The 56871-nt window shown below is 64.9% G+C and carries 53 protein-coding genes (2 of these 53 running past the window's edge); 34 read left to right on the top strand and 19 right to left on the bottom strand.

The features are described 5' to 3' along the window. Positions 1-824: the 5' portion of an NO-inducible flavohemoprotein gene (hmpA, locus tag F4827_RS13520; protein WP_183724451.1), read on the bottom strand. It extends 382 nt beyond the left edge of the window; 824 of the gene's 1206 nt are visible here — the first part of the coding sequence; the start codon lies at positions 822-824; the stop codon falls past the left edge of the window. 122 nt (positions 825-946) lie between these two features. Then, complete coding sequence (locus F4827_RS13515; protein WP_183724450.1) at positions 947-1546, bottom strand: cob(I)yrinic acid a,c-diamide adenosyltransferase; 600 nt, start codon at positions 1544-1546, stop codon at positions 947-949. 185 nt (positions 1547-1731) lie between these two features. Between F4827_RS13515 and F4827_RS13510 the strand changes: the two genes are divergently transcribed. The 6 genes from F4827_RS13510 (at position 1732) to proC (ending at position 9073) form a co-directional block, all read left to right on the top strand. Next, positions 1732-3156 carry an FAD-binding oxidoreductase gene (locus F4827_RS13510; RefSeq protein ID WP_183724449.1) on the top strand — a complete coding sequence of 475 codons (1425 nt, stop codon included), beginning with the start codon at positions 1732-1734 and terminating at the stop codon, positions 3154-3156. A gap of 57 nt (positions 3157-3213) precedes the next feature. Continuing rightward, positions 3214-4755, top strand: coding sequence for an FAD-linked oxidase C-terminal domain-containing protein (locus tag F4827_RS13505; protein WP_260175182.1), 1542 nt, complete (start codon positions 3214-3216; stop codon positions 4753-4755). Between the two features lie 128 nt (positions 4756-4883). Beyond that, positions 4884-5972: a glycolate oxidase subunit GlcE gene (gene glcE / locus F4827_RS13500; RefSeq protein WP_183724604.1), complete on the top strand. Its 1089-nt coding sequence runs from the start codon at positions 4884-4886 to the stop codon at positions 5970-5972. An 18-nt stretch (positions 5973-5990) separates the two neighbouring features. Continuing rightward, the gene (gene glcF, locus F4827_RS13495; protein WP_183724448.1) at positions 5991-7220 is read left to right on the top strand and encodes a glycolate oxidase subunit GlcF; all 1230 of its coding nucleotides are present in this window, start codon (positions 5991-5993) and stop codon (positions 7218-7220) included. A gap of 268 nt (positions 7221-7488) precedes the next feature. Then, the gene (locus F4827_RS13490; RefSeq protein ID WP_183724447.1) at positions 7489-8187 is read left to right on the top strand and encodes a YggS family pyridoxal phosphate-dependent enzyme; all 699 of its coding nucleotides are present in this window, start codon (positions 7489-7491) and stop codon (positions 8185-8187) included. 70 nt (positions 8188-8257) lie between these two features. Next, the gene (gene proC, locus F4827_RS13485; RefSeq protein ID WP_183724446.1) at positions 8258-9073 is read left to right on the top strand and encodes a pyrroline-5-carboxylate reductase; all 816 of its coding nucleotides are present in this window, start codon (positions 8258-8260) and stop codon (positions 9071-9073) included. Positions 9074-9184: 111 nt separating this feature from the next. Here proC and ubiA read toward each other — a convergent pair whose 3' ends face one another. The 5 genes from ubiA to recG all read right to left on the bottom strand — a co-directional run bounded on the left by ubiA (position 9185) and on the right by recG (position 14810). Then, on the bottom strand, positions 9185-10048 hold the full coding sequence (ubiA, locus tag F4827_RS13480; RefSeq protein WP_183724445.1) for a 4-hydroxybenzoate octaprenyltransferase: 864 nt from the start codon (positions 10046-10048) through the stop codon (positions 9185-9187). A 160-nt stretch (positions 10049-10208) separates the two neighbouring features. Next, entirely contained in the window at positions 10209-10697 is a 489-nt protein-coding gene (locus tag F4827_RS13475; RefSeq protein WP_183724444.1) for a Dps family protein, read from the bottom strand. 208 nt (positions 10698-10905) lie between these two features. After that, positions 10906-11082 carry a hypothetical protein gene (locus F4827_RS13470; RefSeq protein WP_183724443.1) on the bottom strand — a complete coding sequence of 59 codons (177 nt, stop codon included), beginning with the start codon at positions 11080-11082 and terminating at the stop codon, positions 10906-10908. A gap of 298 nt (positions 11083-11380) precedes the next feature. Further along, positions 11381-12340 carry a hydrogen peroxide-inducible genes activator gene (locus F4827_RS13465; protein WP_167061004.1) on the bottom strand — a complete coding sequence of 320 codons (960 nt, stop codon included), beginning with the start codon at positions 12338-12340 and terminating at the stop codon, positions 11381-11383. A gap of 172 nt (positions 12341-12512) precedes the next feature. Continuing rightward, complete coding sequence (gene recG, locus F4827_RS13460; RefSeq protein WP_409258793.1) at positions 12513-14810, bottom strand: ATP-dependent DNA helicase RecG; 2298 nt, start codon at positions 14808-14810, stop codon at positions 12513-12515. Between the two features lie 280 nt (positions 14811-15090). On the opposite strand from recG, the gene queA reads away from it, so the two are divergent. From queA to secF, 5 genes are all read left to right on the top strand, one after another. Then, entirely contained in the window at positions 15091-16152 is a 1062-nt protein-coding gene (gene queA / locus F4827_RS13455; protein ID WP_183724441.1) for a tRNA preQ1(34) S-adenosylmethionine ribosyltransferase-isomerase QueA, read from the top strand. Between the two features lie 164 nt (positions 16153-16316). After that, positions 16317-17516: a tRNA guanosine(34) transglycosylase Tgt gene (gene tgt / locus F4827_RS13450; protein ID WP_183724440.1), complete on the top strand. Its 1200-nt coding sequence runs from the start codon at positions 16317-16319 to the stop codon at positions 17514-17516. A gap of 302 nt (positions 17517-17818) precedes the next feature. Then, a complete protein-coding gene (gene yajC / locus F4827_RS13445; RefSeq protein WP_183724439.1) occupies positions 17819-18145 on the top strand; it encodes a preprotein translocase subunit YajC in 327 nt (108 codons plus the stop codon). Between the two features lie 188 nt (positions 18146-18333). Then, positions 18334-20409 carry a protein translocase subunit SecD gene (secD, locus tag F4827_RS13440; protein WP_183724438.1) on the top strand — a complete coding sequence of 692 codons (2076 nt, stop codon included), beginning with the start codon at positions 18334-18336 and terminating at the stop codon, positions 20407-20409. Positions 20410-20424: 15 nt separating this feature from the next. After that, positions 20425-21375, top strand: coding sequence for a protein translocase subunit SecF (gene secF, locus F4827_RS13435; RefSeq protein ID WP_183724437.1), 951 nt, complete (start codon positions 20425-20427; stop codon positions 21373-21375). A gap of 82 nt (positions 21376-21457) precedes the next feature. On the opposite strand, the gene F4827_RS13430 is transcribed toward secF, so the two are convergent. Both F4827_RS13430 and F4827_RS13425 read right to left on the bottom strand, forming a co-directional pair. Beyond that, complete coding sequence (locus tag F4827_RS13430) at positions 21458-21982, bottom strand: YceI family protein (RefSeq protein ID WP_183724603.1); 525 nt, start codon at positions 21980-21982, stop codon at positions 21458-21460. A 122-nt stretch (positions 21983-22104) separates the two neighbouring features. Beyond that, positions 22105-22710: a YceI family protein gene (locus F4827_RS13425; RefSeq protein ID WP_409258792.1), complete on the bottom strand. Its 606-nt coding sequence runs from the start codon at positions 22708-22710 to the stop codon at positions 22105-22107. Positions 22711-23157: 447 nt separating this feature from the next. On the opposite strand from F4827_RS13425, the gene F4827_RS13420 reads away from it, so the two are divergent. The 8 genes from F4827_RS13420 (at position 23158) to F4827_RS13385 (ending at position 31616) form a co-directional block, all read left to right on the top strand. Further along, positions 23158-24018, top strand: a complete 861-nt coding sequence (locus tag F4827_RS13420; protein ID WP_183724436.1) for a paraquat-inducible protein A — start codon at positions 23158-23160, stop codon at positions 24016-24018. Between the two features lie 37 nt (positions 24019-24055). Next, complete coding sequence (locus F4827_RS13415; RefSeq protein WP_183724435.1) at positions 24056-24742, top strand: paraquat-inducible protein A; 687 nt, start codon at positions 24056-24058, stop codon at positions 24740-24742. Beyond that, the gene (locus F4827_RS13410) at positions 24735-26348 is read left to right on the top strand and encodes an intermembrane transport protein PqiB (protein ID WP_183724434.1); all 1614 of its coding nucleotides are present in this window, start codon (positions 24735-24737) and stop codon (positions 26346-26348) included. The genes F4827_RS13415 and F4827_RS13410 overlap by 8 nt, the downstream gene beginning before the upstream one ends. Next, positions 26345-27118 carry a membrane integrity-associated transporter subunit PqiC gene (locus F4827_RS13405; RefSeq protein WP_183724433.1) on the top strand — a complete coding sequence of 258 codons (774 nt, stop codon included), beginning with the start codon at positions 26345-26347 and terminating at the stop codon, positions 27116-27118. The genes F4827_RS13410 and F4827_RS13405 overlap by 4 nt, the downstream gene beginning before the upstream one ends. 138 nt (positions 27119-27256) lie before the next feature. Beyond that, a complete protein-coding gene (locus F4827_RS13400) occupies positions 27257-29425 on the top strand; it encodes a site-specific recombinase (protein ID WP_183724432.1) in 2169 nt (722 codons plus the stop codon). A gap of 194 nt (positions 29426-29619) precedes the next feature. After that, positions 29620-29898, top strand: a complete 279-nt coding sequence (locus tag F4827_RS13395; protein WP_183724431.1) for a type II toxin-antitoxin system RelE/ParE family toxin — start codon at positions 29620-29622, stop codon at positions 29896-29898. 9 nt (positions 29899-29907) lie between these two features. After that, complete coding sequence (locus F4827_RS13390) at positions 29908-30198, top strand: HigA family addiction module antitoxin (RefSeq protein ID WP_183724430.1); 291 nt, start codon at positions 29908-29910, stop codon at positions 30196-30198. Positions 30199-30302: 104 nt separating this feature from the next. Next, complete coding sequence (locus F4827_RS13385) at positions 30303-31616, top strand: class I SAM-dependent RNA methyltransferase (RefSeq protein ID WP_183724429.1); 1314 nt, start codon at positions 30303-30305, stop codon at positions 31614-31616. 34 nt (positions 31617-31650) lie between these two features. Here the strand turns inward: F4827_RS13385 and F4827_RS13380 are convergent, their stop codons facing one another. After that, positions 31651-32445 (bottom strand): glycosyltransferase family 2 protein, encoded by a 795-nt coding sequence (locus tag F4827_RS13380; protein WP_183724428.1) that lies wholly within the window; start codon positions 32443-32445, stop codon positions 31651-31653. Positions 32446-32795: 350 nt separating this feature from the next. On the opposite strand from F4827_RS13380, the gene F4827_RS13375 reads away from it, so the two are divergent. Both F4827_RS13375 and F4827_RS13370 read left to right on the top strand, forming a co-directional pair. Then, positions 32796-33221 carry a VOC family protein gene (locus F4827_RS13375; protein WP_183724601.1) on the top strand — a complete coding sequence of 142 codons (426 nt, stop codon included), beginning with the start codon at positions 32796-32798 and terminating at the stop codon, positions 33219-33221. A gap of 84 nt (positions 33222-33305) precedes the next feature. Further along, positions 33306-33992 carry a YafY family protein gene (locus tag F4827_RS13370; protein WP_183724427.1) on the top strand — a complete coding sequence of 229 codons (687 nt, stop codon included), beginning with the start codon at positions 33306-33308 and terminating at the stop codon, positions 33990-33992. 75 nt (positions 33993-34067) lie between these two features. Here F4827_RS13370 and F4827_RS13365 read toward each other — a convergent pair whose 3' ends face one another. The 3 genes from F4827_RS13365 to F4827_RS13355 are packed head-to-tail and all read right to left on the bottom strand — an operon-like array spanning position 34068 to position 37016. Beyond that, positions 34068-35522, bottom strand: a complete 1455-nt coding sequence (locus F4827_RS13365; RefSeq protein WP_183724426.1) for an NAD(P)(+) transhydrogenase (Re/Si-specific) subunit beta — start codon at positions 35520-35522, stop codon at positions 34068-34070. Then, positions 35519-35851: an NAD(P) transhydrogenase subunit alpha gene (locus F4827_RS13360; protein WP_183724425.1), complete on the bottom strand. Its 333-nt coding sequence runs from the start codon at positions 35849-35851 to the stop codon at positions 35519-35521. The genes F4827_RS13365 and F4827_RS13360 overlap by 4 nt, the downstream gene beginning before the upstream one ends. A gap of 13 nt (positions 35852-35864) precedes the next feature. Continuing rightward, positions 35865-37016, bottom strand: a complete 1152-nt coding sequence (locus tag F4827_RS13355; RefSeq protein WP_183724424.1) for a Re/Si-specific NAD(P)(+) transhydrogenase subunit alpha — start codon at positions 37014-37016, stop codon at positions 35865-35867. Between the two features lie 290 nt (positions 37017-37306). Here F4827_RS13355 and F4827_RS13350 point away from each other — a divergent pair, with 290 nt between their 5' ends. From F4827_RS13350 to F4827_RS13340, 3 genes are all read left to right on the top strand, one after another. After that, positions 37307-37810, top strand: a complete 504-nt coding sequence (locus F4827_RS13350; RefSeq protein ID WP_183724423.1) for an NUDIX hydrolase — start codon at positions 37307-37309, stop codon at positions 37808-37810. A 6-nt stretch (positions 37811-37816) separates the two neighbouring features. Continuing rightward, complete coding sequence (gene mnmA / locus F4827_RS13345; RefSeq protein WP_183724422.1) at positions 37817-39037, top strand: tRNA 2-thiouridine(34) synthase MnmA; 1221 nt, start codon at positions 37817-37819, stop codon at positions 39035-39037. Positions 39038-39279: 242 nt separating this feature from the next. Then, positions 39280-40887, top strand: a complete 1608-nt coding sequence (locus F4827_RS13340; RefSeq protein ID WP_183724421.1) for an FMN-binding glutamate synthase family protein — start codon at positions 39280-39282, stop codon at positions 40885-40887. Positions 40888-40994: 107 nt separating this feature from the next. Here the strand turns inward: F4827_RS13340 and F4827_RS13335 are convergent, their stop codons facing one another. Continuing rightward, positions 40995-41606, bottom strand: a complete 612-nt coding sequence (locus F4827_RS13335) for a glutathione S-transferase C-terminal domain-containing protein (protein WP_183724600.1) — start codon at positions 41604-41606, stop codon at positions 40995-40997. A gap of 213 nt (positions 41607-41819) precedes the next feature. Between F4827_RS13335 and F4827_RS13330 the strand changes: the two genes are divergently transcribed. From F4827_RS13330 to F4827_RS13290, 9 genes are all read left to right on the top strand, one after another. Then, a complete protein-coding gene (locus tag F4827_RS13330) occupies positions 41820-43271 on the top strand; it encodes an aminopeptidase P N-terminal domain-containing protein (RefSeq protein ID WP_183724420.1) in 1452 nt (483 codons plus the stop codon). A 77-nt stretch (positions 43272-43348) separates the two neighbouring features. Continuing rightward, on the top strand, positions 43349-44635 hold the full coding sequence (locus F4827_RS13325) for a UbiH/UbiF/VisC/COQ6 family ubiquinone biosynthesis hydroxylase (protein WP_183724419.1): 1287 nt from the start codon (positions 43349-43351) through the stop codon (positions 44633-44635). A gap of 195 nt (positions 44636-44830) precedes the next feature. Then, complete coding sequence (dusB, locus tag F4827_RS13320; RefSeq protein ID WP_183724418.1) at positions 44831-45895, top strand: tRNA dihydrouridine synthase DusB; 1065 nt, start codon at positions 44831-44833, stop codon at positions 45893-45895. Continuing rightward, entirely contained in the window at positions 45892-46125 is a 234-nt protein-coding gene (locus tag F4827_RS13315; RefSeq protein WP_027816854.1) for a Fis family transcriptional regulator, read from the top strand. Before dusB ends, F4827_RS13315 begins: the two co-directional genes overlap by 4 nt. Positions 46126-46198: 73 nt before the next feature. Then, positions 46199-47764, top strand: a complete 1566-nt coding sequence (purH, locus tag F4827_RS13310; protein WP_183724417.1) for a bifunctional phosphoribosylaminoimidazolecarboxamide formyltransferase/IMP cyclohydrolase — start codon at positions 46199-46201, stop codon at positions 47762-47764. 133 nt (positions 47765-47897) lie between these two features. Beyond that, positions 47898-48440 carry a crossover junction endodeoxyribonuclease RuvC gene (gene ruvC, locus F4827_RS13305; RefSeq protein WP_183724416.1) on the top strand — a complete coding sequence of 181 codons (543 nt, stop codon included), beginning with the start codon at positions 47898-47900 and terminating at the stop codon, positions 48438-48440. Between the two features lie 73 nt (positions 48441-48513). Continuing rightward, positions 48514-49095 carry a Holliday junction branch migration protein RuvA gene (gene ruvA / locus F4827_RS13300; RefSeq protein ID WP_183724415.1) on the top strand — a complete coding sequence of 194 codons (582 nt, stop codon included), beginning with the start codon at positions 48514-48516 and terminating at the stop codon, positions 49093-49095. Positions 49096-49237: 142 nt separating this feature from the next. Next, complete coding sequence (gene ruvB / locus F4827_RS13295) at positions 49238-50323, top strand: Holliday junction branch migration DNA helicase RuvB (protein WP_183724414.1); 1086 nt, start codon at positions 49238-49240, stop codon at positions 50321-50323. A gap of 91 nt (positions 50324-50414) precedes the next feature. After that, positions 50415-51281, top strand: a complete 867-nt coding sequence (locus F4827_RS13290) for an oxygenase MpaB family protein (RefSeq protein ID WP_260175203.1) — start codon at positions 50415-50417, stop codon at positions 51279-51281. Between the two features lie 70 nt (positions 51282-51351). On the opposite strand, the gene F4827_RS13285 is transcribed toward F4827_RS13290, so the two are convergent. From F4827_RS13285 to tyrS, 4 genes are all read right to left on the bottom strand, one after another. After that, the gene (locus F4827_RS13285; RefSeq protein ID WP_183724412.1) at positions 51352-52497 is read right to left on the bottom strand and encodes a branched-chain amino acid ABC transporter substrate-binding protein; all 1146 of its coding nucleotides are present in this window, start codon (positions 52495-52497) and stop codon (positions 51352-51354) included. Positions 52498-52824: 327 nt separating this feature from the next. Then, positions 52825-53508 carry a histidine phosphatase family protein gene (locus F4827_RS13280; RefSeq protein WP_183724411.1) on the bottom strand — a complete coding sequence of 228 codons (684 nt, stop codon included), beginning with the start codon at positions 53506-53508 and terminating at the stop codon, positions 52825-52827. A gap of 15 nt (positions 53509-53523) precedes the next feature. Continuing rightward, on the bottom strand, positions 53524-53994 hold the full coding sequence (dtd, locus tag F4827_RS13275) for a D-aminoacyl-tRNA deacylase (RefSeq protein ID WP_183724410.1): 471 nt from the start codon (positions 53992-53994) through the stop codon (positions 53524-53526). Continuing rightward, on the bottom strand, positions 53991-55247 hold the full coding sequence (gene tyrS / locus F4827_RS13270) for a tyrosine--tRNA ligase (RefSeq protein ID WP_183724409.1): 1257 nt from the start codon (positions 55245-55247) through the stop codon (positions 53991-53993). The genes dtd and tyrS overlap by 4 nt, the downstream gene beginning before the upstream one ends. Before the next feature lie 230 nt (positions 55248-55477). Between tyrS and F4827_RS13265 the strand changes: the two genes are divergently transcribed. Next, positions 55478-56635: an anhydro-N-acetylmuramic acid kinase gene (locus F4827_RS13265; RefSeq protein WP_183724408.1), complete on the top strand. Its 1158-nt coding sequence runs from the start codon at positions 55478-55480 to the stop codon at positions 56633-56635. Positions 56636-56699: 64 nt separating this feature from the next. On the opposite strand, the gene erpA is transcribed toward F4827_RS13265, so the two are convergent. Further along, positions 56700-56871, bottom strand: partial view of an iron-sulfur cluster insertion protein ErpA gene (erpA, locus tag F4827_RS13260; protein WP_027816867.1) — the 3' portion only. It continues 194 nt past the right edge of the window; the window shows 172 of its 366 coding nt (coding positions 195-366); its start codon lies off the right edge, out of view; the stop codon is at positions 56700-56702.

The following is a 56871-nucleotide window of genomic DNA, read 5'->3' as shown; positions in this document are numbered from 1 at the left end:
CCGACACCACCGCTGATCAGCACGACCGGCGTGTTCTTGCTGCGATCGAGCGTGAATTCGCCCATCGGCGCGCTGACGTGGACGATCGCGCCCTGCTCGACGCCGTCGTGCATCAGATTCGAGACGTGGCCCGGCTGCACATCGGCCGAACCGGCTTCGCGCTTCACCGAGATGCGCAGCCAGCGGCCATGAGGCGCGTCGGACAGGCTGTACTGACGCGGCTGATCGACGCCGAGCTTATCCACGAAACGCGTCACGCTCACGTACTGGCCCGGTTCGAAACCGCCAGCGGGCGCGCCATCGGCGGGGGCGAGATAGAACGAGGTGATCTCGTCGCTTTCCACCTGCTTGCGCACCACCTTGAACGGACGGAAACCGCTCCAAGGCGCGGCCTCATACAGCTTCGACTCCACGCCGATCATGATCTGCGCGAGCTGCTCGTAAGCCACCGCCCAGGCGTCGAGCGTCGGCTGATCGACGGCGTCGCCCAGCACATCCACCACCGCCCCCAGCAAATGACGCCCGACGATCGGATAGTGTTCCGGACGGATGTTCAGGCTCGCGTGCTTGTGCGCGATATGCGTGACCGCACCGCCCAGCGCGCCCAGATTGTCGATGTTCGCCGCGTAGGCGTAGACCGCGCGCGCCAGCGTTTCGGGCTGGCTGCCGCTTTGCTGGTGCGTCTGGTTGAAGAGGTTCTTCAGCTCCGGATGCGCGTTGAACATGCGCTGATAAAAATGCTTCGTGATGGTCGGGCCATACTCGGCAAACACAGGCGCGGTGGCCTTGACGCGGGCGATCTGGTCGGCGGTGAGCGCGGTCATTGCGGCTTCTCCTCGTTAAAGATGTACAAACAATACATCTTTAACGCTGGGCGTTCTGCAGGCATTTTGTCGCACCCCGGCATTGTGGCCCGGGCGCTGATTTTGCCCTGTCTCCCGCCCTATTATTTGCCGCCGAACTGACCGCGATCGTGACGCCAGAGCACATCGTTTCCGCCCGCCGCGCGATTGAGCACGCGCGCGAGCACGAACAGCAGGTCGGACAGCCGGTTCACGTAGCGGCGCGGCGTCGGTGCAAGCGGCGCGCTGTGGTCCTCGCCGCCGTCTTCGCTGTCGTCTTGTATCGCACCCAGCGCGACGATCGCCCGCTCCGCGCGCCGACAGACCGTGCGGCAAACATGCGCGAGCGACGCCGCGCGCGAACCGGCGGGCAGGATGAACTCCTTGAGCGGCGGCAGCGTGGCGTTGTAATCGGCAAGCCAGCCGTCGAGCCGGGCGAGGTGCGCATCCGTGACGACGGTGTGGCCGGGCATGCACAGCTCGCCGCCCAGATCGAACAGATCGTGCTGAATCGCGACGAGCGCGGCGCGCACGTCGTCGGGCAGCGTCTCGCAAAGCAACACGCCGATGTTCGAGTTGAGTTCGTCGACGTCGCCCATCGCGGCGATGCGTGCATCGTCCTTGCGCACGCGGCTGCCGTCGCCGAGGCCGGTGGTGCCGTCGTCGCCGGTGCGCGTGGCGATCTTGCTCAGGCGATTGCCCATGGTGTGTCTCCTGAAACGTAAGCGTGCATGAAAACCCGATTGTCGCCTGTGCGCGTGCAACGTGGATCGTGCAGCGCAGCAAAGTCCACTGGGGCTGGCCCGCCTTTTCGCCCGGACGGTTGAGCGTAGAATCGGTCGTGAAAAGCAGTGCGTATAACGATCATGTCCAACCAGGAGACTCCCGCGTGAATCATCCCGCGCCGCCGGCGATCGCCGAAACCGCACGTCGCCCGTTCCCCGCCGATCTCCTCGACAGCCTGCGCCACGCCTTTGGCGAGCGCGTTTCCACGTCCGAGGCCGTGCGCGCCCATCATGGCCGCGACGAATCCCGCTTCGACCCGCAGTTGCCCGACGCCGTCGTCTACGCGCAGAACACCGCAGAAGTCCAGACCATCGTCAAATTGTGCGCGCAGCATGGCGTGCCGATCATTCCCTACGGCAATGGCTCCTCGCTCGAAGGCCATCTGCTCGCGGTGCAAGGCGGCGTGTCGATCGACCTCTCGCAGATGAACCGCGTCCTGTCGATCAACGCCGAAGACCTGACCGTGACCGTCGAACCCGGCATCTCGCGCAAGCAGCTCAATGAAGCGCTGCGCGACACCGGCCTGTTCTTCCCGATCGATCCGGGCGCGGATGCGAGCATCGGCGGCATGTCGGCGACGCGCGCCTCGGGCACCAACGCCGTGCGCTACGGCACGATGCGCGAGAACGTGCTGGGCCTGAGCGCCGTACTCGCCGATGGGCGCCTCATCAAGACCGGCACGCGCGCGCGCAAATCCTCGGCGGGCTACGACCTCACACGGCTGTTCGTAGGTTCCGAAGGCACGCTTGGGGTCATCACCGAAATCACGGTGAAGCTTTATCCACAGCCGGAAGCGGTGTCGGCGGCGATCTGCGCGTTTCCCTCCATGGCCGAAGCCGTGCGCAGCGTGATCGAAACCATCCAGATCGGCGTGCCGATTGCGCGCGTGGAGTTCATCGATGCGCTCGCGGTACGCGCGATCAACAAGCATTCGAACCTCACGCTGCGCGAAAAGCACACACTGTTCTTCGAATTCCACGGCACCGAAGCAGGCGTGGCCGAACAGGCGCAGCTGGTGCAGGACATCGCCGCGCAAAACGGCGGCGAAGGCTTCGAATGGGCCACGCGCCCCGAAGATCGCAGCCGCCTGTGGAACGCGCGCCACAGCGCTTACTTCGCGATGCTGCAACTCAAGCCCGGCTGCCGCGCGGTAACCACCGACGTCTGCGTGCCGATCTCGCGTCTGGCCGAATGCGTGGTGGAAACCGAGGCCGACCTGAAAGCCTCGCCGTTGCCCTGCCCGATCGTCGGCCACGTGGGTGACGGCAACTTCCACGTAGCGATCCTGATCGATCCGGACAAGCCCGAGGAAATCGACGAAGCCGAGCGCCTCAATCACCGCATCGTGCAGCGTGCGATCCGCATGGACGGCACCTGCACGGGCGAGCACGGCGTGGGCCTGCACAAGATGGGCTTTCTCATCGAGGAACACGGTTCCCACACCGTCGACACCATGCGCGCCATCAAGCACGCGCTCGATCCGCACAACCTCATGAATCCGGGCAAGATTTTCAGCTGGGCCGCCTGAGGCAGGACCATCCAGGCCGCGACCATCTGGGCCGGGACTATCCCACGAGGAGACGACATGAACGCACCGGACGCGAATCTGCCCGACGCCAGCACAGCGCTCACGCAAGGCGACACCCCGGAACTCACGCCCGAAGCGCTCGCGCAGCGTCAGCGCGAAGTCGTGCAGGCGCTCATGGCCGTGCTGCCCGCGCATTGCCTGCTCCATCGCGAGGAAGACACCGTGGCCTATGAGTGCGACGGCCTCGCCGCCTATCGCCGCCTGCCGCTTGCGGTTGCGCTGCCGGAAACCGAATCGCAGGTGCAGCGCATCGTGCAGATCTGCCGGCGTCTGGACGTGCCCGTGGTGCCGCGCGGCGCGGGCACCGGCCTGTCGGGCGGCGCGATGCCGATCCGCCACGGCATCGTGCTGTCGCTCGCGCGCTTTCGGCGCATTCTCGAAGTCGATCCCTACGCGCGTACGGCCACCGTGCAGCCCGGCGTGCGCAACCTCGCGGTTTCCGAAGCCGCGGCGCCCTACGGGCTCTACTACGCGCCCGATCCGTCCTCGCAGATCGCCTGCACGATCGGCGGCAATGTCTCCGAGAATTCGGGCGGCGTGCATTGCCTCAAATACGGCCTCACCGTGCATAACGTGCTGCGCGTGCGCGCGGTGACGATGGACGGCGAGATCGTCGAATTCGGCTCGCTCGCGCCCGATGCGCCGGGGCTCGATCTGCTCGCCGTGATGATCGGCAGCGAGGGCATGTTCGCCATCGTCACCGAAGTCACCGTCAAACTGATCCCGCGCCCGCAAACCGCGCAGGTCATCATGGCGAGCTTCGACGATGTCGTGAAAGGCGGCGACGCGGTGGCGGGCATCATCGCCTCGGGCATCATTCCGGCCGGCCTCGAAATGATGGACAAGCCGGCGACGCAAGCGGTCGAGGAGTTCGTCAAGGCGGGCTACGACCTCGACGCCGCGGCCATTCTGCTGTGCGAAGCCGACGGCACGCCCGAGGAAGTCGCCGACGAAATCGCGCGCACGACCGCGGTGCTGCGCGAGCATGGCGCCACGCGCATCCAGATCTCGCGCACCGAGGAAGAACGCCTGCGCTTCTGGTCCGGGCGCAAGAATGCGTTTCCGGCGGCGGGCCGCATTTCGCCCGACTATTACTGCATGGACGGCACGGTGCCGCGCCGCGCGATCGGCCCGCTGCTCGCGCGCATCCACGAGATGGAGCTGCAGTACAAGCTGCGCTGCATTAACGTGTTCCATGCGGGCGACGGCAATATGCATCCGCTGATTCTGTTCAACGGCAACGATCAGGACGAATGGCATCGCGCCGAGGCGTTTGGCTCGGATATCCTCGAAACCTGCGTCGAGCTGGGCGGCACAGTGACGGGCGAACACGGCGTGGGCATCGAAAAGATCAATTCGATGTGCGTGCAGTTCTCGCCCGAGGAGCGCGACGCGTTCCACGCCGTGAAGCACGCATTCGATCCGGCGCGGCTGCTCAATCCCGACAAAGGCATTCCCACCAAGGCGCGCTGCGCCGAATACGGCCGCATGCATGTGCGCGGCAATCTGCTGCCGCATCCCGATATTCCGCGCTTCTGATTGGCCTGCCCGCCCGCTTGCGGCGCGCGCCGCCATGCGGGCCTGCCCCGGGTTGTCAGCACCGGGCGCGTCAGTACAATCGAACGAACCACAACGACAACCGGCCCAAGAATCGCGCCATGGGAAGCATGCAAGAGGACGACATCGTCGCGGTCTGGTCCGAGCGTGTCCGCGCTGCAAGCGCCGACGGCAAGCCGCTGCGCATCCGCGGCGGCGGCACCAAGGACTGGTACGGCCAGGCGCTCGAAGGCGAAGTGCTGGATACCCGCGCGCATCGGGGCATCATCGCTTACGACCCTGCCGAGCTGGTCATCACGGCGCGCGCCGGCACGCCGCTGCTCGAAATCGAACATGCGCTCGCCACCCACGGCCAGATGCTGCCGTTCGAGCCGCCCCACTTCGGCCCGCAAGCGACCTTCGGCGGCTGCATCGCGGCGGGGCTCGCCGGGCCGCGCCGCGCGAGCGCGGGCGCTGCTCGCGATTTCGTGCTGGGCGCGGTCATCATGAACGGCCACGGCGCGGTGCTGCACTTCGGCGGTCAGGTCGTGAAGAACGTAGCGGGCTACGATGTTTCCCGCCTGCTGGCGGGTTCGCTTGGCACGCTTGGCCTGATTCTGGAACTGTCCGTGAAGGTGCTGCCGGTGCCGCAGGCCGAAGCCACGCTGCGCTTCGACATGAACGGCACCGACGCCGTACGCAAGCTCAACGAATGGGGCGGCCGCCCGTTGCCGATCACCGGCAGCGCCTGGCGCAACGGCACGCTGGCGGTGCGCCTGGCCGGTGCGGAAGCGGGGGTGAAAGCCGCGCGCACGTCGCTGGGCGGCGAAGTCGTCGATGCCGTGGAAGCCGAGCGTTTCTGGGCCGGTCTGCGCGAACAGAGCGACCCGTTCTTCGCCGCGATCGCGCCCGACGCCGCGCTCTGGCGCCTCGCACTGCCTTCGATCGCCGAGCCCTTGCAACTGCCCGGCGCGCAGTTGATGGAATGGGGCGGCGCGCAGCGCTGGTGGATCACCGAAACCGACGCCCAAACCGTACGCATCACCGCCAAGCAGGCCGGCGGCCACGCCACCATTTTCCGCACCGGACGCGGCTACGACCGCAGCGCGGGCGTGTTCACGCCGCTGCCCGCACCGCTCATGAAGATCCATCGCGGCCTGAAAGCCGCGTTCGACCCGGCCCGCATCTTCAATCGCGGCCGCCTGTATTCCGACTTCTGACCAGACCCTCACGCGGCGATGCAGACGAACCTTGCGGACTTCATTCGCAACACCCCCGACGGCGAGGAAGCCGACGCGATCCTGCGCAAGTGCGTGCACTGCGGCTTCTGCACCGCGACCTGCCCAACCTATCAACTGCTGGGCGATGAGCTCGACGGGCCGCGCGGGCGCATCTATCTGATGAAACAGATGGTGGAAGGCGCACCGGTGACGAAGAGCACGCTCACGCATCTGGACCGCTGCCTCACCTGCCGCAGTTGCGAGACGACCTGCCCGTCCGGCGTGCAATACGGGCGGCTGGTGGAAGTCGGTCGCAAGCATGCCGAACAAATGGTGCCGCGCCCGCTGCGCCAGCGCCTGTTGCGCGGTTTTCTGGCGGGATTTCTGCCGCGCCGCATGCTGTTTTCACCCGCCATGCGCGTGGCGCAGCAGGTGCGCGCGCTGCTGCCGCGCCGCCTGCGCGACAAGGTCCCGGTACGCCAGCGTCCACTCGCCTGGCCGAGCGCGAAGCACGAACGCAAGATGCTGATGCTCGCGGGCTGCGTGCAGCCATCGATGATGCCCAACATCAACACGGCCACGGCGCGCGTGCTCGACGCGATCGGCATCGAAACCATCGTCGCTCCGCAGGCGGGCTGCTGTGGTGCGATCCGCCTGCACATGGGCTATGCCGACGCTGCGCTCGACGACATGCGCGCCAATATCGACGCCTGGTGGCCCTATGTCGAACAGGGCGCCGAAGCCATCGTCATGAACGCTTCGGGCTGCGGCGCAACGGTCAAGGAATACGCGCACCTGATGCGCAACGACCCGGCCTACGCGGGCAAGGCTCAGCGCATCGCGAGCCTCACGCGCGATCTCAGCGAAATCCTGCCCGCATTCGAGGAACAGCTGTTGGCCGCCACCCGCCGGCGCGGCATTCACACGGTGGCGTATCACCCGCCCTGCACGTTGCAGCACGGCCAGCAGTTGCGCGGCGGCGTGGAAAAGGTGCTGGGCGCGCTGGGTCTGGAGGTGCGACTGCCCGCCGACAGCCACCTGTGCTGCGGCTCCGCCGGCACTTACTCGATCACGCAGCCGCGTTTGTCCTACACGCTGCGCAACCAGAAAGTCGACCGGCTCAAGGCCCTTGAGCCGCAACTGATCGTATCGGCGAATATCGGCTGCATCGCGCATCTGCAAAGCGGCACGAAGATTCCGGTCACGCACTGGATCGAGCTGGTCGAGCATATGTTGGCGGCGAATTGACAAGCAATGAGGGATCAATAAAGAACGCCCGCCCGGGTTGCACCTCGGCAGAACCCTGGTTGCACTTTTACCGCCCGCCGGTAACATTCGCAGCCTGAACAAAAGCCGTGCATCCCGGCAGTTGGCCAATCGGCCTATGACTTCTGGCGGATGCCTCGCGCCTCGCGCAGTCAGTATCGCAGTCCGTATAATTGGCTTCGTTCGTTTTCAGTGCGCCTAACCCCAGTGCGCGGCCGCGGGCAGCGCTGCGCGGCCGGCCGTAATTCTCATGACCGATCTCGCTCACCACCTCGAAGCCGTCCGTCAACGCATCGCCGCCGCCGCCCGCCATGCGGATCGCGCGCCCGATTCCGTCGAACTGCTCGCGGTGTCGAAAACCTTCCCGGCTGAAGATGTGCGAGCCGCGCACGCGGCAGGCCAGCGCGCGTTTGGCGAGAACTACGTGCAGGAAGCGGTGGACAAGATCGAGACGCTCGCGGATCTGCGTGCGAGCCTCGAATGGCATTTCATCGGGCCGCTGCAATCGAACAAGACGCGCCCCGTGGCGGAGCGTTTCGACTGGGTGCATTCGGTCGACCGCCTGAAGATCGCGCAACGCCTGTCCGAGCAGCGCCCGGCAGACATGGCGCCGCTCAACGTCTGCCTGCAGGTCAACGTAAGCGGCGAAGAGTCCAAGAGCGGCGTCGCGCCCGGGGAAGCCGTGCAGATCGCTCACGCAATCGTCGCACTGCCGAATCTGCGACTGCGCGGGCTGATGTCGATTCCCGAACCGGCGCAAACCCTCGACGAACAACGCGCCCCTCACCGCCGCCTGCGCGAGCTGTTCGACGCGCTGCGCGCCGACGGCCTCGCGCTCGACACGCTCTCGATGGGCATGTCGGCGGATCTCGAAGCGGCGGTGCTCGAAGGCGCCACCATCGTGCGCGTCGGGACCGCGATCTTTGGCGCACGCGATTATTCCCACTGATTCACAGACCGCTTCTCTGACCGCTTTACAGACCGATTCACCGACTGATTCACTGACGCACTCCAACACCATGAAAATTGCCTTCATCGGCGGCGGCAACATGGCCGCTGCACTCATCGGCGGTCTGATCCGCAAGGGCGTCCCGGCCGCGAATCTGTATGCGATCGATCCGAACGAAGACGCCCGCAAGCGCACCGCCGACCAGTTCGGCGTGCAAACGGGCGCGGCAGCTGACGGCGCACTGGCCGGATACGACGCAGTCCTGATCGCCGTCAAACCGCAGATCGCCAAGGCCGTTGCGCAAGGACTCGCACCGCACCTGGGGGCGCATCAGGTTGTGATCAGCATCATGGCCGGCATCCGTATCGAAGACCTGTCGCGCTGGCTCGGCGGCCACGCGCGCGTGGTGCGCACGATGCCGAATACGCCTGCGCTGATCGGCATGGGCGCAACCGGTCTGGTCGCGAGCAGCGGCGTGGACGCGGCGGGCCGCGAGCTCGCCTCGAACGTGCTGGGCGCGGTTGGCCAGACGGTGTGGTTCGACGACGAAGGCAAGATCGACGCGGTGACGGCCATCTCGGGCAGCGGCCCGGCCTACGTGTTCTATTTCATCGAAGCGCTCGAAGAAGCCGCGCGCCAGCTCGGCATGGACGAGCAGCAGGGCCGCGCGCTCGCCATCGCCACCTTCACGGGCGCCGCGCAACTGGCGCTCAATTCGGACGAGCCGCCCGCCGTGCTGCGCGAGCGTGTGACGTCAAAGGGCGGCACGACGGCGGCGGCGCTCGCCTCGTTCGACGCCTCGGGTATCAAGGACGCGATCGTGCGTGGCGCGCTCGCCGCCGATGCGCGTGCGAAGGAAATGGGCAAGGAATTCGGCGCGCAGTAAGCATCGCTTCTCTCGCGTTGCCAGCATTACCCGCTTTACCCGCATTTCGCTGCGGCCATGAAAAAAGCGCCCTGGTGGGCGCTTTTTTCGTCTCAAGCCGCTGCGGCGAAGTTACAGGCCCGATGCCGCGTAGTGTGCCGCGATACCCACGAACAGCGCACCGCCCAGCCAGTTGTTGTGACGGAACGCAGCGAAGCACGGCATGCGCTCGCGGTTCTTGATCAGCGTGTAATGGTAGATCGCGCAGCCCACCGCCGCTGCCCAGCCCAGCCAGTACAGCACGCCGAATTGCTGCGTGAGCCCCACCCACACGTAGATGCCGAGCGTGGCTGCATAGCAGAGCATGATCGCGAGCACGTCGAAGCGGCCAAAGGTAAGCGCCGAAGTGCGAATGCCGATCTTGATATCGTCGTCGCGATCGACCATCGCGTATTCGGTGTCGTAGGCCACCGACCAGAACACGTTGGCGATCAGCATGATCCACGCGAGCATCGGCACATGATCCTGAATGGCCGCGAACGCCATCGGAATACCGAAGCCGAACGCAATGCCCAGATACGCCTGCGGAATCGCAAAAAAGCGCTTGGTGAACGGATAGGACGCCGCCACGAACAGCGCCACCACCGAAAGCTGCTTCGTGAGCGCGTTGAGCGGCAGGATCAGCAGGAACGAGACGATGGCGAGCGCCGCCGCAATCGCCACCGCTTCCCACGCGCGGATGCGTCCCGAAGTGATGGGCCGCTCGGCCGTGCGTTTGACGTGACGGTCGAAGTCGCGGTCCGCATAGTCGTTGATCGCGCAGCCCGCCGAGCGCATCAGCACCGTGCCAACCGTGAAGATCGCCAGCAGCGAAAGTGACGGATGGCCGTTCGAGGCGATCCACAGCGCGTTGAGCGTCGGCCACAGCAGCAGCAGGCTGCCGATCGGCTTGTCCATGCGGACGAGCCGCAGATAGAGCGGGAGTCGGGCGAACATGATAGGGGCGCGAAAAACGATGCCGCTATTGTAGGCCAGGCATGCGGCAGGCCGGCGTCATCCTCGCCGCTCGCCGCCTGGTGCAATCAGCGGCGCAAAAAAGCAAAAACCCGCTGGACCAGCCAGCGGGCTTCTCAAGCAATCAGCGCCTGATTGATGCTCAAGCCAGCATCGAACGCAGCATCCACGCCGTCTTCTCGTGCGTCTGCATGCGCTGCGTGAGCAGGTCGGCGGTCGGCTCGTCGTGGGCCTCTTCGGTGGCCGGGAAGATCGCACGCGCGGTGCGCACCACGGCTTCCTGCCCCTCCACCAGTTGGCGGATCATGTCTTCCGCAGTCGGCACGCCGTCCGCTTCCGGAATCGACGAGAGGCGCGCGAAATCCTTGTAGGTGCCCGGCGCATGAACGCCCAGTGCGCGGATGCGCTCGGCGATGGCGTCCACGGCCAGCGCCAGTTCGTTGTACTGCGTCTCGAACATCAGATGGAGCGTGTTGAACATCGGCCCCGTGACGTTCCAGTGGAAGTTGTGCGTCTTGAGGTACAGCGTGTACGTGTCCGCGAGGAGGTGCGAAAGACCGTCCGCGATCTTCTTGCGGTCCTTGTCGGTGATGCCGATATTGACGTGCTGCACAGCAGATTTTTTGGCCATGACGACTCCTTTTGTAGCAGTGAGACTACCCATCCGGAACGATGCGACATGAACGTCGCCTCGCGCGGCAGCACCGATGCCCAGTGCGGCTCGCGAACGTTCGATTGAGTCTCAGTTTATCTTATAAAAGCCAGAAAACAGGGCCATCCGGCCCTTCACTCCAATCCAGGTCAAGCAGCATGCGTGCCCGCTCCGGCAATTTGCCGCATCAATGCCCGGCGATATGAGCAAGCACCTGAGTCAACAGCGCCACGAAGCCGCTCGACAGGATCGCGAAACCCACCAGCCGGCGCACGATTTCCGTGCCATGCGAGCGTGAACGGGCCATATCGGCGCCGCGCCCCGTGCCCACGGACTTGAGTGTCATCGTCATCGTTCTGGTCATGATCGTGCTCCTTTGGTTTCGGCGCTTCCTGCAATTTCTACTGTCTGGTGCGGCGGGGCGTGCAATTCACTCCACCGCGCCTCCCTGTTTTTGCCTGCCTGTGTCATTCGTACTGCGGGTACTGCGGTTGGATAAGACTCTACCATCGGCTATCGATAAACATAATTTGATTTAATTAATCTATCAAATAGACGCGACTAATCGAAGCCTCACAGCAGCAACGAACAGGACAAACACGGGGAAGAGACAGACGGACGCCGCGCATCAAGCGCGGCGCAGCAAACAAACTACAGGAGCATCAAGCCGCCTCGACCGGCGCCTCGATCTTCTTCACGCCCGGCAATTCGCAGGCGTTGATCGCATCGACGATGGCTTCAATGGCCGGCATGCGCGTGAAGCTCTTGCGCCAGGCCAGCACGACGCGGCGATCCGGCACCGGCTCGTCGAACGGCACATAGGACAGCAGCCCCGAATCGACACCGCCCGCGTGCGGCTTCACTTCGGTCACCGACATGCGCGGGAGCACCGTAATGCCAACGCCGCTCGCCACCATATGGCGAATGGTTTCCAGCGACGAACCCTCGAAGGTCTTCTGGATGCCATCCGCGTTCTGCGAGAAGCGCATCAGTTCCGGGCACACGCCCAGCACGTGATCGCGGAAGCAATGGCCGCTGCCGAGCAGCAGCATGGTTTCCTGCTTGAGATCTTCCGGGTCGATCTTGTCGCGCTTTTCCCAGACGTGGCCTGACGGCAGCGCAACGACGAACGGCTCGTCGTAGAGCGGGCGCAGCGTGAGCCCGGTTTCGGCGAACGGCAGCGCCATGATGGCAACGTCGATTTCGCCTTGCTTGAGCAGCTCGATCAGCTTGAGCGTGTAGTTCTCCTGCAGCATCAGCGGCATCTGCGGGACGCGCTTGATCATCTGCTTGACGAGCGTGGGCAGCAGGTACGGGCCGATCGTGTAGATCACGCCCAGACGCAGCGGCCCGACCAGCGGATCCTTGCCCTGCTTGGCGATTTCCTTGATGGCGAGGGTCTGCTCCAGTACGCGCTGCGCCTGCGTGACGATCTGCTCGCCGATGGGCGTCACACTCACTTCGCTCGTGCCGCGTTCGAAGATCTGCACGTTCAGTTCGTCTTCGAGTTTCTTGATGGCTACCGACAGCGTCGGCTGGCTGACAAAGCAGGCTTCGGCGGCCCGTCCGAAGTGGCGCTCGCGGGCGACCGCGACGATGTATTTCAATTCAGTGAGCGTCATTTCATTGGGGACCAATCAAAAAGGGTGAATCAATAGCTTGTACTTATACACCTATGGCGGCGATTCGCCAATAATCAACGCCCCTATCGGGGGCGCGATCAAGAGCAAGGTCAGACGGCGGGAAAGCGCGCAGGTTCCGCACGCGGGTCGGCAATCGGTCGAAATGGACTATTTACGCCTTCAGATACTGCTCGCGGACACCCAGCCAGCGGTTCAGATGCTGCGTGACGACGTGCGGATATTCGTGCAGCAGCCGTTCGGCGGCTTCTCGCGCGGGCTCGATCAGCCACGCGTCGTTTTCGAGGCTCGCGAAGCGCAGCATGGCCGCGCCCGACTGACGCGCGCCAAGGAATTCGCCCGGACCTCGAATCTCCAGGTCCTTGCGCGCGATCTCGAAGCCATCGGTGGTCTCGCGCATGGTCTGCAAACGCTGACGCCCCGTGAGCGAAAGCGGCCCGGTGTAAAGCAGCAGGCACACCGACGCCGCGGTGCCGCGCCCCACCCGCCCGCGCAGTTGATGCAATTGCGCGAGACCAAAGCGCTCGGCGTGCTCGATTACCATCAGCGACGCATTGGGCACATCCACGCCCACTTCGATCACCGTGGTCGCCACCAGCAACTGCACTTCGTTGCGGGAGAACGCGTCCATCACGGCGGCTTTGTCCGCCGCCGCCAGCCGCCCGTGGACGAGGCCAACCGATAACTCAGGCAGCGCGGCCACCAGCGTTTCGTAGGTCTCGACGGCCGTTTGCAGCTGCAGCGTCTCGCTTTCCTCGATCAACGGACAGACCCAGTACACCTGGCGGCCCGTGAGCGCCGCCGCGCGCACCCGCGCGATCACTTCCTCGCGGCGCGCATCGGAAACGAGCTTGGTGAGAATCGGCGTGCGGCCGGGCGGCAGCTCGTCGATGGTGGAAACTTCGAGGTCGGCGTAGTAGGTCATCGCGAGCGTGCGCGGGATCGGCGTCGCCGTCATCATCAGCTGATGCGGCTGGAACTCGCGCGCAGCTTCATCCGCAGACGAAGTTGGCAACCGCGCGTTTTGCGCCTTGGCGCGCAATGCAAGCCGCTGCTCGACGCCAAAACGATGCTGCTCGTCGACGATCACAAGACCGAGCCGCGCGAACTCCACGGCATCCTGAATGATCGCGTGCGTGCCGATCACGAGCTTCGCGGTGCCCAGGGCCGCGGCTTCCAGCGCAGCGCGCTTGTCCTTCGCCTTGAGGCTGCCCGAGAGCCACGCCACCTGCACGCCGAGCGGTTCGAGCCAGCCGCGCAGCTTGCGCGCATGCTGTTCCGCGAGGATTTCAGTGGGCGCCATCAGCGCGGCCTGATAACCCGCGTCGATGGCCTGCGCCGCAGCGAGCGCGGCCACCACGGTCTTGCCCGCGCCGACGTCGCCTTGCAGCAGACGCTGCATCGGATGCGGCGCTTCGAGGTCCTGGGCAATCTCGCCGACCACGCGCTCCTGCGCATTCGTGAGCTTGAACGGCAGCGCTTCGCGCAGACGCGCGAGCAGCGTTTCCTCGCTCTTGCGACCCGCGACGTGCCGCGCCATTGCCGGTGCGGCGCGCGTGCGGCGCTCCTCATGCGCGCGCTTGAGCGAAAGCTGCTGCGCGAGCAGTTCGTCGAACTTGATGCGCGTCCAGGCAGGATGCGAACCGTCGATCAGTGCGTTTTGATCGGCGTTGATGGGCGGATGGTGCAGCGTTCTGACCGCATCCATCAAGCTGGGCACGTTGAGGGGCGCGAGAAATTCCTGCGCGATGGGCCCCGGCAGCAGTTCGGGCAGATGCGCGCGTTCGAGCGCGTTGTCGATGGCCTTGCGCAGATACGCCTGGCTCACGCCCGCCGTCGACGGATAGACCGGCGTGAGCGCCTGCGGCAGCGGCGCATCGCCTTCCACGACCTTCACGGCCGGATGCACCATCTCCATGCCGAAGAAGCCGCCGCGCACGTCGCCGCGCACGCGCAGGCGCTTGCCGATCGCCATCTGCGCGACCTGCGAGCCGTAGAAGTTCAGGAAGCGCAGATGCAGTTCGTCGCCGTTGTGGTCGCGCAGTTTGACGACCAGTTGGCGGCGCGGGCGGTACGCGACTTCGTTGTCGAACACCACGCCTTCGGTCTGCTCGACGCCGCCGGGCAACAGCTCGCCGATCGGCGTGAGCGTGGTTTCGTCCTCGTAGCGCATGGGCAGATGCAGCACGAGGTCGATCGCGCTCTTCAGGCCCAGTTTGGCGAGCCGGTCGGCGGTTTTGGTGAGCCTGGGCTTATCTTTAGTTTCGGCTTTGGAATCGGCCTTCGCTTCGGCCTTCGCATCGGCCTTTTCAGCGGCTTTCTTCGCGCTCGCGCGTTTGCGCGGCGCCTTGGCCCGCGGTGCGCCGTCACGGACATCGTCGCTGGCGTCCGCGCGCGCTTCCGGCTGCGCGTCGTCGTTGGGAACGCTCGCGGGATCGGATTCGGCAATCATTCGGCTAACGGACGAGGGCATGGGCTGCTTCACAAGTACAATATCGGCTTTCCGGCATGGCGCGGCAGTTCCGCGCCCCGGCTTGCCGCTGTCAATGCTGCTTTCGAGGCCGCTTTCGACGCCGCTGGCAGGCCGGTTCCGCAATGATACTTGCTCGTTCCGCCCGAGCGGGCATCCAGGCCGTTTTTGGGGCGCAACCGCTACGCGTTCCGATCCCCCGAAATCCGCCGCCGCGCCGTATCGCCGGCGACTTATCGCTTACCGTGTGTTTTCAGGCCGTATGTTCAAGCTTTCCGATTTCGATTTCGACCTTCCCGAAGCACTGATCGCGCAAACCGCCCTGCCCGAGCGCAGCGCAAGCCGTCTCCTGGAAGTCGATAACACGGTTCAGCCCGCGCGGCTGACCAACCGCACATTCGCCGATCTGCCCACGTGCATCGCTGCGGGCGACCTGCTTGTGTTCAACGATACCAAGGTGCTGAAGGCGCGTTTCTTCGGCCAGAAGGCCAGCGGCGGCAAGATCGAAGTGCTGGTCGAGCGCCTGACCGGCGCGCGCACGGCGCTCGCGCAGATCCGCGCGAGCAAGAGCCCCGGCCCCGGCACGGTGCTGCGTCTGGCCGATGCGTTCGACGTCACGGTGGGCGAGCGCGTAGAGCCGTTCTTCACGCTGCATTTCCCCGACGACTGCCTCACGCTGATCGAACAGTTCGGCCGTCTGCCGCTGCCGCCCTACATCACGCACGACGCCGACGCGGGCGACGAAACGCGCTACCAGACCGTGTTCGCGCAGAACCCGGGCGCGGTCGCGGCGCCCACCGCCGGCCTGCATTTCGACGATGCGCTGCTCGCGCAGCTCGACGCCATGGGCGTTGAGCGCGCCACGCTCACGCTGCACGTGGGCGCGGGCACGTTCCAGCCGGTGCGCGTGGAAAATATCGCCGAGCACAAGATGCACAGCGAGTGGTATCAACTGCCGCAGGCGCTGGTCGATAAAATCGCGGCCACGCGTGCGCGCGGCGGCAAGGTGATTGCGGTGGGCACGACCTCGATGCGCGCGCTCGAAGCCGCCGCACGCGACGCCGCCAACGAAGGCCGCGAACTCGCGGCCACCCAGGCGGAAACCGATATCTTCATCACGCCGGGTTATCGGTTCCGTGTGGTCGATCGGCTGGTGACGAACTTCCATTTGCCGAAATCGACGCTGCTGATGCTGGTATCCGCGTTCGCGGGCATCGAAACGATTCGCGCTGCGTATCGTCACGCGATTGCCGAGCGTTATCGCTTTTTTAGTTACGGCGACGCCATGCTGCTCACGCGCACCGAAGACGCGCTGAACAAGTAAAAGCGGGCAAAAGCGGGTAAAGAGCCCATTTTCCAGCCGCCTCGCGCCACATGAACGCGCGGCGGCGTTTCACTAATTGCGCCGGACTTGTCGGCCGGAGTTAGCGCTTTAGCGGTTACTCCGGCCCCATGCAAAGCAATTTCCGGTAGCACAGGAGTCGATGCATGACCGACGGTCAGCAAAACAACGCACGCGCCGAACACGGCGCCTATCTGGGCGAACGCCCGCAAAACGGCCTCAAATTCGAACTGCTCGGCACCGACGGCCTCGCCCGCCGTGGCCGCGTCACGCTCAATCACGGCGTGGTCGAAACGCCCATCTTCATGCCCGTGGGCACCTACGGGACCGTGAAGGCGACCCAGCCGCGCGAGCTTGAGGAAATGAAGGCGCAGATCATCCTCGGCAACACCTTCCATCTCTGGCTGCGTCCGGGTCTGGAAACCATCGAGGCTCACGGCGGCCTGCATCGCTTCATGGGCTGGAACCGTCCGATCCTCACCGATTCGGGCGGCTTCCAGGTGTTCTCGCTGGGCGACCTGCGCAAGATCTCGGAAGACGGCGTGCGCTTCGCCTCGCCCGTGAACGGCGACAAGCTGTTCCTCTCGCCCGAAGTGTCGATGCAGATCCAGAAGGTGCTGAATTCGGACATCGTCATGCAGTTCGACGAATGCACGCCCTACGCGACCAACGGCGTGACCACCACGCACAAGGAAGCGGCCGACTCCATGCGCATGTCGATGCGCTGGGCGCAGCGCTCGATCGACGAATTCAACCGCCTGGGCAACCCGAATGCGCTCTTCGGCATCGTGCAGGGCGGCATGTTCGAGGATCTGCGCGACGAATCGCTGGCGGGACTCGGCCAGATGCCGTTCCACGGCTATGCGATCGGCGGTCTTTCGGTGGGCGAGCCGAAGGAAGACATGATGCGCGTGCTGCAGCACATCGCGCCGAAGCTTCCGGCCGACAAGCCGCATTACCTGATGGGCGTGGGCACGCCGGAAGATCTGGTGGCGGGCGTGGCCGCGGGCGTCGACATGTTCGACTGCGTGATGCCCACGCGCAATGCGCGCAACGGCTGGATCTTCACGCGTTTTGGCGACGTCAAGATCCGCAACGCCGTGCATAAGAACTCGCTGCGCCCGCTCGACGAGCAGTGCGGCTGCTACACCTGCCGCAACTTCACGCGCGGTTACCTGCATCACCTGCATCGCGTGGGCGAAATCCTCGGCGCGCAGCTCAACACGATCCACAACCTGCACTACTACCTGGAACTGATGAGCGAAATCCGTGAGGCGATCGAGACGAAGACCTTCACGGCCTTCCGTCAGCGTTTTGCCGAAAACCGCGCGCGCGGTGTGGATTGAGCGTGGAATGTGCGGGAGCAGGTGCGCGCCAGCAAGCTTTAGAAGGTTTTTGATGGCGCGCGGCCGCCAAAGCCCGCACACTTTACAATTACCTTTCGCGACGACCTTGCGTCATGCGTGGCTGACCATCGAGGGCTTCACCGCCGGGCTCGCGCAAGTGGGCAAATCGGCTGTAGAGCGGCTAACAGCTTGATCGGAAAGCCTATTTGACGCCATCGTCGCGTTAGTTGCCGGTGGTAGAATAACCGGCTCGCTTTTGATCGTATCTTTGATCGTACAGATCGTATAACGGAGAGACCAACGTGTCGTTTATTTCCAATGCCTTCGCAGCACCTGCAGCTGGCGGCGCAGAATCGAGCCTGATGAGCTTCCTGCCGCTGATTCTGATGTTTGCCGTGCTGTACTTCATCATGATCCGTCCGCAGATGAAGCGTCAGAAGGAACACCGCAACATGCTCGCCGCCATGGCCAAGGGCGACGAAGTCATCATCAGCGGCGGCATCGTCGGCAAGGTCACGAAGGTCAATGAAGCGTACGTGGGCGTCGAAATCGCCGACGGCACGGAAGTCACCGTGCAGAAGTCGTCGGTGACGACCATCCTGCCGAAGGGCACGATCAAGTCGCTGTAAGTGCGGGAGGATCGATCATTTATCGATCACCTCATTGATCAACTGTTTGATCACCTCGGGCCGCGGCTAACCCCGCAGCCCAGCGCGTCCGGCCCGGCCCCTGATTGCACCCAGAGCGGGCGGCACCAAGGCCTCGCCGGACGCGTGCGCATCGAGATGGCAACTCCCCTCCCCCGTTGGGCCAACCAATGAACCGTTATCCCCTCTGGAAATATGTCGTGATGGTCGTGGCGCTTGCCATCGGCCTCGTGTACACATTGCCCAATTTCTTCGGCGAAGCGCCCGCGGTCCAGGTGTCGAGCGGTAAAGCCACCGTGAAGCTCGACTCCGGCACGCTCGCCCAGGTCGAGGCAGCGGTCGCAGCCGCCAACATCAAGGCCGACGACGTCACCTTCGACAACTCGGCGTTGAACGCGAATATCCGCGTGCGCGTGGCCGACACGGACACCCAGCTGCGTCTGAAGGATGCGCTGAACCATGCGCTCAACGCCGATCCCACCGACCCGCAGTACATCGTCGCGCTGAACCTGCAGAGCGCCTCGCCGCGCTGGCTGAGCGCCCTGCACGCGCTGCCGATGTACCTCGGTCTGGACCTGCGCGGCGGCGTGCACTTCCTGCTCCAGGTGGACATGAACGGCGCGCTCAACAAGAAGCTCGATTCCGACGCTTCGGACGCCCGCTCGCTCCTGCGCGACAAGAACATCCGCGACGGCGGCGTGAACCGCGTCAACCAGACGGTGGTGATCAATTTCGCCGATTCGTCGGTCGCCAACGCCGCGCTGCAGACGCTCTCGGGCACGCGCGGCATCGCCGAACTCTCGTGGACCACGCAGAACAATCCTGAAGGCGGCGTGCAGCTGGTCGGCTCGTTCACGCCGGCGGTCAAGAAGGCCGTGCAGGACGCCGCGCTCAAGCAGAACATCACCACGCTGCACAACCGCGTAAACGAACTGGGCGTGTCCGAGCCCGTGATCCAGCAGCAAGGCGACGACCGCATCGTGGTCGAACTGCCGGGCGTGCAGGACACCGCGAAGGCGAAGGACATCATCGGCCGCACGGCGACGCTCGAAGCGCGCCTGGCCGATCCGAACGGCCTGCATCCGAATCCGGGCGACCCCGTGCCGCCGGGCGACGAACTGTTCACGCAAGGCAACGCCGCGCCGGTGCTGCTGCGCAAGCAGGTGATCTTCACCGGCGACCGCATCATCGACGCGTCGTCGGGCTTCGACGAACATCAGCGCCCCTCGGTCAACATCCGTCTGGATTCGGCGGGCGGCCGCTCGGTGAGCCAGGTCTCGCGCGACAACATCGGCAAGCCGATGGCGATGGTGCTGTTCGAAAAGGGCAAGGGTGAAGTGCTGACGGTGGCGACCATCCAGTCGGAGCTGGGCGACCGCTTCCAGATCACGGGCCAGCCCACGCCGCAGGCGGCAACCGATCTCGCGCTGCTGCTGCGCGCCGGCTCGCTGGCCGCGCCGATGGACATCATCGAAGAACGCACGGTTGGCCCGAGCCTTGGCGCAGACAATATCCGCAAGGGTTTCGACTCGGTGGTCTACGGCTTTGCCGCGATCGCCGTGTTCATGGTCTGCTACTACATGCTGTTCGGCGTGATCTCGATGATCGGCCTGTCGGTCAACCTGCTGCTGCTGGTTGCCGTGCTGTCGATGATGCAGGCCACGCTGACGCTGCCGGGTATCGCCGCTATTGCGCTCGCGCTCGGTATGGCGATCGACGCGAACGTGCTGATCAACGAACGCGTGCGTGAAGAACTGCGCAACGGCGCGCCGCCGCAACTGGCGATCCAGAACGGCTATGCGCACGCCTGGGCAACGATTCTCGACTCGAACGTCACCACGCTGATCGCCGGTCTGGCGCTGCTCGCGTTCGGTTCGGGCCCGGTGCGCGGCTTCGCCATCGTGCACTGTATCGGCATTCTGACCTCGATGTTCTCGGCCGTGTTCTTCTCGCGCGGTCTCGTGAACCTCTGGTACGGCGGCAAGAAGAAGCTCAAGTCGCTGGCGGTCGGTCAGGTGTGGCGTCCGGAACCCGATGTTGCCACCGGCGCGGCGGGCGCACCCGCGCTGAACGCCGAAGACACGGACACCGACACGGGCCGCGCCCTCGCCTCGAACGCCGTCAAGCGCGAAATCGGCCGTGAAGCCGGACGTGAAGCAGCCAAGGCGGGCGCCAAGGGCGCTGCGCGCGGCAAGCCCACGGTGCGCCGCCGGAACAATCCCGACAACACCGGCACGTCCCGCTGATACGGAGACTAGAAAATGGAATTTTTCCGCATCCGCAAGGACATCCCGTTCATGAAGCACGCGTTGATCTTCAACGCGATCTCCTTCATTACGTTCATCGCGGCGGTGTTCTTCCTGTTCCACCGCGGCCTGCACCTGTCGATCGAATTCACCGGCGGCACAGTGATCGAAGTGCAGTATCCGCAAGCGGTGCCGCTCGAACCCGTGCGCGATTCGCTCGCGAAGATCGGTTACGGCGACGCTCAGGTGCAGAACTTCGGCACCTCGCGCGACGTGCTGATCCGCCTGCCGATCAAGCAGAACCTCAGCTCGGCACAACAGAGCGATCAGGTGATGAGCACGCTCAAGACGGCCGACCCGCAGGTTCAGCTGCAGCGCGTGGAGTTCGTCGGCCCGCAGGTCGGCAAGGAACTCGCAACCGATGGCCTGCTCGCGCTCGCCTGCGTGGTGGCCGGCATCATCATCTATCTGTCGTTCCGCTTCGAGTGGAAATACGCCGTGGCCGGCGTGATCGCCAATCTGCACGACGTGGTGATCATTCTGGGCTTCTTCGCGTTCTTCCAGTGGGAGTTCTCGCTTTCCGTGCTCGCGGCGGTGCTGGCCGTGCTCGGCTACTCGGTCAACGAATCGGTGGTTATCTTCGACCGGATTCGCGAGACCTTCCGGCGCGAACGCAAGATGAGCGTCACCCAGGTCATCAACCACGCGATCACCAGCACGATGTCGCGAACCATCATCACCCACGGCTGTACGGAAATGATGGTGCTGTCGATGTTCTTCTTCGGCGGCCCGACGCTCCACTACTTCGCGCTGGCGCTGACGGTGGGTATTCTGTTCGGTATCTACTCGTCGGTGTTCGTGGCGGCTTCGCTGTCGATGTGGCTCGGCGTCAAGCGCGAGGACCTCATCAAGGACAAGAAGGACAAGTTCGATCCGAACGATCCGAACGCAGGCGCGCAGGTTTAAGCGCTTTCGCCTTGTCGAATGAAAAAGCCCCGCGAAAATCCCGCGGGGCTTTTTTTCGTCGCTGCGAGGCGTCACACGAGCCTTACTGCTTGATGCCCTCGGCCTGGATATGCAGCTTCGTCTTCATGCTGAAGCCGTATTTCTTGCCCATCTCCACGCCGAAGTCGTCGCGATTGAATTCGGCTTCGGCCTCCACGCCGCAAACTTCGCGCTTGAGCATCGGGTGCGGCATGCACCTGAACGAATCGATCTCCAGCTTCAGCGGCTTCGTTGCGCCATGCAGCGTGAGCGTGCCGACGACTTCCTTGGGCGTGTCGCCGTCGAACACGATCTGCGTGCCTTTATAGGTGGCGGTGGGGAACTTCGCGACGTCGAAAAACTCATCGCTGCGCAGATGTTTATCGAGCTCCGTATTGCCGGTCTGGACCGAGGCCGGATCGATGCTCACGTCGACCGTGCCGGTCTTCGCGGCGCGGTCGAGCGTGACGGTGCCCGTGGTCCTGGTGAACTTGCCGCGCCAGATCGACAGACCCGCGAAGTGATCGGCCTCGAAGCTCGGATAGGTGTGGTTGGGATCGAGCTGATAAGTGTCGGCGGCCAGCGCCATCGACGGGACGAGCGTTGCAGCGAGCGCCGCGGCAATCGACAACGCGACGGTATTTGACACGAGCTTGTTCAAGTACGCCTCCTTTCTTCGCTACAGATGGTGATGACGACAAATGCGCATCGCTAGCGCGCCGCATGCTGCATCGCGATGACGATGTGAAACTTGATCAGCACTTCGTCCGCGACCGTCGAGGTGTCTTTCCACTCGCCCGTGCCGATGCCAAACAACAGGCGGTGAATCGGCAAGGTGCCGTCGAAGGTCTGCGTGGCGCCCTGCTGCGTGAGCACCACGGGCACCGCGACGCTTTCCGTGTGCCCCTTGATTGTCAGGTTGCCGCTCACGCTGTACTGGTTCGGCCCGGTCGGCGCGATCGCCGTCGAGACGAACGTGGCCTGTGGATACGTCTTCGCATCGAACCATGCTGGGCCGCGCACGGAATCGTTGTAGGTCGAATCGCCCAGATCGTAGCTGGCCGTGTCCACCGTCAGACGCGCCGTACCGCCTGCAGGCTTCGCCGGATCGAAGTCGATATTGGCGTCGAACTTCGTGAAGTTCCCGGCCACCGGCACGCTCATCTGCCGCGAGATCGCCACGAGCGTGCTCTTGCCCGCATCGAGCTGCGTCCATGCGCTGCCCGCGTTGCACAGCAACGCACCCGCCAGCATCGCCCGCGCGACGCCGCGCGGCCCCACGCGGGCATGGCGCGTGCGCCTTCTCGCTGCTTTCATGGTCATCCCTTCGCGGGCGTCAGGCGCATGCCGGCGCGCTCTCCGCCCGCGAAGGCGCGCTTGTGCGCGGCCGAAAAGCCGCCCGCGCAGTTGCAAAGATAGCTGAACGACTGGAAACCGGCGTGACTGCAAACATCTATACAGCTTGAAACCAGCCTGGAACCAACCGCAAACCGGCCACGAACCGGCCACGGACGCGCCCCGGCGGGCCGACGCCGTGGCGGATCGGGTGCCCGATTCGCATACGCGGGTGCGGCAAACGTGGCACACTCCACGGCCCATCGAGCAGGCTCACCGTCGCGGCTTGGCAAATGCGCGCCGCCATGCGCCTTTGGTAACATGGCCGGCAAGGCCGCTGCGGGCCGCTGCCAACCGTCGAGGCAAGCGAGCCGCGGCCGCGCCGGAGCTGCTCGTCCCCGTTCACGTCGTTTTGCGTCATCCCACCGCATGGCCCAGGACAATCTGATCGCGTGTCACGAATGCGACGCGCTCTACCGCAAACCACGCCTGCTCGGGCGCCAGTCCGCGCGTTGCTCGCGCTGTGGCGCCACGCTCTATCAAAGCAGCTCGGCGCAGCTCGACCGCATCTGCGCGATCACGGTTGCCGCGCTCGTCACGTTCATCATCGCCCAGTCGTTTCCTATCATCGAACTCGACGCCAATGGCATCCATTCGGAGTCGAGCCTGTTCGGCGCGCTCGTGGTGCTGTGGAACGAGGACATGCAGATCGTCGCGGTGATGGTCTTCTGCGCAACCATCCTCTTTCCGCTCACCGAGATGGTCGCGCTGCTCTATGTGCTGCTGCCGATCCGGCGCGGCTTCATTCCGCCAGGCTTCAATCAGGTGCTGCGCGCGATCCAGTTCGTGCGGCCTTGGGGCATGCTCGAAGTCTTCATGCTCGGCGTGCTCATCACCATCGTGAAGATGGTGAGCCTGGCGCGCGTGATCCCGGAAACGGCGCTCTTCGCGTTCGCCGTGCTCACGCTGATGTTCACGGTGGTGGTGACCTTCGATTCGCGCACGCTCTGGGATATCGCCGATGCGCTGCGCGCGGGCGCGCGTCATGCCCGCCATCCGGGCCGCGGCGGAGCGGGTTCGCCCGGCGGCAAGCCAGCCGGTCCCGACATCGATCCGGACGGGCTGCTCGACCCCGGCGTGCCGCCCACGCTCGGCGGCCCTGAAGGCGCGGCGTCCATCGACCACCCGATTGGCGAACCCGACATTCGCGACCCGTCGTCACCCAAACCCACGTCCCAGCCGGCGCCGAAACCCGGCGCACCGGATTCGCCTGGCTGGACTGCGCGATGAAGCACACGCTGACAACACCGCGCACCGAGGCATCCCGATGAAATACGTCACCGCCACCGACGCCGGCCTCATTTCCTGCCACGCCTGCGGCCATCTGCAGCCGCGCGCGCGGGCGCGGGCCGGGCAAGCGCACCAGCGCTGCGCACGCTGCAACTCGCCGCTGCACCTGCGCCACCCCGACAGCCTTGCACGTACCTGGGCGCTGCTGATCGCGGCGGCCCTGCTCTACATCCCGGCCAACCTGCTGCCGGTGATGCACACGGCCTCGCTCGTCGGCGACGAGGACGACACCATCATGAGCGGCGTGGTCTACTTCTGGACCTCGGGCGACGCGCCGCTCGCGGTAATCGTCTTCATCGCCAGTATTCTCGTGCCGATGCTCAAGCTCACCGTGATCGCACTGCTGTGCATCACCTCGCAGCGCCGCTCGACGTGGCGACCGGTCGAGCGCTCGAAGCTCTACCGGCTGGTCGAATTCATCGGCCGCTGGTCGATGCTGGACATCTTCGTGGTCACGCTGACCGTGGCGCTGGTACGCTTTCAGTCGCTTGCGGTGATCACGGCGGGGCCGGGCGCCATTGCGTTCGGTTCGGTGGTGATCCTGACGATGATGGCGTCGATGCAGTTCGACCCGCGCCTCATCTGGGATCCGGTGGACGAAGACAAACATCAGCAGTACCAGCAGCAACCCACGCAACACTCTCAGGATCGCCCCCATGAATAGTCCGCAAGGACCGAATCCGCCGGACCTGCCCGAGCCGGATATCGTCAAGCCCAAACGCTGGCTGCCTTCGCTCGTCTGGATCGTGCCGCTCATCGCGGCGCTGATCGGCGTCGCGCTGGTGGTCAAGTCGGTCGCCATGCGCGGCCCGACCATCACCATCAGTTTCATGACCGCCGAAGGTCTGGAGCCCGGCAAGACCAAGGTCAAATACAAGGACGTCGATATCGGCTCGGTGCGCGCCATCAAGCTCTCGCCGAACCTCTCGCATGTGCTCGTGACCGTCGAGCTGACCAAGGACGCCGAAAACTTCGCCAAAAAGGACAGCCGCTTCTGGGTCGTGCGTCCGCGCATCGGCGCGAGCGGCGTCTCGGGCCTGGGCACCTTGCTCTCGGGCTCCTACATCGGCGCCGACGCGGGCCGTTCGGAAGAAACCGCAAGCGAATTCAACGGGCTGGAAACACCGCCCGCCGTGACCATCGACGAGAAAGGCCATCGCTACACGCTGCATAGCGAAACGCTCGGCTCGCTCGATATCGGCACGCCCATCTTCTATCGCCGTATCCAGGTTGGTCAGGTGACGGGCTATTCGCTCGACAAGGACGGCACTGGCGTGACCGTGCAGGTGTTCGTGAGCGCCCCCTACGATCAGTACGTGGGCACCAACACGCGCTGGTGGCATGCGAGCGGCGTGAACGTGCAGCTCGACTCCAGCGGCATCAAGGTCAACACGCAGTCGCTCGCGACCGTGGTGGTGGGCGGGCTCGCCTTCCAGGCGCCGGCCGGCCAGGCAATGGGTCCGCAGGCACCCGACAACGCCACCTTCACGCTCGCCTCCGACGAAAGCGAAGCGATGCACGAGCCGGACGGCGCGCCGGTGCGCGTGGTGATGTACTTCAACCAGTCGCTGCGCGGCCTGTCGGTGGGCGCGACGGTGGACTTCCGCGGCATCGTGCTTGGCCAGGTGACCGACATCGGCATCGAGTACGACCCGAAGGAGCACAACTTCACCATGCCGGTGACGATGGATCTGTATCCGCTGCGTCTGTCGCGCCGCACGCGCGGCGAGCCGCCGGCGCCGCATACGCCGCAAAGCCGCGAGCTGGTCAAGCGTCTGGTGGCGCGCGGGCTGCGCGGCCAGCTGCGCACCGGCAACCTGATCACGGGCCAGCTCTACATCGCGCTCGACGTGTTCCCGAAGGCCGGTCCCGCGAAGGCGGATCTCGACCACGACCCGATGGAACTGCCGACGGTGCCGAACTCGCTGGAAGAGCTGCAGCAGCAGGTCGCCGACATCACGAAGAAGCTCAATCAGATTCCGTTCGACAAGATCGGCAACAACCTGAACGAGTCGCTGAAGAACGCGAACCAGCTGTTCGGCAAGGTCAACGACGAGATACTGCCGCAGATGAAGGGCACCCTCGACGAAGCACAGAAGACCTTCAGCGCCGCGCAGTCCACCCTGCAGCAGGACTCGCCGCTGCAATCGGACGTCCATCAGGCGATGCAGGAACTCACGCGGACGCTGCAATCCCTCAACGCGCTCACGGACTATCTGGAGCGCCATCCCGAATCGCTGCTGCGCGGCAAATCAGGAGACAAGCCATGACGTTTCGCCGGCTCACCCTCCGGCTTCCCGCCGCCCTTCCGGTGCTCGCCTCGGCGTTCGCCCTGACCCTCGGGGCGGCGCTGGCAGGCTGCGCCTCGCCGGCCAGCCGCTTCTACACGCTCAGCCCGAGCGGCGACGGCGCCCGTACTCCGGCGGCTGCGGCCGCCACGGCCGGCCCCACCAATCCGGCCTGGCTGATCGAGCTTGCGCCGGTGGACGTGCCGCCGCAGGTCGCGAAGGCCCAGCTCGTGGTACAGAGCGACGCCACCCAGGTGAAGGTGCTGGAGCAGGAACGCTGGGCTTCGATGCCCGGCGACGAAATCCGCCGCGCGCTTTCGGGCGACCTCACGCAGCAGCTGAACACCATCGACGTGTACGGTTCGCCGCATCCGGACAACGTGCCGGTGTATCGCGTCAGCGTGAACGTACAGCGCTTCGAATCGTGGCCCGGCTCGCATGCGCTGATCGACGCGGTCTGGAGCGTGCGCGCGCTCGATACGCAGACGGTCATGACCTGCCGCAGCGTGCTCAACGAGCCTGTCGGCGATGGCTATGACGCGCTGGTGGTTGGTCATCGCCGCGCGGTGGCCGATCTCTCGCAGGCGATTTCGAGCGGCGTGCGTGCGCTAGCCGCCGCGCCGCAGCCGGGTATGCCGGCATCGACATCCTCTACGTCGATGAAAGGCGGCGCGAAAGCCGCCGTGCGCATGAAAGCGCCCGCCAGCATCGCCTGCCCGCAGATTGCGCCTGCCGCCGCTTCAGCGGGCTAACGGCAAGACCCGCCAGGACGACGCGGTGCGACCGGCGCCGCGTCGCCTCCTTGTGCTGCCCACGTTGAGCCATTTCGAATAGCTCAAATCGCGCGGCCCGCGATAATGTCGGCTTGCCTCACTGCCCGACACTCTCGTATGTTCCGTTCGATTCCGACGCTCTGGAAAAAATGGCGCGCCTCCCGCAGCGCCGGACAGCAGCTCGACGCGCTGCTCGCCAGCGCCGATGCCGATGCCCCCTATGCCGAACGCAGCGACTGGCTGATCGAGCTTGCGCACTGGATTCACCGGCGCGGCAAGCTCGATGCCGATGCGGCGTCCGAACCCACACCCGATGCTCCTCAGCGCACGCCGCCCGAGCATGTGCGCGTGCGCTATCTGCTGCACGTGCTCGACCGCAACCCGGCGTGGAAAGCCAATGTCGGCGCGATGGTGCGCAAGCTGCTGCGCGATAGCGACAGCATTTCGCTGCTCTGCGATGCCGGCATGCCCGTGCATTCGGGTCTGCTGGGTGCGCTGGTCGAGCGCGTGCAGGCGCAGCTGATCCCGCCCGCGCCCAACCGTCGCGACCTCGCCGCGCTCGTCACGCTGATGTTTCCGGCTGCGCACGATCCCGAGTGGATCGCGACCTTGCCCGCTGACCTGCTCAAGCGCCTGCAGGCTTTGATCGCCGAGCCAGCGCCTGCGCCTGCGATCGCCGAAAACGTCGGCTCCGCAGAAGCCGCTCAAAACGCCCAAACCGCTCAAGCAACTCCAGCCGCCAGACTGCCCGGCGACTTCTCGCTTGACCTGCTGACGGCGCTGCACAACCTGACCTGCCAGATCAGCTCGACCGGTCTCTCGCCGACGGTGCGCAGCCGCCTGTCCAGCGACGACGCGCGCGTCGCCGTCGAAAAGCTGCCGTTCTTTCGCCTCACGCGCGCGCTGCTCGCGGTGGAAAACGCGCGCGACGCGGGCGAGCCCGCGCGCCTGCTGCAGGAAGTGAGCTGGCTGCGCCTGTTGCTCGACGACTGCCGCAAAGCCACCGACGACGTTTTCGCTCATCTCTATCGCCATGGCGTGCGCGTCGACACCGTGTTCCAGGTCGAACGCATGCGCATGCGCATCGTGCGCGCCGAACGTCTGCTCGACGCCTGGATGGCCGCCGACGACGCCCCGACCCAGGCGCGTCTCGTCGCCGATCTCATCAGCGCGAACCAGCGCAGCCAGAGCGTTTCGCACCTCGTGCGCAGCAACTTCGCGCTGCTCTCGCGCAAGGTCGTGGAACTGTCCGCCGATACCGGCGAGCACTACATCGCACGCGATCGCGCCGAGTACCTCACGATGCTGCGCATGGCGGCGGGCGGCGGCCTCGTCACCGCCGTCACCGTGTACGTGAAATTCGGCGTGACGGGCGCGCATCTGCCATCGATGATCGAAGGCTTATTCGCTGGAATCAATTACGCGGCGAGCTTCCTCGTGATGCACTTCTGTCACTTCTCGCTCGCGACCAAGCAGCCTGCCATGACCGCGCCTACGCTTGCTCGCGAACTCGATGGCACGAACGTGGCGGCGGGCCGGGCGCGCTTCGTCTCGTCGGTGGTGGCGCTGATCCGCACCCAGGCGGCCGCCGTGCTCGGCAATGTGCTGCTGGTGTTTCCCGCCTGTCTGGCGATCCAGCTCGCCTGCGGCTGGCTGTTCCACGTCAATCTGATCTCGCCCGCGAAGGCCCACGCCACGCTGCAGTCGTTCTCGCTGCTCGGGCCGACGCCGCTCTATGCCGCGCTCACGGGCGTGCTGCTGTGGGCGTCGAGTCTGTTCGCCGGATGGGCGGACAACTGGTTCGTACTCCATCGCGTCGAGGATGCGCTCGCCTGGAACCGGCGTCTGCGCATGACGCTGGGCGCTTCGGGCGCGGCGCGTCTGGCGCGCTTTTGCCGCGTGAATGCGGCGGGCGTGTGGGGCAATCTGGCGCTCGGCATGCTGCTCGGTCTGGGGCCGGCGATCGTGTCCGCCGTGGCGTTCCACTTCGAGGTGCGGCACGTCACCTTGTCGGCGGGCTCGATCGGCGTGGCACTGGGCGTGCTCGGCACCCGCACGCTGGGAAGCGGCGAACTCTGGTGGGCCGTGGCGGGCGTGGCCAGCATGGCCGTGCTCAATGTGACGGTGAGCTTTGCGCTTGCGCTGCATATGGCGCTGCGCTCGCGCGACCTCGGCCGCCGCGACGTGCGCCCGCTGATGCGCGCTTTCTGGCGGCGCGTGAGGCGGCATCCTATGTCGCTGGTGTGGCCGATCCGGCGGGGGGAGTTGCGCGAAGACAACGAATGAGTGGGCGGTTTGATATGCCGATCGGTCAACGCCGCAGGCCGGTCTGATGCGCCCCAAACATCGCGGCGAGCCTTGATGCGACGCTGAGGAACGCCTGTGTTCCATGTTTCGACGGAGCGTTCCTCAACCCTTCCTGCACCGCGACATGCCATCTCAAGGCAGTTGCAACGTGTAGTCACATAGGCTACAGTCGCATGATAAAAACCTTTCGGCACAAAGGTCTGGCCGCTCTTTACCTGGACGGAAGCAGGGCTGGAATCCAGCCGCATCACGCAAGCAGGCTGCGCATTTTGCTCACTGCGCTCGATCAAGCAATGGGACCGCAAGACATGAAGGTGCCGTGCTGGCGCCTGCATGCGCTGAGCGGCGATCTCCGCGATCACTGGGCCGTCTGGGTGAACGGCAACTGGCGTCTTACCTTCACGTTCGAAGGCGAGAATGCAATCCTCCTCGATTATCAGGACTACCACTAAAGGACAGGCATGAGCAGCAGAATGCATAACCCGGCGCACCCGGGCGAGGTACTGCGCGAATGGATTCCGCAGGACATGACGGTGACGGAAGCCGCAAATGCGCTCCAGATCAACCGTGTGACGCTGTCGAATATCCTGAACGGCAAAGCCAGCGTGACAGCCAATATCGCCCTGCGCCTCTCGGCCTGGCTCGGCACTTCGGCGGATCTCTGGCTCGGGATGCAGAACCAGTGGGACCTCTGGCAAGCCAGCCGCCAGCCCCGGCCGAAGATCAAGCCGCTCGCCCGCGACGCGGCTTGAGGCTTGCGCACATGCGCGCCAGCCACAGCCCGCACCACGCCGCCCGGCCCCGCGCAATAACCCGCGTACAATAGCGCCTTCCCCGCAGCGTCCCCTCTCTCCTCATGTCTTTCGATTTTTTTGCTCCCTGCCCGCGTGGCCTTGAAGCCGCGCTCGCCGCCGAACTGGCCGAAACCGCGCAACGGCGTTTGCCGCCCGGCGCGCTCCAGGTCGGCGCCGAAGTCCCCGGCGGCGTGCATTTCCGCGGCAACTGGGCCGGCGGCATGGCCGCGAACCTGCATTCGCGCATCGCCAGCCGCGTGCTCCTGAAGATCGCCCAGCGTCCATATCGCGGCGAGCAGGATATCTACGCGCTTGCGCGCGAGCAGCAGTGGGAGAAGTGGTTCTCGCCCAACGAGACGATCCGCATCGACATCACCGCGATCAAATCGCCGCTGCGCAGCCTCGAATTCGCCACGCTGCGCGTGAAGGACGCGATCTGCGACCGCATGCGCGACAAGGCCGGCTCGCGTCCGAGCGTCGACACCGCGTATCCGGATGTGCGCATCTTCGCCTTCCTCACCACCACCGACTGCACGCTCTACCTCGATACGTCCGGCGAGCCGCTCTTCAAGCGCGGCTGGCGTCTGGACAAGGGCGCCGCGCCGCTGCGCGAGAATCTCGCCGCCGGCATCCTGCGTCTGACCAACTGGTCGCCCGAGCAGCCGCTCTATGACCCGATGTGCGGTTCCGGCACCTTCCTCGCCGAAGCCTGCCAGGTCGCAATGGATATCGCGCCCGGCCTGTCGCGCAGCTTCGGTTTCGAGCGTCTGAAGCAAGCCGATACGGCCGCATGGCGTCATCTGAAAAGCGAAGCCAACACGGCGCGCAATACGGCGATGAGCCGCGCGAAGGATCTGCAGATCTTCGGCAGCGACATCTCGGACGTCATGCTGGAAAAGGCGCGCGCCAATTTCTCGCGCGCGGGTCTCGGCAATGTGCCGCTCAAGCAGATCGACGCGCGCAACATGACGCCGCCCGCAGCGGGCGAAGGCATCCTGGTGGCCAATCCGCCGTATGGCGAGCGTATCGAGGTGCGCGGGCGCAACGCGCGTGGCGAGTTGCGCGAACGCAATCCGCGTGACGACGACGGCTACGACGCGCCCGATTCGTTCCGCCGCGCCCACACCGACGCGCCCGACGCCGAGTTCTTCCAGGCGCTCGGCGACGCACTCAAGCAGCGCTTCACGGGCTGGCGCGCGTTCTTCCTCACCTCGGACCGCAAGCTGCCGGGCCAGTTGCGCCTGCGCGAAGCGGCCAAGACGCCGCTTTTCAACGGTGCGCTCGAATGCCGCCTGTTCCGCTTCGACCTGATCGCGGGCAGCGTGCGCCAGCGTCCGGCGAAGGACGCCGCATCGGACGAAAATAACGCGGGCTAAACCCCGAACCGGTCCTGCGCGCCTCAGACAACAATCAGACGCGCGCAGGCCCGACTTGCGCACCGCCGGCTTCGACGGGCAGCGGATATCCTTCGTACTCCGGAAACAGTTTCGGCAGCAGAAACATCGGCAAGGCGTAGCGCGAGAAACAGCGCGAGGTCGACGCCGGATGGATCAGATGCAGGCAGCTCGCCTGCGTATCCTCGGCGGCCAGCACTTTCCCGCCCGCCTCCACCACCCGCCGGATAAAGCTCTCGTCTTCGCCCAGATTCACGTCGTCGTAACGCGCGGTGTCGAATAGCGCCTTGCGATACACGTAGGCGAAGCCGTAAAAGAGGATGAAATCCGCGCCGATCTGCATCTTCTCGTGGAATGTCACGGTGCTAACTGACCGGCCACGCAGTTCGTAGTGCAAACCAACGCGCGCATTCAGATCCATATAGCCGAGAAACTGCGTGTGAGGCGCATACATCCAGAACGTGGATAGCTTCATGAGCGCGGCGTCGTTTTCATGCAGCATGCGCGTCATGTCGCGGAGATAGTGGGCGGCGTAGTGATCGTCGTCGTCGAAGTGGGCGATGACGTCGGACCTCGATTCAGCCACGAGCCAGTTGCGCTTCGCGCCGATCGATATCGGCGTCTTCGACCAGTAGTAGCGCACTCGCGCGTCGCTGCGCGCGAGTTGCTGCATGAAGGCGCTCGGCTGCGGGCTGTCGTCGAGGACGAGCCATTCCCAGTCGATTTGCTGGCGCGCCACGCAGCGCGCGATGGCGGGAAGAAACGCCTCGCGGTTCGCGGTAGGCGTGATGATCGAAACGTTTGGAGACATGAGAGGCGTGGAAGCGGCAAGTGTGCCGTCGTGGAAGCGGATACGCCGATTACAGCAGAGTCGCGCGCGCGTCTCTCTCGAAAAAGTTCGAAATTGCTTGTCCACAGACCCGCACAAACCCGCGCAAACCGGCACGAAGCGGCGCGAGCCGATGCCAATGAGAGCTGCCAATGAGAGCGCAAGGCGGCCGCGCAGCTACTGACAGGACGCTGTCAGCAGCACTCCCGCACACTGCCTCTACCCCAAGACGCACGCCACATCGCGCACGGGGCCGGCGTATTGGCATCCCGCCAGCCGCCGCCATCCGAACGTCTACGCCGTCCCCCCAGGAGCGCATCATGTCCACCGAAATGCTCGAAGTGCCCCAGACCGTGCCCCAGCAAGCCCCGGCCTCACCCGCCGCCCGCGTGATCGCGTGGTTCGAAATCCCCGCGCACGATCTCGATCGCGCGGCGCGCTTCTATGAATCCGCTCTCGATACCTCACTGCAACGCGAAGTGATCGGCGGCGTGCCGATCGCGATCTTCGGCCATTCGGCCAGCGAAACCGGCGGCTGCATCGTCTTCAATCCGCAGGACGCCAAGCCGGACCCGAAAGGCGTGCTCGTCTATCTGAACGCCCAGCCCTCGGTCACGGCCGCGCTCGATCGCGTCGAAAAAGCGGGCGGCAAGCGGCAAGGCCCGGCGCTCGAACTGCCGAACAACTACGGCTATATCGGCTTTTTCATCGATACCGAAGGCAACCGCATCGGGCTGCACGCGGCCAAGCTCGGCTGATCGACGCACGCGCGGCGCTATCATCTGCGCCACAGGGCGCGCGGCCTGGCTCGCACGCCCGTCACCCAACTCAGCAGCCACTTCATGACCCGTCGCGCCGACCGCCTGTTCCAGATCGCCGAGCTGCTGCGCGGCCGCCGCCTCACGACGGCGCAGCAGTTGGCCGACTGGCTTGCCGTGTCGCCGCGCACGGTCTATCGCGACGTGCGCGATCTGCAGCTTTCGGGCGTGCCGATCGAAGGCGAAGCCGGCATCGGCTACCGGCTCGCGCGCACCGCCAGCCTGCCGCCGCTGACCTTCACCGCCGATGAACTCACGGCGCTCGCCGTGGGCGCACGCATGGCCGAATCCTGGGGCGGCGCGGCGCTCGCGGGCGGCGCGCGGGGTGCGCTCGCCAAGATCGCCGCCGCCATGCCCGCCGACAAACGCGCCGTACTCGAACGCATCGCCGTGTTCGCGCCGTCGTACCACGTCGATGCGGCGTACTCGGAGAAAATCGATGCGTTGCATCGCGCCGTCGATGCGCGGCTGGTGGTGCGTTTCGCGTATTGCGACCGCATCGGCGCGCAAACCGAGCGGCGCGTCTGGCCGCTGGGACTGGTCTATTGGGGCGCGCAGTGGACGGTCGGCGCGTGGTGCGAGATGCGCGAAGGCTTTCGCAATTTCAACATCGCGCGCATGAACGGCGTGGAAGTGCTGGAGCCGTTTCCCGATGTGAGCGGGCGCAGGCTTGCGGACTATCTGCGGCATGTGAATGCGCCGTCACGATAAAGAAAAAGCCCGCTGTCTAGCGGGCTTTCTAGCGGGCTTTCCTGCGGATATCGAGTATCGATAAGGCAGGCAGGCTTACTCCACCGCCTTCACCATATCCTCGATCACCTTCTTCGCATCGCCGAACACCATCATGGTTTTATCCATGTAGAAGAGTTCGTTGTCGAGACCCGCGTAGCCCGCCGCCATCGACCGCTTGTTGACGATGATGGTGCGCGCCTTGTAGGCCTCGATGATCGGCATGCCCGCAATGGGCGATTTCGGATCGTTCTTCGCGGCCGGATTCACCACGTCGTTCGCGCCGAGCACCAGCACCACGTCGGTCTGGCCGAACTCGTTGTTGATGTCCTCCATCTCGAACACCATGTCGTAGGGCACTTCGGCTTCCGCGAGCAGCACGTTCATGTGGCCCGGCATGCGACCCGCGACCGGGTGAATCGCGTAACGTACCTCCACGCCCTTTTCGACGAGCTTGTCCGTCAGTTCCTTCAACGCGTGCTGCGCGCGCGCCACGGCCAGACCGTAGCCCGGCACGATCACCACGCTTTCCGCGTTGCCGAGCATGAACGAGGCATCGTCGGCGGAACCCGACTTCACCGGACGCTGTTCCTGCGCACCGCCCGTTGCCGCGCCGCCCGCTTCCGCGCCGAACCCGCCCAGCAACACGTTGAAGAACGAGCGGTTCATCGCGTGGCACATGATGTACGACAGGATCGCGCCCGACGAGCCCACCAGCGAGCCCGCGATGATCAGCATCGCGTTGTTCAGCGAGAAGCCGATGCCCGCCGCCGCCCAGCCCGAGTACGAGTTCAGCATCGAGACGACCACCGGCATATCCGCGCCGCCGATCGGAATGATGATGAGCACGCCCAGCGCGAACGCGATGGCCGTCATGATGATGAACGGCAGCCACGATTGCGTGATGAAGAACAGCACGCCAAAGCCGATCATGCCGATCGCCAGCATCAGGTTGATCAGATGCTGGCCCGCGTAGACCACGGGCGCGCCCTGGAACAGGCGGAACTTGTACTTGCCCGAGAGCTTGCCGAAGGCGATCACCGACCCGCTGAAGGTGATCGCGCCCACGAAGGTGCCGATAAACAGTTCGATACGGTTGCCATACGGCAGGAAGCCCGGATACGGCGCGTCTTCGGCCACCAGCCCGAAAGCCGCCGGCTCGGAAACGACTGCATACGCGATGCACACCGCCGCGAGACCGATCAGCGAGTGCATGGCCGCGACCAGCTCCGGCATCTTGGTCATCTCGACGCGCGCGGCGACGAACGCACCCAACCCGCCGCCGACGATCAGCGCCCCGAACAGCAGCGTCAGCCCCAGCCCAAGGTTCGAGCCGAACTGTGCGGACTCCTTCACGATCAGCGCAATCGTGGTGAGAATGGCGATGGCCATGCCGACCATGCCGAACAGATTGCCGGCGCGCGCGCTGCGCGGATTGGACAAGCCCTTGAGCGCCTGAATAAAGCAAACCGACGCTACCAGATAGAGCAGCGTAACGACGTTCATGCTCATCGCGCGCCCTCCTTGGCTTCTGCAGAGGCAAGCTTCCTGGGCTCTTTCTTGCGGAACATCTCCAGCATGCGCCGCGTGACGAGGAACCCGCCGAACACGTTCACGGCGGCCAGCAGCACCGCCAGCGTGCCGAAGAATTTGCCCGCGAAGCCCACGGTCAAGCCCGTGGCCAGCATCGCGCCGACGATCACGATCGCCGAAATCGCATTGGTCACGGCCATGAGGGGCGTATGCAGCGCGGGCGTGACGTTCCATACGACGTGATAGCCCACGTACACGGCCAGCACGAAGATGATCAGGTTGATGACGGTATGGTTGATCAGTTCCATTGCCGGTCTCCTCTCAGGTCTTGCGCGTGACTACGCCGTCGCGGGCCAACAGCGTGGCCGCGACGATGTCGTCCGCGAGATCGATGTTGAGCGTGGCTTCCTTCGTGATGATGAGCTTGAGGAAGTCGAGCAGATTGCGCGCGTAGAGCGCCGATGCGTCGGCGGCCACCATCGAGGCCAGATTCGTGTAGCCGCAGATCTGTACGCCGTGCTGCGTCACCACCTGGTCCGCGACGGTGAGCGGGCAATTGCCGCCGCGCCGCCCCGTGGCCTGATCGGCAATCGGGCCGCGTCCCGCCGCGAGGTCGATCACGACCGAACCCGGCTTCATCGCCTGCACGGTTTCCGAAGGCAACAGCGTGGGGGCGTCGCGGCCCGGAATCAGCGCCGTCGAGATGACGATGTCGGCCTGGCGTGCGCGTTCGTGGACCAGGGCAGACTGCCGCACGAGCCACGAAGGCGGCATCGGCCGCGCATAGCCGCCCACCCCCACCGCTGCTTCGCGCTCCTCATCGGTTTCATAGGGCACATCGAGGAATTTCGCGCCGAGCGATTCGATCTGCTCCTTCACCGCCGGCCGCACATCGGACGCTTCGATCACCGCGCCCAGGCGTTTGGCCGTTGCGATCGCCTGCAAACCCGCCACGCCCGCGCCCAGAATCAGCACGCGCGCGGCTTTCACGGTCCCGGCGGCGGTCATCAGCATCGGTATGAAGCGCGGATAGAGATTGGCCGCCACCAGCACCGCCTTGTAGCCGGCGATATTGGCCTGCGAGGACAGCACGTCGAGGCTTTGCGCGCGCGTGGTACGCGGCGCGGCTTCGAGCGCGAAGGCGGTCAGACCGGCTTCGGCGAGTTTCTGCGCGTTATCCGCATTGAATGGATCGAGCATGCCGGCCAGCACCGCGCCGCGTTTCATGAACGCGAGTTCGCTGACATTCGGCGATTGCACCTTGAGGACGAGTTCCGCGCCGAATGCGGCCGCCGCATCGGCGATCTGCGCGCCGACGGCCGCGTAGGCTTCGTCCGGGAAGCTGGCGCCATTGCCGGCGCCGGACTGGATCGTGACCTTGTGACCCTGCGCGACGTACTTCTTGACTGTCTCCGGCGTCGCGGCCACGCGGCTTTCGTTCGCCCGCGTCTCTGCGGGCACTCCGATATGCATCGTTGTTTCCTCCTCGGCCTGCTTCTCTTTTTGATCTGGAGTATGGCCGACGAGGCTCGCCGGCTTTTATTGCAACGTTCGTGGTACGGCTGAAACGGGCAATGCAACGGCAAACGACGCACCACTTTAACCGAAAGCGGCGACGGCTTTGAAGCGGGATTTATCCCCTTTTGTGCACTGCACACCACAGTGCTGGCCGTCCGACCGGACGGTCGGGACGCAGCGAGAGCGCGTTGGAGCGCGATCCGGCCCCGGGCAGCGTTGGGCGTGTGCCGGTAAAATACCGGCCCATGAACGATGAAACCTGGGCCCCCCACGTCACCGTGGCCGCCGTGATCGAGCGCGACGGGCGTTTTCTGCTCGTCGAGGAACATACGCAATTCGGCTTGCGCCTGAACCAGCCCGCCGGGCATCTGGAAGCGGGCGAGACGCTTCATGAAGCCGTCGTGCGCGAAACCCTGGAGGAGAGCGCCTGGTCTTTCACGCCCGAGGCGCTGGTCGGCATGTACATGACGCATTTCGGCAAACCGGGCGAATCCGGCGCGACGTATCTGCGCTTTACGTACTGCGGCAGCGTGGGAGCCGAGCCGGAAAATCGCGCGCTCGATCCGGATATCGTCCGCACGCTCTGGATGAGCGTGGACGAACTGCGCGCCGCAAGCGATCGGCATCGCACGCCGCTCGTGATGCAGTGCGTGGACGATTACCTCGCGGGCAAACGCGTGCCGCTCGACTTCGTGCAGACGCACGCGGTCGGTCCCAGGCTGGCAGACAAGACAGGCAGCAAAGGCTGAGCAGAGATGAGCAAACAAAGAGTGGTGGTAGGCATGTCGGGCGGCGTGGATTCGTCGGTCACGGCATGGCTGCTCAAGCAACAGGGTTACGACGTCGTCGGCCTCTTCATGAAGAACTGGGAAGACGATGACGATGGCGAATACTGCTCGACGCGTCAGGACTGGATCGACGTGGTGTCGGTGGCCGATCTGATCGGCATCGACGTCGAAGCGGTGAATTTCGCCGCCGAGTACAAGGACCGCGTGTTCGCGGAGTTCCTGCGCGAATACTCCGCGGGCCGCACGCCGAACCCGGACGTGCTCTGCAACGCCGAAATCAAGTTCAGGGCCTTCCTCGACCACGCGATGTCGCTGGGCGCGCAAACCATCGCCACGGGCCACTACGCGCGCGTGCGCCAGAACCCGGGCAACGGTCGCTTCGAACTCCTGAAGGCGCTCGATCACACCAAGGATCAGTCGTACTTCCTTCATCGTCTGAACCAGGCGCAGTTGTCGAAGACGATGTTTCCGCTGGGCGAAATTCCCAAGACGAAGGTGCGCGAGATCGCCGAACAGATCGGCCTGCCGAACGCGAAGAAGAAGGATTCGACCGGCATCTGCTTTATCGGCGAGCGGCCGTTCCGAGACTTCCTCAACCGCTATCTGCCGACCCAACCCGGCCCGATGATGACGCCCGACGGCAAGATCGTAGGCGAGCATATCGGGTTGGCGTTCTACACCTTCGGCCAGCGCAAGGGCATTGGCCTGGGCGGCAGCAAGGACGGCAGCGGCGATCCGTGGTTCGTGGCGGGCAAGAACATCGAAACCAACACGCTGTACGTGGTGCAAGGCCACGATCATCCGTGGCTGCTCGCGCACGATCTGCGCGCGGGCAATGTGAGCTGGGTCGCGGGCGAGCCGCCTCCTGAAGGCCACACCTGCGGCGCGAAAACGCGCTATCGCCAGGCCGATGCGCCCTGCTCGTTCGCAAACGCCGGCGAATTCGGCGAAGGCCAGTTCTCGCTGCATTTCCCGGACGCGCAATGGGCCGTGACGCCGGGTCAATCCGCGGTGCTGTACGACGGCGAAGTGTGCCTGGGCGGCGGCATCATCGAAGCCGTGACGACGCTCGAACCGCATGTGCCCGCTGTGCTGCCGCCGGTTGCGCCGAAGAAGAAGCGTTCGCCGCGCAAGAAGTCGCCGCAATTCGCGGCCAAGGCTTCCGCCGCGACGGAAAGCCAGCCGTAAGCTCGAAGTAACGCAAGGCAAGCGGCACGTTCTGTGCCGCTCGCTCCTCCTCGATCTCCCGCCTTTTTCGCACGCCCTTGCGCGGCGTCGGCTCCGGCCCCGCGAAATCCTGCCCGCTTCCCGGCCAGTTTCACAAACTTGCGGCATCATTCGGGCACGTCAGCGCCGTACCCCGGCGCGGCGGGTTCGCGCGGCCCATGATCGGAGTTCGCGCGGCGAATCAAGAGATCGAGGAGTCCCCCATGTTTTCCCGACGTTACCTCGCCATGTGGTGCGCGGTGCTGCTACTCGCGGCCTGCGTCATTGCAGCGGCGCTCCATCATCTGTCGTGGTTCTGCGCCATCGTGCCCGCGCTGTTCGTCGCGCTCGGCATCTACGACATGACCCAACTGCGCCACGCCATCCTGCGCAATTACCCGCTCTGGGGCCATCTGCGTTTCCTGTTCGAGTTCGTGCGGCCTGAAATCCGCCAGTACTTCGTCGAAGACGACACCGACGAAAAGCCCTTCTCGCTCGTGCAGCGCAGCGTGGTCTATCAACGCTCGAAGAATGTCGTCGACAGCCGCCCCTACGGCACCGAACTCGACGTCAAGGCCGTCGGCCACGAATGGATCAGCCATTCTCTCGCACCCACCAAACTGAACGGCAGCGACTTCCGCGTGCTGGTCGGCGCGAGCCGCGCGCAGCCGTATTCGATGTCGATCTTCAATATCTCGGCGATGAGCTTTGGCGCGCTGTCGGCCAACGCGATCCGCGCGCTCAATCTGGGCGCGAAAAAAGGCGGCTTCGCGCACGACACCGGCGAAGGCTCTATGTCGAAATATCACCGCGAGCACGGCGGCGACATCATCTGGGAAATCGCTTCGGGCTACTTCGGCTGCCGCAACGACGACGGCAGCTTCAGCGCCGACAAATTCCAGCGCCTCGCCAACGAGCCGCAAGTGAAGATGATCGAGGTGAAGCTCTCGCAAGGCGCGAAGCCGGGTCACGGCGGCATGCTGCTCGCCGCCAAGGTCACGCCGGAGATCGCCGAAACGCGCGGCATTGCGATGGGCCAGGACTGCGTCTCGCCCGCGCGCCATTCGGAATTCTCCACACCGCGCGGCCTGCTCGAATTCGTCGAGCGCCTGCGCAAGCTCTCGGGCGGCAAGCCTACCGGCTTCAAGCTCTGTATCGGCCATCCGTGGGAATTCTTCGGCATCGCCAAGGCCATGCTGGAAACTGGCATCCTGCCCGACTTCATCGTGGTGGACGGCGCGGAAGGCGGCACGGGCGCGGCGCCCATCGAGTTCACCGATCACATCGGCACGCCGCTGCAGGAAGGCCTGCTGCTGGTGCACAACACGCTCGTGGGCACCGGTTTGCGCGACAAGATCAAGATCGGCGCAAGCGGCAAGATCATCACCGCATTCGATATCGCCAAGACGCTCGCGATTGGCGCGGACTGGGTGAATTCGGCGCGCGGCTTCATGTTCGCGGTGGGCTGCATCCAGGCCCAGAAGTGTCATTCGGACCGTTGCCCCACGGGCGTCGCCACCCAGGACCCGGTGCGCCAGCGCGCGCTCGACGTGCCCGACAAGGGCGAGCGCGTCTATAACTTCCATCGCAATACGCTGCATGCGCTGCAGGAAATCATCCAGGCCGCGGGTCTCGACAGCCCGGCCGATCTGCGCGCGCATCACATCGTGCGCCGCGTTTCCTCGTACGAAGTGAAGCTGATGTCGGAACTGCTCAAGTATCTGAAGCCGGGCGATCTGCTCGAAGGACGCTATCGCTATCAGCTGTTCGAGAAATGGTGGCCGGTGGCGCGCAGCGATTCGTTCGCACCCGAAGTGGAGAAAATCGTCTGAACTTTTTATTTAGATTGTTGCGCGTGCAACCATCTAAATAATCGCAGACGAAAAAAAAGCGCGCATTTCACTGCGCGCTTTTTTTATTGGCGTTGAAGCGTCGAGATTCAGGCCTGCGGCACCGTATCCGCGAACGAGGGACGCTGCATCAGTTTCTCGTAGTGCTTCGCGAGATTCGGATGCAGGTCGCGCCAATCGAGTTCCGGCTGACGGAAGTCGAGATAGCCGAGCGCGCAACCCACTGCGATATCCGCGAGCGTGTAGCGGTTGCCCGCGCACCACGCATTGCCGCCCAGACCCTTGGCCATCGCTTTCAGACCTTCGTGAATCTTGCGGTTCTGACGCTCGATCCATGCCGCGGATTGTTGTTCGGGTGTGCGCTGCGTGCCTTCGAGACGGATCAGCACGGCGGCGTCGAGCATGCCGTCGGCGAGCGCTTCCCAGCACCGCACTTCCACGCGCTCGCGTCCGCCTTGCGGAATCAGCTTGCCGACCGGCGAGAGAATGTCCACGTATTCGCAGATCACGCGCGAGTCGAATACGGCTTCGCCATCCTCCATCACGAGGCACGGCACCTTGCCGAGCGGGTTGAAATCGTGGATCGCCGTCTCGGCGGCCCACACGTTTTCAAGCACCAGCTTGTAGTCGATTTTCTTTTCGGCGAGCATGATCCGCGCCTTGCGGACATACGGGCTGCCGAGCGAACCGATAAGTTTCATCGCACCTGCCTTTTCTGGAATTCGGCGGAAGTATACGTGGTAATCGACAAATTCTGACGGATCGACCACGCTATGACGTGAATTCGGGCGCTCCCTGCGCTCGGGTTTGTCGGCTTGATGCAACATCGAGCCGAATTGCGCGGGGGCTTGCGTCATGCATAACGCTGCGCTGTGGCCGCGCGCTTACCAGACGGTCGGCGCTACAATCGCACGATGGACACGACCCTCACGGAAAGCGCCGCTGCGCCCGGCGCGGCAGCCGATACAGCAAACGCCGACACGCCGGGCGGCCCCGATGGCGGCGCAGCGCTCTACCGCGCGCGCCGCGAACGCGTGCTAGCCGCGCTGCGCGCACAAGGCGGCGGCGTGGCGCTGGTGCCCACCGCCCCCGAAGTCATGCGCAATCGCGACGCAGACTATCCCTATCGGCACGACAGCTATTTCTATTACCTCACCGGCTTTACAGAGCCTGAGGCGCTGCTCGTGCTCGACGCTAACGCCGACGAAAACCAGCCCGCGTCGATCCTGTTCTGCCGCGCGAAAAACGTCGAACGGGAAACGTGGGAAGGCCTACGGTTTGGGCCCGATGGCGCGCGCGAGGCGTTCGGTTTCGACGCCGCGTTTCCCATCGACGATCTCGATGCGCAGATTCCGCGTCTGATCGCGAACCGTCCGGCGCTGCACTACGCGCTCGCGGCTTCGGAGCGTTTCGATGCCCAGGTGCGCGGCTGGATCGACGCCGTGCGCGCGCAGACGCGCAGCGGCGTCACCGCGCCTGCGGCGGCCTATGATCTGCTTCCTTTGCTCGACGACATGCGTCTCGTGAAAGACGCGCACGAACTGGATACGATGCGCCGCGCCGCGAAGATTTCGGCGCTCGCACATATTCGCGCGATGCAGACCTGCCGCCCCGGCATGCGCGAGTACGAGATCGAAGCCGAATTGCTCTACACCTTCCGCAAGTACGGCGCGCAGGCGCCCGCCTACGGATCGATCGTCGCGGCAGGCGCTAACGCGTGCGTGCTGCACTATCCGGCTGGCAACGCCGTTGCGCGCGAAGGCGATCTGATTCTGATCGACGCCGCATGCGAGTTGAACGGCTATGCCGCGGATATCACACGCACCTTTCCCGCCAGCGGCCGTTTCACGAGCGCACAGCGCGAGATCTACGACATCGTGCTCGCCGCTCAGCAAGCCGCGGTGAACGCGACGCGTGCAGGCGTGAACTTTGAAGCGCCGCACGACGCGGCCGTGCGGGTGCTCGCGCAAGGTCTGCTCGACACGGGCATTCTCGATCGCCAGCGCTTTGCCAGCGTCGACGATGTGATCGCCGAGCGCGCCTATGCGCGGTTTTATATGCATCGCACGGGCCATTGGCTCGGCATGGATGTGCATGACGTAGGCGATTATCGCGAACGCGGCGCGCAGCACGCAGGCGAAACGCCGCCATGGCGCACGCTGCGAGCGGGCATGACGCTCACCATCGAGCCCGGCCTGTACATTCGCGCGGCGGAAGACGTGCCCGAACGCTACTGGGACATCGGCATCCGTATCGAAGACGACGCCATCGTCACCGAAACCGGTTGCGAGCTCATCACGCGCGGCGTGCCCGTGAACGCCGACGAAATCGAATCGCTGATGCAGGATGCGCAGCGCGGCGCTTGAGCGCTTCGCCACGCACACACGCGCACACGCGCCCCATCGGCCCCACCACAGAAACGACCCGGACCCAACCCAGCGACATGAACGCCGTGAATGCAGCCAGCGAGCAAGCCACTCCCGCCCCTTTCGACCATGACGTCATCATCGTCGGCGCGGGGCCGGTCGGGCTTGCGCTTGCGGGCTGGCTCGCGCAGCGCAGCGCGACGTCGTCGCTGTCGATTGCGCTGATCGACGCGCGCGAACCCGAGGACAGCGACGGCGACCCGCGCGCCATCGCCGTTTCGCAAGGCAGCCGCACGCTTTTGCAGGCGCTTGCGTGGCCGCAGGACGCGACGTCGATCGAGCGTATTCACGTCTCGCAGCGCGGCCACTTTGGCCGCACGCTGATCGATCGCCATGATTACGACCTGCCTGCGCTCGGTTACGTGGTGCGCTATGGGTCGATCGTCCAGTCGCTCGCCCAGGCCGTGCGCGGCACGCGCGTGCAGTGGCTGCACCGCACGCATGCCCAGGAACCGGCGGTCGAGCACGACGGCGTGACGCTGCAGGTGGAAACTGAGGGCGCTTCGCACACACGCCGCAGGCTGCGCACGCGCATTCTCGTGAACGCCGAAGGCGGTTTGTATCGCGTGCAAACGCCTGAAGCCGATATCGCGCAGCCGGACGGCGCCGATACGGAATACGCTGCGCCTCAAGCCGCACTGCAACGGGTGCAAAAGCGCACACGCGATTACGGGCAGACGGCGCTGGTCGGCGTGGTGACGGTGTCCTCGCCGCAAGCGCACGTGGCATGGGAACGCTTCACCAACGAGGGCCCGATTGCGTTGCTGCCAATGGGCGGCGCGCGCGACGCCGATTTCGCACTCGTGTGGTGCTCGGCGCCCGTCGAAGCCGCGCGCCGTGCAGCGCTTTCAGATGCCGAATTCCTTGCTGAACTCGGCTCCGCGTTCGGTACGCGCATGGGCCGCTTCACGCAGATAAAGGGTCGTGCGGCGTTCCCGCTCGGCTTGAATGCGCTCGATACGCTGGTGTCGGGCCACGGTCGCATCGCGGCGGTCGGCAATGCCGCGCAGACGCTCCATCCGGTTGCGGGCCAAGGGCTGAATCTTGGCCTGCGCGACGCGCACGCGCTCGCCGACGCCCTCGCGCAACACGGCGCAACGCCGCTCGCACTGGCCGATTTCGCGGGCCGCCGCGCGTTCGACCGGCGCATGACGATTGGCGCGACGGACACGCTCGCGCGCCTCTTCACAGTGGATTTCCCGGCGCTCGGCGCGCTGCGCGGCCTGGCGCTCACGGCGCTCGAATTCGTGCCGCCGGTGAAGACCGCGCTGGCACGGCAAATGATGTTTGGGCAGCGGAGTTGATCGGGGTCGCATCGAATTTCGCGCAGTTCTCCTCTGCCCTGTGAGGCAGCACCAAACAACACCAGGGTCCGCGACCCGAGCCCCCGCATCTCGTTAACGCTAAAATAGCGGTTTCCCTTTTCGAGCCGCAGACGCGCCAACGCCTTCGACTTTCGTCGGAGCCTGCCGGGCGCGCTGCCGCTTTTGTCGCGCATCATGTTCACAATCGGCCGCCACACCCTGCGCAATAACCTGTTCGTCGCCCCGATGGCGGGCGTCACGGACAGGCCATTCCGTCAGCTGTGCAAGCGCCTGGGCGCGGGCTACGCCGTGTCGGAAATGGTTGCTTCCAACGCGCAGCTCTGGAAGAGCGAAAAGACCATGCGCCGCGCCAATCACGCGGGCGAGGTCGAGCCGATTTCCGTGCAGATCGCGGGCGCCGACCCTGAAATGATGGCCGAAGCGGCGCGGTATAACGTCGCAAACGGCGCGCAGATCATCGACATCAACATGGGCTGCCCGGCCAAAAAGGTCTGCAACGTGGCAGCAGGGTCGGCGCTGCTGCAAAACGAGCCGCTCGTTGCGCGCATCGTCAAGGCTGTGGTGGATGCCGTCGGTGTGGGGCCAGATGCCGTGCCTGTCACGCTGAAAATCCGCACCGGCTGGGATCGCGATAACAAAAACGCACTCACCGTCGCGCGCATCGCCGAAGACTGCGGCATTTCCATGCTGACCGTGCACGGCCGCACCCGTGCCGACCTCTATCACGGCGAAGCAGAATACGAGACCATCGCTGCGGTGAAGGCCGCCGCGCGCATTCCGGTGGTCGCCAACGGCGACATCACGAAGCCGCACAAGGCGAAGCACGTCCTCGCGGTGACGGGCGCCGACGCCATCATGATCGGCCGCGCGGCGCAGGGGCGTCCGTGGCTGTTCCGCGAAATCGAGCATTTTCTCGCCACCGGCGAGTTGCTGCCGCCGCCGCGCGTGGACGAAATCCAGATGATCATGAACGAGCATCTGGAGGACCACTACGCGTTTTATGGCGAGTTTACGGGCGTGCGTACTGCGCGCAAGCATATCGGCTGGTACACTCGCGGCCTTTGCGGCGCCAACGCGTTCCGGCATCGCATGAACACGCTGGACACCACACGCGAACAACTCGCCGCCGTCAATCAGTTCTTCGACGAGCAAAAAGCCGTTTCCGAGCGCCTCGTCTACGAAGACGATGAAAACGGCGCACAAGGCGAGCGCGAACCCAACGATCGACTGGCAGCATGAGCAAGCACAATATCGAACAATCCGTCCGCGATAGCCTGGGAGTCTATTTCCAGGATCTCGACGGCAGCAATCCGCACGACGTCTATGAAATGGTGATGGCGTGCGTGGAAAAACCGATGCTCGAGGTGGTGCTTGAGCAGGCCGGCGGCAATCAGTCGCTGGCCGCCGAGTACCTCGGCATCAACCGCAATACGCTGCGCAAGAAGCTCCAGCAGCACGGCCTGCTGTAACGGCCGTCGCGGCCCGCCGCACCTCTGGACTTCCAGCGCTCACTTCTCGATCTCCCGGCAACTCTCCCCCATCATGATCAAGCAAGCGCTCATCTCCGTTTCCGACAAGTCAGGCATCGTCGACTTCGCGAAATCGCTGTCGGACCTCGGCGTCAAGATCCTCTCGACCGGCGGCACCGCGAAACTGCTCGCGGACGCGGGCCTCCCCGTCACCGAAGTGGCCGACTACACCGGCTTCCCGGAAATGCTCGATGGGCGCGTGAAGACGCTGCATCCGAAGGTCCACGGCGGCATCCTCGCGCGCCGCGACCTGCCGGAACACATGGCCGCGCTCGAAAAGCACGACATCCCGACGATCGATCTGCTGGTCGTGAACCTCTACCCGTTCGTCCAGACGATCTCGAAGGAAGAGTGCTCGCTTGAAGACGCGATCGAGAACATCGACATCGGCGGCCCGACGATGCTGCGCTCGGCGGCGAAGAACCATCGCGACGTGACGGTCGTGGTCGACCCGACCGATTACGCGACGGTGCTCGATGAGATGCGCGCGAACGGCAACAAGGTCGGTTACGCCACCAACTTCCGTCTGGCCACCAAGGTGTTCGCGCATACCGCGCAGTACGACGGCGCAATCACGAACTATCTGACGAGCCTGACCGAAGCGCTCGAACACAAGTCGCGCAACGCCTTCCCGGCAACGCTGAACCTTGCGTTCGACAAGGTCCAGGATCTGCGTTACGGCGAAAACCCGCACCAGAGCGCAGCGTTCTACCGCGATCTGGCCTCGCCCGCTGGCGCGCTTGCGAACTACACGCAGCTGCAAGGCAAGGAACTCTCGTACAACAACATCGCGGATTCCGACGCAGCGTGGGAATGCGTGAAGACCTTCGACGTGCCGGCCTGCGTGATCGTCAAGCACGCGAATCCGTGCGGCGTGGCAGTGGGCAAGGACGCGCTCGAATCGTATTCGAAGGCGTTCCAGACCGATCCGACCTCGGCGTTCGGCGGCATCATCGCCTTCAACCGCGAAGTGGACGAAGCCGCGGCGCAAGCCGTGTCGAAGCAGTTCGTCGAAGTGCTGATCGCGCCGTCGTTCTCGGATGCGGCCAAGGCCGTGTTCGCCGCGAAGCAGAACGTGCGTCTGCTCGAAATCGCTTTGGGCGAAGGCCATAACGCGTTCGATCTGAAGCGCGTGGGCGGCGGTCTGCTGGTGCAATCGCTCGACTCGAAGAACGTGCAGCCGCACGAACTGCGCGTCGTCACCAAGCGTCACCCGACGCCGAAGGAAATGGACGATCTGCTGTTCGCATGGCGCGTCGCGAAGTTCGTGAAGTCGAACGCGATCGTGTTCTGCGCCAACGGCATGACGATGGGCGTGGGCGCGGGCCAGATGAGCCGCGTGGACTCGGCGCGCATCGCCAGCATCAAGGCTGAGAACGCGGGTCTGAAGCTCGCCGGCTCGGCGGTGGCGTCGGATGCGTTCTTCCCGTTCCGTGACGGTCTCGACGTAGTGGTCAACGCAGGCGCGACCTGCGTGATCCAGCCGGGCGGCTCGATGCGCGACGACGAAGTGATCGCCGCCGCCGACGAGCACAACATCGCCATGGTGATGACGGGCATCCGCCACTTCCGTCACTGATCGGCGCTTAGTTTCTGCTAAAAGCCCGCTGGACTTTCCCGTCCAGCGGGCTTTTTCTTTGTGCTCCGATGTTTTCCGCCTACACGCGCGTTCGTTGTACCATCGCAAACACACTGGTTTTTCCCCGTATTTCATGAGAATTCTCGGCATCGACCCCGGCTTGCGCGTGACCGGCTTCGGCGTGATCGAACGTCACGGCCATCAGCTCACGTATGTCGCAAGCGGCGTCATCCGTACCGCCGATGCCGATCTGCCCTCGCGTCTGGGCACCATCTTCGAAGGCGTCTCCACACTGATCCGCCAGCACGCGCCCGATCAGGCCGCGATCGAAAAGGTCTTCGTCAACGTCAATCCGCAATCGACACTGCTGCTCGGCCAGGCGCGCGGCGCGGCGATTTGCGGGCTGGTTTCGGGGGGCGTACCGGTGGCCGAATACACCGCGCTGCAATTGAAGCAGGCTGTGGTGGGTTACGGGCGTGCGACCAAGGAGCAGATGCAGCAGATGGTCGTGCGCCTGCTGTGCCTCACCGGCGTGCCTGGCACCGACGCCGCCGACGCGCTCGGCATGGCGATCTGCCACGCCCACAGCGGCGATGCGCTCGCCACGCTCGGCGGTCTGGCGCCGGCACTCGCGAAGAAAGGCGTGCGCGTGCGGCGCGGGCGCTTAATTGGCTGACTAGCCGTTTGACTGGCTTTTCGCACGGCGCGCTGCGCTACACTCTGCGCTTTCTCATTTCGTTGAACCTGCCATGATCGGTCGCATTGCCGGCGTATTGCTGGAAAAGAACCCGCCGCACCTGCTCATCGACTGCAACGGTGTCGGCTACGAAGTCGATGTGCCGATGAGCACGTTCTACAACCTGCCCAGCTGCGGCGAGCGCGTCGTCCTGCTCACGCAGATGATCGTGCGCGAGGACGCGCACCTGCTGTTCGGTTTCGCCACGGTCGAGGAACGCGCCACGTTTCGCGAACTGCTCAAGATCACCGGCATCGGCGCGCGCATGGCGCTGGCGATCCTCTCGGGCATGAGCGTGGGCGATCTCTCGCAGGCCATCACGATGCAGGATTCGGCGCGCCTCACGCGCGTGCCGGGCATCGGCAAGAAGACCGCAGAGCGCCTGCTGCTCGAACTCAAGGGCAAGCTCGGCGCGGATCTGGGCGCAATGGCGGCGGCAGCGTCGCCTTCGGATCACGCGAACGACATCCTCAACGCGCTGCTCGCGTTGGGGTATTCGGAGAAGGAAGGGCTGGCCGCGATCAAGAATGTGCCGGCCGGCACGGGCGTTTCCGATGGCATCAAGGCCGCGCTGAAGGCCCTGTCCAAGGCGTAATGCGCGCGAATCACCGGGCGCGAACGCTGCGCGCCCAAGGCGTTCGCGCATCTACTTGCGGTTAGTTGCAACGTGTTTCCGGCCTTGGGGCAAGGCCGGAAACGCGGCGTCCTGCGCGCCAGGTGCGCGGTACAATCGTCGAATGATCGAAACCGACAAACTCGCCGCGAATCGCGCATCGGACACCGGCGCCAGCCGCGTGATCGCGCCCACGCCCGCCTCGTCCGGCGAAGAAGCGTTCGAGCGCGCCTTGCGGCCGCGCCAGCTCGACGAATACGTCGGCCAGGAAAAGGTGCGCGGCCAGCTCGAAATCTTTATCGAAGCCGCCAAGCGCCGTTCCGAACCGCTCGACCATGTGCTGCTGTTCGGGCCGCCGGGTCTGGGCAAGACCACGCTCGCGCACATCATCGCGCGCGAAATGGGGGTCAGCCTGCGGCAAACCTCGGGTCCCGTGCTCGAACGCGCGGGCGATCTCGCCGCACTGCTCACCAATCTCGAAGCCAACGACGTCTTGTTCATCGACGAAATCCACCGGCTCTCGCCGGTCGTCGAGGAAATCCTGTATCCGGCGCTTGAGGATTATCAGATCGACATCATGATCGGCGAAGGTCCGGCCGCGCGCAGCGTCAAGCTCGATCTGCAGCCGTTCACGCTGGTCGGCGCGACCACGCGTGCGGGCATGCTCACCAACCCGCTGCGCGACCGGTTCGGCATCGTGTCGCGGCTGGAGTTCTACAACGCGGGCGAGCTCGCGCGCATCGTGCAGCGCTCCGCAGCGCTGCTGGGCGCGCAGATCGATCCCCACGGTGCGCTCGAAATCGCGCGTCGCTCGCGCGGCACGCCGCGTATCGCCAACCGCCTGCTGCGGCGCGTGCGCGATTACGCCGAAGTCAAAGCCGACGGCAACATCACCGCCGAGGTCGCCGATGCGGCGCTGCGCATGCTCGACGTCGATCCCGTCGGCTTCGATCTCATGGACCGCAAGCTGCTCGAAGCGATCCTGTACAAGTTCGACGGCGGCCCGGTGGGCGTCGACAACCTCGCCGCCGCGATCGGCGAAGAGCGCGACACCATCGAAGACGTGCTGGAGCCGTATCTGATCCAGCAAGGCTTCCTGCAACGCACGCCGCGCGGTCGCGTGGCCACGCAGATGACCTACCGCCACTTCGGCCTGACCGTCCCTGACAACGCCTCGAAGGGCGGCGACTGGGACCCGAACGAGGCGTAAAGCCACAGCCACCATGTCCGATCACGCCGGCCGCCGCCACGACGCTCCCGAACCGAAAGGTTTCGCCGCCCAGTTCGCGCAGCGCCTGCGTATGACGCTCGCCGAGAGCGTCACACACCTCACCACGGGCAGCGGCCCGAAGCTCGACTACTCGAATCCGCCGGGCGATCCGGGTCTGTTCGGACCCGACGCGATCTGCTGGAAAGTCCACGCCGATTTCGCCGGCATGATGGCAGGCGGCATCAGCGCGTTGCTGCTACAGGCGCTGCATCCGCTTGCGCTCGCGGGCGTTTGGGACCATTCCACCTTTCGCACCGATATTCTCGGCCGCTTGCGCCGCACTGCGACGTTCATCGCGGGCACGACCTACGGCAGCCGCGCCGATGCACTCGCGCTGATCGAACGCGTGAAAACCATCCACGCAAGCGTGACGGGCAGCGCGCCCGACGGTCGCCCGTATCGCGCAAGCGATCCGGCCTTGCTCACCTGGGTTCACGTCGCCGAAGTTTCGAGCTTTCTGGCTGCGTATCTGCGCTACGTGAATCCGGCGCTGCCGGGCGCGTTGCAGGATCAGTACTACGCCGAAGTCGCGCAGATCGCCCAGTTGCTCGGCGCGACCAGCGTGCCGCGCTCGCGCGCCGAAATCACCGCCTATCTGCAGGCGATGCAGCCCGAACTGGTTGCCAGCGAGCGCACGCGCGAAGTCGTGCGCGTGTTGATGGAAGCGCCGGCGCCGCGCCCGGCCATGCGTCCCGCCGGCGCGCTGATGCGCCAGGCCGGCATCGACCTGTTGCCGCCGTTCGCGCAGGCGATGCTGGGCTTCGATCGCTTTGCGCTTGCGCGCCGCAGTATCGTGCAGCCCGGCATGCGCGCCGTCGCGCCGGTGCTGCGCTGGGCGCTCGTGAACGGCGTATCGAAACGTGCGCGCCGCCGCGCCGCCATGCCGGCGTCGAAGTGAACCGGCAATCAAAAACGGCCAGCCGCTCGCGCGCACTGGCCGTTTCATTCTCAGCGTCCTTGAACGCCGCTTACATCTTCACCACGTCGAGCAGCGACTTCTTGCCTGCCTTGTAGTTGTAGAGCGAGATCACGCCATGCTTGAGATCGCCCTTCGAATCGAACACGGTTTCACCGATCACGCCCTTGTAGTCGGTGCCCGGGATTTGCGCGAGGACCTTGGCGTGGTCGGCCGAGTTCGCGCGCTTCATCGCATCGACGACGATATACACCGCGTCATAGGTGAACGGCGCATCGAATTCGACCGGATGGCCAAAGCGCTTGGTGTACTTCGCCGAGAACGCCGCACCGCCTTCCATGCGTTCGAGCGCCATGCCCGCCTGCGAGCAGACGATGTTGTCCGATGCCGCGCCCGCGAGCTGCGCAAGGCTTTCCGTGCAGACGCCGTCGCCTGCCAGCACCTTGGCGCGCAGGCCGAGTTGCTTCGCTTGCTTGGCGAACGGACCGCCGGTGGCGTCCATGCCGCCGTACATGATCGCGTCGGGGTTTTCGCCCTTGATCTTGGTCAGAATCGCGCGGAAATCGACGGCCTTGTCGTTGGTCGCATCGTGCGAGACGACCTTCAGGCCGAGCGACTTCGCGGTCTTCTCGAATTCGTTCGCGAGGCCCTGGCCGTAGGCGGTCGAGTCGTCGACCACGGCGACCGTCTTCACGTTCAGGCTCCTGGCCGCGTAGTTCGCCAGCGCCGGGCCTTGCTGCGCATCGGTCGCCACGACGCGGTACGTGGTCTTGAAGTTCTGCTGCGTGTACGACGGATTGGTCGACGACGGCGAAATCTGCACGATGCCCGCATCGCTATAGATCTTCGAAGCCGGAATCGACGCGCCCGAGTTCAAGTGACCGATCACCGCCACGACTCTGTCGTCGACGAGCTTTTGCGCGACCTGGGTGGCCTGGCGCGGATCGGCGGCATCGTCCTGGGCGTCGAGCACGAGCGTGACCTTCTGGCCGTTGATCGTGAGGCCCTTCGCGTTGATCTCTTCGACTGCGAGCCGCGCGCCGTTTTCGTTGTCCTTGCCGAGGTGGGCCGACCCACCCGTGAGCGGACCGACATGGCCGATCTTGACGACCTGATCCGCGGACGCATTCGCGCACATCGCGCCGAACGCCAGCACGGCGGCACTCAACGGCAACAACTTGTGAAGCTTGAACGTCATTGAAAATCTCCTGCTTTTTATGTCATTCGTTCTGGAAACAGCTTTTCGTTCTGCAACCCTGGCTTCGTCGCTCCGGCAGCGCGTGGTGCGTGCGCGTTCCTCTCCAACGCACGGCTGGCGCACGCAGACGTCGAGAGTCGCTGCGAGGCCCTACCGGCGCGGCAAAGCGCAAAGGTCGGAAGAATGGTAGCAGGCGGGTTCGTCCGGCGGCTAGCGGTTATCGCGCCGAAAACGTTGCGTGCGCAAACAGCAAAGGAGGCTTGACGCACGCGCCGGTCCAGGCATGGAACGTCGCGCGCGAATCGATCGGAGTGAGACTACAGCGAATTAACGGCCCGGTTCGGGCGTGCGCTTGAGGCCATCGTCGGCGCTTGCTGACGGCAGGTGCGAGACATCGCCCCACGAGACCACGCGTGCCGTCATGTGCGAACCCTCGCGCCCGAAATCGACCACGTTCACGCTCGTATTGAGCAGCGGCCACGCACGCGGCGCTTCGAGATCGATGCCGTTCGCGAAACGGTAAATGCAGTCGAGCACGCCGCCATGCGCCACGCATGCGATGCGCCCTTCGGGATGCTTTGCAAGGATCGGCTCCAGCGCATGCAGTACACGGTGATAGAGCTCGCGTTGCGATTCGCCCTCGGGCGGCGCGAAGCCGGGATCGCGCGTTTGCCAATGCGCGTATTCATCGGGAAAGCGTTCGGCGATCTGCTCGCTGTCGTGTGCCTGGAACGCGCCGTAGTTGCGCTCGCGCAAGCCTTCGGTGAGTTGAACCGTGAGCCCCAACGCCTGCGCGATGGGCTGCGCAGTTTGTTGCGCACGCATCAGATCGCTCGACCAGACTGCATCGAGCCGGGCGCCTTCCTGCGCTTCACGCTTGAAACGCGCGCCGAGCAATGCAGCCTGTTCGACGCCGCTCGTTGCGAGCGCAATGTCGATGTGCCCCTGGATGCGCTTGATACGGTTCCAGTCGGTTTCGCCGTGGCGGATAAAGAGGATCTGCGTCGTCATGAATGCTCGCCTCGGTCAGTTACGCACTTGCAGCCAGAACGTGACGGGCCCGTCGTTGACGAGCGACACCTGCATGTCCGCACCGAATTCGCCGGTCTCGACCGTGGAATGCTTCGCCCGTGCATTGGCGACGAAGTAGTCGAACAGACGTCGCCCTTCGTCGGGCGGTGCGGCGGGCGTGAAGCTCGGGCGCAGACCACTGTTGGTGTCCGCCGCCAGCGTGAACTGCGACACCAGCAGCAGACCGCCCGGCGTGCCGTTGCCGTCGATGTTCTGCACCGGCAGATTCATCTTGCCTGCCGCGTCGCTGAACACCCGATAGCCGAGCAGCTTCGCGAGCAGTTTGTCGGCGCTCGCTTCGGTGTCGCCGCGCTCCGCGCAGACGAGCGCGAGCAGCCCTTGGCCGATCTCGCCCGTCACGCGGCTCGCGTTGCCGTCCTGCACGCGCACGTCGGCGCGCAGCACGCGCTGGATCAGCGCGATCATGCGCTCAGCGTGATGCGCGCGAACCGGCGCTTACCGACCTGCACGATGAACTCGCCGGCTTCGACCTTCAGGCCCTTGTCGGACACGGTGGCGCCGTCGATCTTCACGCCGCCTTGCTCGATATTGCGCAGCGCTTCGCTGGTCGACGGCACGAGGCCGGCCTGCTTGAGCAACTGGCCGATCGCGAGCGGCGCGCCCGCGAGCGTGACCGCCGGAATGTCGTCCGGCACGCCACCCTTGGCGCGGTGGTTGAAGTCTTCGAGCGCGCGTTCGGCGTCGATCTGCGAGTGGAAGCGCGCGACGATTTCCTGAGCGAGCAGCACCTTGAAATCACGCGGATTGCGACCCGCCTCGATCTCACGCTTGAAGCCTTCGATCTCGTCCATCGGACGGAACGACAGCAGCGTGAAATAACGCCACATCAGCGTGTCCGAAATCGACATCAGCTTGCCGAACATATCGTTGGGCTTTTCGCTGATGCCGACGTAGTTGTTCTTGGACTTCGACATCTTTTCGACGCCGTCGAGGCCTTCGAGCAGCGGCATCGTCAAGATGCACTGCTGTTCCTGGCCGTACTGCTTCTGCAGTTCGCGACCGACCAGCAGGTTGAACTTCTGGTCCGTGCCGCCGAGTTCCAGATCCGCATTGAGCGCGACCGAGTCGTAACCCTGCATCAGCGGATAGAGGAATTCGTGGATCGAGATGGGCACGCCGCCCTGGAAGCGTTTGGTGAAATCCTCGCGCTCCAGAATGCGCGCGACCGTGTAGCGCGACGCCAGCTTGATCATGCCGTCGGCGCCGAGCGGCATCGACCATTCGCTGTTGTAGCGGATCTCGGTCTTTTCGCGATCGAGCACCAATGCGGCTTGTTCGAAATAGGTCCTGGCGTTCGACTCGATCTGCTCGCGCGTGAGCGGCGGACGCGTGGCGTTGCGGCCCGACGGGTCGCCGATCAGCGAGGTGAAGTCGCCGATCAGGAAGATCACGTTGTGGCCGAGATCCTGCAGCTGACGCATCTTGTTGAGCACGACCGTATGGCCGATGTGGATGTCGGGCGCGGTCGGATCGAGGCCGAGCTTGATGCGCAGCGGCTTGCCGGTGGCAGCGCTCTTCGCGAGCTTTTGCTGGAATTCTTCTTCGATCAGCAGTTCGTCGACGCCGCGTTTGGTGACGGCGAGCGCGTGACGAACTTCGTCGGTGACCGGAAAGGCGTCTTTCGAGCCGCTGCTATTGGGAGTGGAGTCGGTGCTCATGCTTCGATCGGTTCGATGTCGTTAAGTCGGTGTCTAGACCGGGATTTTACGTGATTCGACACGCGGGGCCGAGGTTTGGGCGTGTTTGGGTGCGTGCGTTCGCTGATGTGTGCTCTCGTCGCATTCCACACCGCGCGCCACAACCGGCCTTTCGGCTTACGCCGAACGGCCATTGCCCCGATAATCACCGTCAGGAAACCCCTTCCTCGCACTTACGACAGGAGCACAACGTGGCGGCACGCGACGCACAGAAATTTGAGAGCGCACACCCGGGCGACGGCGTGTATTTCGGTCTGATGTCCGGCACCAGCATGGATGGCGTGGACGGCATCGCCGTGCGTTTCGAACAGGGCCAGCGGCCGGTCGTGCTGGCCGAAGCTTTTGTCGGCTTTGCGCAGGGCTTGCGCGAGGCGCTGTTCTCGCTGCAGCAGCCCGGTGAAAACGAAATCGAGCGCGCCTCGCTCGCAGGCAATGCACTCGCCGCGCGCTATGCGGTCTGCTGCCACGAACTGCTGCGCGCGGGCAATCTGTCAGCCGATCAGGTGCGCGCGATCGGCGCGCATGGCCAGACCATCCGCCATCGGCCCGAAAAGGGCTTCACGGTGCAGATCCAGAACCCCGCGCTGCTCGCCGAACTCGCGCACATCGACGTGATCGCCGATTTCCGCAGCCGCGACGTTGCCTCGGGCGGCCAGGGCGCGCCGCTCGTACCGGCGTTTCACGCCACGGTATTCGGCTCGCGGGAAGAGACGCGCGTGGTCTGCAATCTCGGCGGCATCAGCAATATCACGGTTTTGAGCGCCACCGGCGCGGTGCGCGGCTTCGATTGCGGCCCGGCCAATGCCCTGCTCGATCTATGGGCCGAGCGCCATCTGGGCAAGCCTTACGACGAGAATGGCCAGTTCGCGGCGAGCGGCAATCTGCATCAGCCGCTGCTGAACGTACTGCTCGACGAACCGTTTTTCGAGCAGCAACCGCCCAAAAGCACGGGACGCGATCTGTTCAACGCGCAATGGCTCGACGACAAGCTCAAGGGTTTCGAAACGCTCACGCCCGCCGATGTGCAGGCCACGCTTGTCGCCCTGACCGCGGTGAGCATCGCGCGCGAAATCGAGCGTCATGCGGGTGACTGCCGCGCAGTCTACGTGTGCGGCGGCGGCGCGCGCAATCCGGCGCTGATGCAGGCGCTGCAGAAGGCGCTGGAAACGGGCGGCGTGGCAGGCGTGCCGGTCATGACGACCGAGGCGCTGGGCGTGCCGCCGCAGCAGGTGGAGCCGCTCGCTTTCGCCTGGCTGGCGATGCGCTGCGCGGCGCGCGAGCCGGGCAATCTGCCGGCCGTCACGGGCGCGGCCGGCGAACGCGTGCTGGGCGCGATTTATCCGCGATAAAGTTTGCTGTGCCAAAAAGAAACGGGGCCGAAGCCCCGTTTTTCTTTACCGCTTGCCGGTTCGATCAGACCGAGAACGACGAGCCGCAACCGCAGGTGGTCGAGGCGTTCGGGTTCTTGATGACGAACTGCGCGCCGTTCAGATCGTCCTTGTAGTCGATCTCGGCGCCGACGAGGTACTGGTAGCTCATCGAGTCGATCAGCAGATCGACGCCGTTCTTGGTCATCACGGTGTCG

This window comes from Paraburkholderia bannensis (assembly GCF_014200455.1).
Taxonomy (GTDB): Bacteria; Pseudomonadota; Gammaproteobacteria; order Burkholderiales; family Burkholderiaceae; genus Paraburkholderia; species Paraburkholderia bannensis_A.
The sequence above is the reverse complement of the archived record's forward strand: the minus strand, read 5'-3'. Positions and strand labels throughout refer to the sequence as shown.

Bases quoted from the DNA above. Each gene is read 5' to 3' on its own strand.
- F4827_RS13340 (WP_183724421.1), top strand. From the start codon at position 39,280: ATGTTTTCCCGACGTTACCTCGCCATGTGGTGCGCGGTGCTGCTACTC.
- F4827_RS13365 (WP_183724426.1), bottom strand. From the start codon at position 35,522: ATGAGCATGAACGTCGTTACGCTGCTCTATCTGGTAGCGTCGGTTTGC.
- F4827_RS13475 (WP_183724444.1), bottom strand. From the start codon at position 10,697: ATGGCCAAAAAATCTGCTGTGCAGCACGTCAATATCGGCATCACCGAC.
- purH (WP_183724417.1), top strand. From the start codon at position 46,199: ATGATCAAGCAAGCGCTCATCTCCGTTTCCGACAAGTCAGGCATCGTC.
- F4827_RS13465 (WP_167061004.1), bottom strand. From the start codon at position 12,340: ATGACGCTCACTGAATTGAAATACATCGTCGCGGTCGCCCGCGAGCGC.
- F4827_RS13350 (WP_183724423.1), top strand. From the start codon at position 37,307: ATGAACGATGAAACCTGGGCCCCCCACGTCACCGTGGCCGCCGTGATC.
- F4827_RS13315 (WP_027816854.1), top strand. From the start codon at position 45,892: ATGAGCAAGCACAATATCGAACAATCCGTCCGCGATAGCCTGGGAGTC.
- mnmA (WP_183724422.1), top strand. From the start codon at position 37,817: ATGAGCAAACAAAGAGTGGTGGTAGGCATGTCGGGCGGCGTGGATTCG.
- ruvA (WP_183724415.1), top strand. From the start codon at position 48,514: ATGATCGGTCGCATTGCCGGCGTATTGCTGGAAAAGAACCCGCCGCAC.
- secF (WP_183724437.1), top strand. From the start codon at position 20,425: ATGGAATTTTTCCGCATCCGCAAGGACATCCCGTTCATGAAGCACGCG.
- F4827_RS13420 (WP_183724436.1), top strand. From the start codon at position 23,158: ATGGCCCAGGACAATCTGATCGCGTGTCACGAATGCGACGCGCTCTAC.
- F4827_RS13400 (WP_183724432.1), top strand. From the start codon at position 27,257: ATGTTCCGTTCGATTCCGACGCTCTGGAAAAAATGGCGCGCCTCCCGC.
- glcE (WP_183724604.1), top strand. From the start codon at position 4,884: ATGCAAGAGGACGACATCGTCGCGGTCTGGTCCGAGCGTGTCCGCGCT.
- F4827_RS13515 (WP_183724450.1), bottom strand. From the start codon at position 1,546: ATGGGCAATCGCCTGAGCAAGATCGCCACGCGCACCGGCGACGACGGC.
- glcF (WP_183724448.1), top strand. From the start codon at position 5,991: ATGCAGACGAACCTTGCGGACTTCATTCGCAACACCCCCGACGGCGAG.
- F4827_RS13425 (WP_409258792.1), bottom strand. From the start codon at position 22,710: ATGAAAGCAGCGAGAAGGCGCACGCGCCATGCCCGCGTGGGGCCGCGC.
- recG (WP_409258793.1), bottom strand. From the start codon at position 14,810: ATGATTGCCGAATCCGATCCCGCGAGCGTTCCCAACGACGACGCGCAG.
- F4827_RS13395 (WP_183724431.1), top strand. From the start codon at position 29,620: ATGATAAAAACCTTTCGGCACAAAGGTCTGGCCGCTCTTTACCTGGAC.
- F4827_RS13415 (WP_183724435.1), top strand. From the start codon at position 24,056: ATGAAATACGTCACCGCCACCGACGCCGGCCTCATTTCCTGCCACGCC.
- secD (WP_183724438.1), top strand. From the start codon at position 18,334: ATGAACCGTTATCCCCTCTGGAAATATGTCGTGATGGTCGTGGCGCTT.
- F4827_RS13380 (WP_183724428.1), bottom strand. From the start codon at position 32,445: ATGTCTCCAAACGTTTCGATCATCACGCCTACCGCGAACCGCGAGGCG.
- dusB (WP_183724418.1), top strand. From the start codon at position 44,831: ATGTTCACAATCGGCCGCCACACCCTGCGCAATAACCTGTTCGTCGCC.
- tgt (WP_183724440.1), top strand. From the start codon at position 16,317: ATGACCGACGGTCAGCAAAACAACGCACGCGCCGAACACGGCGCCTAT.
- F4827_RS13290 (WP_260175203.1), top strand. From the start codon at position 50,415: ATGACGCTCGCCGAGAGCGTCACACACCTCACCACGGGCAGCGGCCCG.
- F4827_RS13410 (WP_183724434.1), top strand. From the start codon at position 24,735: ATGAATAGTCCGCAAGGACCGAATCCGCCGGACCTGCCCGAGCCGGAT.
- F4827_RS13280 (WP_183724411.1), bottom strand. From the start codon at position 53,508: ATGACGACGCAGATCCTCTTTATCCGCCACGGCGAAACCGACTGGAAC.
- dtd (WP_183724410.1), bottom strand. From the start codon at position 53,994: ATGATCGCGCTGATCCAGCGCGTGCTGCGCGCCGACGTGCGCGTGCAG.
- F4827_RS13285 (WP_183724412.1), bottom strand. From the start codon at position 52,497: ATGACGTTCAAGCTTCACAAGTTGTTGCCGTTGAGTGCCGCCGTGCTG.
- F4827_RS13330 (WP_183724420.1), top strand. From the start codon at position 41,820: ATGGACACGACCCTCACGGAAAGCGCCGCTGCGCCCGGCGCGGCAGCC.
- F4827_RS13355 (WP_183724424.1), bottom strand. From the start codon at position 37,016: ATGCATATCGGAGTGCCCGCAGAGACGCGGGCGAACGAAAGCCGCGTG.
- ruvB (WP_183724414.1), top strand. From the start codon at position 49,238: ATGATCGAAACCGACAAACTCGCCGCGAATCGCGCATCGGACACCGGC.
- F4827_RS13505 (WP_260175182.1), top strand. From the start codon at position 3,214: ATGAACGCACCGGACGCGAATCTGCCCGACGCCAGCACAGCGCTCACG.
- tyrS (WP_183724409.1), bottom strand. From the start codon at position 55,247: ATGAGCACCGACTCCACTCCCAATAGCAGCGGCTCGAAAGACGCCTTT.
- ruvC (WP_183724416.1), top strand. From the start codon at position 47,898: ATGAGAATTCTCGGCATCGACCCCGGCTTGCGCGTGACCGGCTTCGGC.
- F4827_RS13390 (WP_183724430.1), top strand. From the start codon at position 29,908: ATGAGCAGCAGAATGCATAACCCGGCGCACCCGGGCGAGGTACTGCGC.
- F4827_RS13405 (WP_183724433.1), top strand. From the start codon at position 26,345: ATGACGTTTCGCCGGCTCACCCTCCGGCTTCCCGCCGCCCTTCCGGTG.
- F4827_RS13375 (WP_183724601.1), top strand. From the start codon at position 32,796: ATGCTCGAAGTGCCCCAGACCGTGCCCCAGCAAGCCCCGGCCTCACCC.
- F4827_RS13370 (WP_183724427.1), top strand. From the start codon at position 33,306: ATGACCCGTCGCGCCGACCGCCTGTTCCAGATCGCCGAGCTGCTGCGC.
- F4827_RS13490 (WP_183724447.1), top strand. From the start codon at position 7,489: ATGACCGATCTCGCTCACCACCTCGAAGCCGTCCGTCAACGCATCGCC.
- F4827_RS13325 (WP_183724419.1), top strand. From the start codon at position 43,349: ATGAACGCCGTGAATGCAGCCAGCGAGCAAGCCACTCCCGCCCCTTTC.
- F4827_RS13385 (WP_183724429.1), top strand. From the start codon at position 30,303: ATGTCTTTCGATTTTTTTGCTCCCTGCCCGCGTGGCCTTGAAGCCGCG.
- F4827_RS13470 (WP_183724443.1), bottom strand. From the start codon at position 11,082: ATGACCAGAACGATGACGATGACACTCAAGTCCGTGGGCACGGGGCGC.
- F4827_RS13360 (WP_183724425.1), bottom strand. From the start codon at position 35,851: ATGGAACTGATCAACCATACCGTCATCAACCTGATCATCTTCGTGCTG.
- F4827_RS13335 (WP_183724600.1), bottom strand. From the start codon at position 41,606: ATGAAACTTATCGGTTCGCTCGGCAGCCCGTATGTCCGCAAGGCGCGG.
- F4827_RS13430 (WP_183724603.1), bottom strand. From the start codon at position 21,982: ATGGCGCTGGCCGCCGACACTTATCAGCTCGATCCCAACCACACCTAT.
- queA (WP_183724441.1), top strand. From the start codon at position 15,091: ATGTTCAAGCTTTCCGATTTCGATTTCGACCTTCCCGAAGCACTGATC.
- ubiA (WP_183724445.1), bottom strand. From the start codon at position 10,048: ATGTTCGCCCGACTCCCGCTCTATCTGCGGCTCGTCCGCATGGACAAG.
- proC (WP_183724446.1), top strand. From the start codon at position 8,258: ATGAAAATTGCCTTCATCGGCGGCGGCAACATGGCCGCTGCACTCATC.